This window comes from Halogeometricum pallidum JCM 14848, from assembly GCF_000337095.1.
In the GTDB taxonomy this organism is placed as follows: domain Archaea; phylum Halobacteriota; class Halobacteria; order Halobacteriales; family Haloferacaceae; genus Halogeometricum; species Halogeometricum pallidum.
The window spans coordinates 57,672-113,362 of sequence record NZ_AOIV01000021.1 but is presented as its reverse complement, the minus strand read 5'-3'; the positions used below and the strand labels follow the sequence as shown (position 1 = coordinate 113,362).

Genomic DNA, 55,691 nt, shown 5'->3' with positions numbered 1-55,691 from the left:
CCGATGAGCGCTGTTCTTCCATCGCCGCTCATCGACACCGAATGGCCGAAGAAATCGTTGGCGACGGCATCACTGGCGGTGAGCTTCGTCTCGGCCGGCGGGCCCTGGGTGAGGTCGTAGACGTATGCCGAGCCCAACCGAGAACCCTCTGCGGCGCCCCAGTGAGCCCCCACGAGGGCGGTGGTTCCGTCGTCGCTGATCGACACCGACCGACCGAAGTTTTCGCCGTTGGTGGCGTCGCTGGCGGTGAGTTTCGCCTCGCCCGGCGGATTCTGGGTCAGATCGTAGACGTATGCCGCCCCCGAGCCACTACCAGCGTCGCCGTCGTGGGACGCCCCCACGAGCGCTGTACTTCCGTCGCCGCTCACCGACACCGGGTCACCAAAGAAATCGCCGGCGGCAGCGTCGCTGGCGGTGAGTTTCGTCTCGGTCGGCGGGTCCTGGGTCAAGTCGTAGACGTACGCAGACCCCGAGCTAGGGCCAGCGTCGTCGTCTTGACGGGCTCCGACGAGCGCCGTGTTTCCGTCGCTGCTCACCGACACCGAATGGCCGAAGATATCGCCAGCGGCGCCATCGCTGGCGGTGAGTTTCGTCTCGGCCGGCGGATCCTGGGTGAGGTCGTAGACGTACACTGTGCCCGACTGGAGTCCAGCGTCGTCGTCCAGATAAGCTCCGACCAGGGCGGTGGTTCCGTCGTCGCTCATCGACACCGAATAGCCGAAGAAATCAAACATGGCGGCGTCGCTGGCGGTGAGTTTCGTCTCGGCCGGCGGGTCCCGGGTGAGGTCGTAGACGTACGCCGACCCCGAGCTAGGGCCAGCGTCGTCGTCTTGACGGGCTCCGACGAGCGCCGTGTTTCCGTCGCCGCTCACCGACACCGAATAGCCGAAGTTGTCGCCACCAACGGCGTTGCTGGCGGTGAGCTTCTCGACCTGGGTGAACAGTTGGGCGGCCTGAACCTCGGTGAGGCGGTCGGCGGCGACGAGCGTATCGAGTTGGGCGCCGAGAGCCGTCCCGCTTCCGACGACACTCGCGACGCCGAGGACGCCGAGCGTTTTGAGCGTCCGACGGCGGGAGCGGTTCCCTGCCGGGGCGATTGACGTTGTATCGGTTCTGTTTTGCATATGCGTTCTCCTTCAGAGGCCACCCGGTGACTTCCTATGTGAATCAATTGACTCGATCGGAGATAGCCTTATTCATGATAATTTCATACTAACCTCGCGCCGTGGAGGGGGGCGAGAGAGAAAGAGGAGCCTGACAATTCTCCCCCTTGTTGCTCCGACCGCACCAGTCGAACGACGGACGGAAGGAGTCAGGAGACGCGGAATCCCTCACCCCTATTTAACTGGGTTATTCATATAAGATACAGAGCGATACGGTCACGGGTATGGGATTATGTGGTATGGCACAAGCGCACAATGGTGTCGACCGAGCCAGAGCTACCGAACCACAAGCATATCTCCCCGTTGGTGTCACCCCGGCATTCAACGCCAGTCGGTTCAGTCGTATCTGGACGGCGCTATTCGGACAGTGCGCTGGATCACCGGAGTAGATCGACAATGACGAACAATCAACACTATTCGAACCACCCCGACGTGGACCAATCGGATCGCACCATCTCCAGAAATCTCCGTCAGACAGGCGACGCAGACGTCGACCTGCTGATATCGACTCGCGTTCGGCAGTCGCCGTTCTGGCATCTCTCCGTCGAGGCGGGATGTCGGCTAGCGACGGTCTACAATCACATGTACCACCCGCGGGCGTACATCGACCCCGACGAAGGCGGGTTGGACGCCGAGTACGATATGCTGGTCAACGAGGTGACGCTGATGGACGTCGCGGTCGAGCGTCAGATTCGCGTCGAGGGGCCCGATGCCGAGGCGTTCGTCAACTACGTCATCACGCGAGACGCGACCGAGATCGAGCCGATGCGCGGGAAGTACGCCATCTGCTGCAACCAGGACGGCGGTATCCTCAACGACTTCGTCCTGTTACGGCTCGCCGACGACGAGTTCTGGTTCTCCATCGCAGACGCCGACCTGAAACAGTGGCTGCAAGGGGTCTCGGTCAACTCCGATCTCGAGGTCGACATCGACGAGATCGACGTCTCGCCGATGCAAGTCCAGGGCCCGAAATCGCCGGACGTGATGGAGGAACTCATCGGAGATGTGATCGAGGACATCCCGTACTACGGGCTGATGGAAGCCACGGTCAACGACATCCCGGTGCTGGTGAGTCAGACCGGCTTCTCCGGTGAGGCGGGATTCGAGATCTACGTCCGTGATGCGACGACGAACGCCGAAGCAGTGTGGAACCCAGTCCTCGAAACGGTCGAAGCCCACGGCGGTGCCGCGACGGGAATCTCCCATCAACGACGTATCGCTGCCGGAATCATGTCGCTGGGACAGGACATGGACGACCAGACGTCGCCGTTCCAGGTCAACCTCGGCTTTCAGGTTCCCGACGATAAGGACGCGGACTACATCGGCAAGACCGAACTGGAACGCCAGCAGGAAGTCATCGAGAACGGTGAGTTCCCGTTCACGCACAAGCTGGTCGGCCTCAAGATGGCCGGCGACCCGATCAAGGACTACGCCCCCGACTTCTGGATCGTCTCGGATCCGGAGACCGGCGACGAGTGTGGCTACGTGACGTCGGCGTGGTGGAATCCGGGTCTCGAGACCAATCTCGCCCTCGCATTCGTACCGGCGGCGAAACTGCAGGCCGCGATCGACGTTCCGCTCAACGACTCGATATACGACGCGGACGTCGACGTGGAGTTCGAAGTCCACCTTCCGGACGAGTACGCAGATGAAGCTGGCGAACCCGTGTATGCGACGGTAGCGAAGGTTCCGTTCAAGGAGTCAGTCAATCCCAGCGCTCGCGAACAGGCCAAGATTCACGCCAGAGACGATATGAACGATTGAGAGCCGCGGTGAAAGGCAGGCCAGCACGCCGGATGTCGGTGACTGACCACGGGCGTACCCACCCGCTGGGTTCTCGATCCGAATCCACGCGCAATACCGTGCTCATCCGATGTAGGCCGCACTGAACCTAGCCGCTCGGTATGCGTGAAACAGCTATTCGGTAGACCCATGCATACTGATCAGAAACCATACAAGCTGGTGAATCCGGCTATTCGTCCCGGAATATCTCTACGTCAAATTCAGTTTCCCAGCGCGGGCGTTGCGTCCCTGGCATCTCATCAGCAAGCTCTCGCAGTTCGTCTATTGTCGTCCAAGGGTGGCACGGACCCAACAAATCCTCTGTCGCTATGAGACTCAACAGAGCCGCAGATGCCGAAACTCACGACTCACTCGACTGTTTCCGAGACGACGGCCTCAGACTGCGTCTCCCGAGATTAGCTCTCGGTTCGTTCCTGGCGCTTCCGGTCTTCGTCGTCGAAACCGCTCATCGAACCCTGCGAGCGGGCTTCGCTGATATTTTCGGACGTCGACCGGTAGGCGTCTCTGGTTCCGTCACCGTCGTGCGCCATGGTCAACGACCGGTCCCGGTCGATACCCATTCCCTCGGCGGTCAGGACGGCGTTCTGATTCGCGCCGATGAAGAGAAACTCCCAGTCGTTGGCCTCCTGACGGTGTTCGATGCGGCCGCGTACGGCGTCGAGGGGTGTCTCGGAGGCGTTCTCCTTTCCGTCGGTCAGCACCACGATGATGACCTTATCGGGGTGTTCGGCCGGTTCGATTGCGGCGATGTCCTTGCCAGTCTCGTCGACGGCCCGGGTGATGGCGTCGTACAACGCCGTCTGCCCGCCCGGCGTGTAGTTCTCCTCGTCGAGTTCCGGGGCGTCGGCGACAGGATACCGCTCGTACACCCGGTCGACAGTCGTATCGAAGTCGTACAGGGTGACCGTCGCCGTGCCCGCTTCGTCGCGCTGGTCGTCGAGAAATGCGTTGAAACCGCCTCTGGTATCGTCAGCGATCGAATTCATCGATCCCGACGAGTCGAGCACGAAGGTGATCTGCGTGTTCATGTGTCAATACATAATTCGCTCGTACTGATAATTCTGTTCCGATTGGGCAGTAGTCGATAGTCAGTTCCCCGTGGTGAGAACGGTCGCGTGCCGCACCGCTCTCGATCCGTCTCGAACTCTCCCATCGGTTACGGCAGTGGGTCCCACGACCCGAATGCTCGGGGACCTCCTCTCAGCAGAACTGTCGTATATGCGCTCGAACTCCTGTTCGCTGCGGGTCAGTTCGTCGACCCCCCCGGTGAGCGTCACCGCTCCGAAGACCGTTCGCTCGGTCCGCTGCCGTTTCTCGACGAGACCGGCGTCGACGAACCTGTTGAGGTGCTCATAGAGGGGTGCTCTCGTTGAGATCTGTCGTCTCTTCCAGTTCTGTGGGCTCATGTCCCCGGTGTGGACGAGCGGGTCACCCACCCGATCTGTGTCGACTGCCCCTCCAGACGCGGCCGGATCCCGACGAGCGTATTGACCTCCTCCCGCGCCTGAAGACGCGGGAATCACGACCACAGTGTCTCGATGCGTTGCTCGATCGCTGTGAGGATGGTGGAGTAGATTTCGAGTGGATGGAGCGACGGAAGTGTGAGGTCAGTGACTTCGGTAGCAGACGGTGGCTCATGGAAGTGTAACCGAATGTTGTGCGTGTTCGGGTGCCGATCCCAGCGGCACTCCCAGCGCTCTCCATCCTCGTGTTCTTCGATGTAGTGTACCGAGAAATCACTAGTTGTGAACCACCGAATGTCGAGTCGGGCCGCTGTCACCGAATCTGGATATTGTCCAGCGTCGAACAGTCCTTGAAGCACTCGGGGTTCGTAGGCATCCGGATCGAACGCAGTCTCCGCGATGAGTGAATCCGATGAAAGATGTCGCTCCAGCAGGCGCAGCGTTTGTCGATCCGGTGGGCCTGCGGAGTGGGGCGCTGAATCCTCCGGTGGCTGGCTCATCTTGCGGTAGCGAGGAAACCCCGCCGTGAACGGTGGGGAGGAATCGCGTTCGTACAGGCCACCCCTTGCCCTACAGTGGCCCCTCGGTGTCCAACGCCTTCGCGCCCTAAATGACGAGTCCGCGCCACGTCAGGCCGTGTGCGTCTTTCACTTCGCTCAGTCGTTCGTACTCCTCGTCGCTTACTTCGATGTTCAGGTTCGGCATCTCTACCAGACCTTAGTTTTCCAATAGTCGTAACTTGCATGGGTTCGTTGGTACTGTTGTGACCGCCACCGCCACGAAAACGCTCGAAGCCACGCTCGCGCCCCCGACGGCGCACAAAGAGCAACGGCTTCAGCGTACCGTGGCGACGTACCGCCGCGCACTCTCTGAATCGTTCGAGAGTGGTGCGGACACGCAGACGGCGGTCAACGATGTCGTCACCAGCTACAATCTCACGTCCTACGCGAAGGACGCGCTCAAGAACTACGTCCCGCAACTCCGCCGGACGTACAACGCTTCCGAGTTGGACGACGACCACCCGGTTCGATTCACGAATCGGGGATTCCGAATCGACCACTCCGACGACAGAGCGCACGAGTTCTGTTGGCGCGTTCCCCAAGCCGGACGTGGCAATGCCTTTTGGATTCCGCTCCGCATCAACCCCGCGCAGGAATCGCTCTGGGCGGAGTTGCTTGGCGGCGATGTGACGGTCGGGGAGTTCCGACTCCAAGAACACCGAACGACGTGGGTGCTTCACGTCACCGTTGAGTACGAGGTCGCGGAACCAGAAGAACCGGACGACCCGACGCCGGTCGGCTTCGACATCGGCGAATCCAAACTCCTGACGGGCTGTGCCTGTCAGGACGGTACTCCAACCCAACCGTACATCTACGACGGCGGACGGGCACGACACCTCCGCAAAGAGATGTTCACGACCCTCCGCCGTCTCCAAGCGCGACACGCCGCCGAGTGGCGCGTGGACGAACGATTCGACCACTACCAGAACGCCCTCACCGACATCGTTGAGAAGGTGTCCCGCGAAGCCGTGGAGTACGCTCGACAGTTCGAGAACCCCGTTATCGTTCTCGAAGACCTGTCGTACATCCGCGAACATCTCGACTACGGCAAGTGGATGAACCGCCGTCTCCACAACTGGGCGTTCGCGCGTCTGACCGGGCGCATTGAAGACAAAGCCCGTGACGCAGGTATTCCCGTTCGGTTCGTGAACCCGGCGTACACGTCCCAAACGTGCCACGCCTGCGGTCACCTCGGTTCTCGCAGTTCGCAGGCGGCGTTCCGATGCACGAACGACGAGTGTTGGGTGACGGAGTACCAAGCGGACATCAACGCGGCGGCCAACATCGCCGGTCGCCTCAACCCGTGGGGAGAGAGGTGCGCGCTGAAACCGCACACCGATGACTCGCCACGGGACGGGAGTGCTTGTGACAGCACCGCAGGACACCGCACGCCGAGTCCGAAACTCGGACAGACGACGCTTGCGGCGTTTCAGTCCTGAAACCTCCGATTCGAGGCTTCCCTTGTAGGAAGCCCCGTCCTCAGAACGGTGGAGCCGTTCTGATGGGCTGCACAAGATGTGCCGCGTCTTGTGAACGCCCTTTAGGGCGGGCGAGGATGTCACTTACGCTCGAATCAGATGCCCGTCGTTCTGGGAGAGCTGGCGAGCAAGTTCGTACAGCCGAATGTCCCGAATCACGCCCTGCCACTCGCTGACTGCAGTCATCCGCTCGTGGATGGTCTCGTGATTATCGTGATCAAACACGTTGACGGCTGTTGGCTCAGTCGCCTCGAACTGAACTTCGTATTCCGCCCGCTGCGCTTCAAGCGCCTCCACGCGGTCGATGATCTCTTCGACGGAGAGCTCAGCTGCAATCCGACTGGCGTCCTGCCATTCGAGATACCCCTCGTTTCGTTCGTATGTCGCCGGACGGCTGTCTCTATTGGCTCGGGCAATCCCCATCTCTGCCAAGCGATCGAGATGCTTTTTCGCGGCGTTTGGAGAACAGTCAGCAAGCTCAGCGATTTTGGTGTACGCAGTCGGAGACGTACTCCCGAGGAGGACATCGTAGACACGGCCAAACGTGTCCGTTCCCGCCTGCCACCGTCGCTGGGTGTCGTCGGACTCCGGGGCTGGATTGAACTCAGTCATACCTCGCTGTAAGTGGCTTCGCTCAATATACCTTCTGATTACTCAAATATATGTGCGAGCGCACTGAGTTGAGCCGTTGGTCGTCGAACGACTGTACGAGGGAGGTGTCTCCGCGGTGGATACGGGCAGCTTAACTGATGTGTTGGGGACAACACTGGTCGGTTTGGGCGAACGATAAGACGCACAGTGCTGGGTGTTCTGGGTGCTCGCGAACCGGCTGGCGTGTACTACCGACGAATGCGGCATCTCGATGCAGCGGATGAAGACGAGTGTCTCGAGGGTTCACGGATGTGGGTGGCATAAAGAGCGCCAGCTTCACGTCGCCTCGATTGAGACGACCGAGGGAGACGAAACTACTGTCAAACGAGCCGCGTCAGCGGCGAGTGAGTAGGGTAGTTCGCGTTCACTGCCACGGCGCACCGTCGCGCTCGACGAACCGCTTGCGCTGTTCGATTGCGTCGATACTGGCGATGTCGTCCTCGTCTAGTTCGAGTTCGCTCGCGGCGAGGTTATCCTCGAGGTGTTGGCGTGAGGTGGCCTTCGGAATGGCGACGACGTTGTCGTGGCTCGTCACCCAACTGAGACACACTCTGGCAGGGGACGTGTCGTGTCGCTCCGCGATATCGCGAATTGTCGGGTGGTCGAGCGCCTCACCGCGTGCGAGCGGCGAGTACGCCACGACGGTGTAGTCGTGTGTCTGCGCATCGGCTCGCAGCCTCGATTGGGGTAAGAACGGGTGTAGCTCCACTTGGTGTGCGAACAGGGGTGCTTCGAGGGCCTGTCTCGCCTCGTCGAGGAGGTCGATATCGAAGTTCGAGACACCCACGTTCCGAACGAGGCCGTCCTCGACGAGGTCATCGAACGCCCGCAACGTCTCCGTCGCCTCGTAGTCACCGACCGGCCAGTGGACGTACAGCAGGTCGAGGTAGTCGACACCCAGCCGATTCATGCTCGCGTCGGCTTCCTCGAGCACCTCTTCGTACGTCAGTCCGCCCGTAACCGGGTGGATTTTGGTGGCGAGAAACACCTCCTCGCGAGGGACCGCGGCACGCGTCAGTCCCTCACCGACAGCCCGTTCGTTTCCGTAGTGTTCTGCGGTGTCCACGTGCCGGTATCCCACTTCCAGAGCCGTTCGGACCGACTCCGCGCACTGCTCTGGATCCGTGTTTTGCCACGTTCCGACTCCGATAGAAGGGAGTGTTGGTACCATATCTCTCCTCCTCGTGCGGAATTCTAAATCCTTTCGTCGGTGCGGTCGTTGAGAGTGGTCGGCTCACCGCAGACGGTTCCCGAACCGCCCCGTGGTCACCGGTGATTTCTCACCAGATATTTTCGTCGCTTTCACTTCTAACACTCTTCACAACTGATGACGTATCTCCGTTCAACGGTGTCTATCGACCGAGACACCTTCGAGAGCACGAGCGCGGACGAACTTGCGGAACTATTGAGGACCGCAACGACCCAGAGCAACAGGGACCGGAGCCCCCCACCTACAAATTGCACGCCGCCGAACGTATCCTATGGAGTACACGACGCTCGGTGAGACGGGCGTAACCGTCAGTCAGATCTGCCTGGGATGTATGAGCTTTGGGTCGGGTCGTGAGTGGATGCTCGACCGCGAGGAGAGCGAGGAGCTGATCGAGCGGGCGATCGACCTCGGGGTGAACTTCTTCGACACGGCGAACGTCTACTCTACCGGCGAATCCGAAGAGATCCTCGGTGACGTGCTCGCGGAGTACGACCGCGATTCGCAGGTTGTCGCCACGAAAGTCTACGGGCAGATGCGCGAGGACGACCCGAACTCCCAGGGGCTCTCGCGCAAGACGATCGAACAGGAACTCGAACACAGCCTCGAGAGGCTCGGGATGGACACGATCGACCTCTATCAGATCCACCGCTGGGATTACGATACGCCGGTCGAGCAAACGATGCGAGCGCTCGACGACGCCGTCCGCCGCGGGCAGGTTCGTCACCTGGGCGCGTCTTCGATGTGGGCCCACCAGTTCGCGGACGCCCTCCATACCAGCGACGCGCTGGGTCTCGAACGATTTGCGACGATGCAAAACCACTACAACCCCCTCTACCGCGAGGAGGAACGCGAGATGCTCCCGCTCTGTGAGAAGGAGGGTGTCGGCGTCATCCCCTGGAGTCCGCTGGCTCGCGGCGTCGCGGCCCGTCCGCACGAGCAGTTCGGCGCCACGACGCGCGGCGAAACCGACTCGTTCCTCGAAGAGATGCCCTATCTTCAGGGCGGCGGCGAAGCGATCAACGAACGGCTCGAGGAACTCGCCAACGAGAAGGGCGTCAAGATGGCGCAGATTAGTCTCGCCTGGCTCTTCCAGCAGGACTCGGTCGACGCCCCCATCGTCGGGACCACCAGCGTCGAACACCTCGAAGACGCCGTCGAGGCGACCGAACTTGATCTCTCGAGCTCCGACATCGAGTATCTCGAAGAACCGTACGAACCGCTCCCCGTGGCGGGACACGACTGAGGGGTGACTGGAAGCACTCCGTATCGATCTCTTCGGAGCAGTAGTTGCGTCGCCGAGCGCACTGACCGGTTCGATCGGTGGTAATGGTACCTAACGCCCCGCCCTGCTCGCCGCTTCCGTCCTCCGGTGAGCAAATCTCACCGACATCCCGCTCACTTCGTCTGCGGGGCCCCGGCGTCGCTCCTGTGAACGGGTTCGCTGACAGGGTTCGTCTCGCTGCTGAAACCACTGTGCGATTTCCTGCTGAAATTGGTCGAACTGACGGACGGTTCGTTATCAGAACGTGCTCATTGCGTTGCTTCTTCGATGGCGCTGCGGAACTCTTCGGGGTGCTGTGACCCGAGCAGTACCGCAGGCCCGTTCGTCCGTTCGAGCCACAGTCCCCGATCGCCACTCACGTTGTACGCACGCTTGCCGGGCGCCCAGCGGATGCCCCAGCCACCGAATTCGCGAAGCGGGCTGTACGCTGTGGATTCGTATCGCTCGACGTCCGCCCACGCGATTCGACGGAACGAGCGGTGCAGTGGCCACATTTTGAAATAGATGCCGTCGGCTCTCACTTCGGTTTCGAGGCGCAGACCGTAGAGTAGTACGGCGACTGCACCGACGACGATGAGTCCACCCCACGCCAAGGGTCCCAGTATGAGCATGATGAGTGCGACACCGCCGAGAAGCGCCCAGACCCACGGCTGGCGGAACCGCTGTACTTCACGGAATAGGGGATCGTTCTGCATGTGTCTATCGCACGGTATTGTCGCTACTCGGTGATGGATGCTCTGGATATCGGGATTCAGTCGATCGTGGACGCCGTCGTCAGCACTTCGTCGGTATTCGTTTCTCGCTCTGCCGACGCGGCAGTCTCTTGCTTCTATTCTGCTCTCCACGAAGAGGGCCTGTCGAGCGCTGTTGCGAGGCGGAATACGGACAGCACCGTGTCCGCAGTTTACCGGCGCGTTGGCGGGGTCTCTACCACTCCTACTCCCTCTCCACTTTAGTACCACATTCGTGACTCTATGCGCAGTTGATTCGGTCGTCGCGGCGAGATCGGCGACCGCACGTTCGGTGACGATGACGCGCTTCGTCCCACATCGAAGCTGGGACAACAGCCCGTACGTCACACAATTTCGCCACCGTCTTGACGAGTAGCTATGCTGAGGAGAGGGCATTCCGATGCCGTCCGTGTGGAGCCCTATCCATGAGTCGCTACGCGAAGCACTCCGCACCGCCGACAACCCTTACAGACGCGTGTTGTGAGGGTACCGCGGGCAGACGCTATCTCCACCGCGACAGCGAGGCGGAGCGGCGGTGGCCGACCGGCCCGACTGCGCCCGCCGTCGTCTCACAGTGCCACCGTGGAATCTGCCGGAAAGACGATCCCGAATTCATCGCGGAGGAGCGCATGGAACGTGTCCGCCGTCACGGCCGTCTCGGTCGTCTCGGAGCCGGCAGTCACGGAGAACCGCTCGAGTTTCAATTTCTTGTGACCGTCCGGGGTCGCCATCGTCACGACCGGCGAGCCAGTGAAGCCGGACTCAGGGGCGCTCTGGAGGTACTCGCAGGTCGCCGCGAAGTACTCGAGCGACCGCGGCGTCGTGTCGAACACGTATCTGTCCTGCCAGTCCTCGTCCGGGGGCCGGTATCGAAGGATCCACTCGGCGTCGGGGCGGTCGCTCTCGTCGATGCGCCACCGGACTCCCGCCTCGTCCGGTGAAGCCGAGTCCCCGAGTCCCAACGGTTCGCGCAGCATCGGGGGTCCCATTCCAACATCCACAAGAGACGGCTCCTCACCACCGACCAGGAGTGGGTGGTGATTCGCCGGCAGTTCGATGGCGTTGACCATCCGCCCGGCCAGCCGCGTCACCTCGAATCCGAGTTCCGCCAGCAGCCAGCCGAACAGTCCGTTCAGCTCGAAACAGAACCCCCCGCGACGGCGCGTGACGATCTTGTCGTACAACGCAGCCAGCGAGAGGCTGACGCCCGCACCGCTGCGCTCCGAGTAGGGATCGCCGTTGATCGAGAACGTCTCGAAGGGCACCGACGTGACGTGGGCTCGCTGGAGGCGCGCGAGCGATGCCTCACGTGGCGGGTCCACCTCCGCCCGGGAGAGCCCGATCCGCTCGAGATAGGGCTCGGCCGACAGCGCGGTGTCCCCGTTCTCTTGTCGGGCTGGCTCTGTCATTTTGTCTTCTACGGTCCGATGGCTATTCTGTCTACGGATTCTCGGGGTGTCTTTCTCGCCTACTCCACTCTCTACCAGATTCGCTACGAGTTCTCGAATACAATCAGTGGCGACACCGCGCTTCCGATGAACTGCTGCGCCAACCGTGGTATGCAGCGGGACTGTATCGATCAGGAGCAGTGTCCATACGCAATCTGGGGGGAGTCTCCGCTTCCCGGATGAGATGTACGATTGACTCGGTACAATCGAGGGCAAAGGAGACGAGTTCTAACTGATTCTTTCGAATTCAAGGATTCCACCATCCCTTCGTAGACCCACAGAGATCCCACCTGCGGTACGGGAAGTCCGGTCGTTTACAACGGGGAGGATGTCACGACTCGATCAATCACTTCGCTGTTGATTTTCTACCTCCTGAATTACCTCTGAAAGCATGTCACGGACTTCTTTCGCCTTCTCTACGTCCATCTGCTCGTAGGCCTGTTTGCTGGCGTTTATACTGACGGTATTGTTCTCCCGGTCCACCTTCCAGTAAGTCTCGTTAATGAGATGCACAGATACTCGTACTATCTTCTCTACAATATGTCATTTGGCCGTTCTCAGAAGCTGTCACTGAGATTCAATATTATCAACTTCGAAAGACCCGTTGTCCGGTCACAGGGCCGATCTAATGACAAAGATGGGTTTCATACGGGATGATTTTTGATTCTTCCCGTGCGACGTTTACCATGTGGTCAAGCCCCGAGGCACTCGCCTCGAACCGCTTGTAGAAATCGACCACCTCATCGGAGATCGATGTGAGACGACGCTCGCGTTGACAAGTTCTCTGACCACGTGTGAGACCGTCGTATCGTCGACAGTCACCGTGTCACCATTGGCGGCGTCGCGGTCCTGCACGAGCAGTACTTTCTCACCCTGTTCGTCGTCGGTACTCGTGTCGTCGTCTGGATCCTGATGACCGCGACGTCTAGCGGTTCGGGTTCGGGATGTCGTCCGGATCGGCGTTGGGGTGCTTCCCCGCGGCGCGCTCCAGCACGTCACTGAATAGAGAGTTTCCGCTGTTCTCAGCTCTCTCGGTGATTTTCTCAGGTTCGCTCGCTGGGCAGATGTCGGCGACAAGGCAGTGAGGTGTCCGTGCCCACTCAGAGTGGACTCACCGCGCTATTCCTACGGTTACGTAAAGCAGAAATAATTCAGCATGCAGTAGATATATCTCGACTCGGTTGTTAACTTCAGTCAGGAGGCGACATGAATGGACCTCACCGATATCCCCGATGACGCGTACGCCGGCGACAACTCATCGCCCGATCTCGACGAACTAGAGTCGCCCGACTCGTTGCTCAAGGGCGGGCCGATCCGCGAGCGACTCCTTGACGTCGTTACTGCGCTTCGAACTCCGACGAAGGTTTCAGACATTGCTGACCGCGCTGCGTGCGATACCGAGACTGCCCGAGACTACCTGAAGTGGTTCGACGAGATGGGAATGGTTCACCGTCACGACGGCCGCCCCATTCGATACGAGCGGAACGACGCATACTTCCAGTGGCGACGCATCGATCGTGTCCGCGAAGCATACTCCGATCAAGAAATCGTCGAGGCGCTTGCAGACACCATCGAACGGATCGAAGACTACAGACGCCAATTCGATGCGGACGATCCTGACGACGTCTCCCTCATCAAAGCCAGCCGGGATATGGCGACTGAAGACGCGTGGGAGGCACTCTCCGAGTGGAAAACACTCGAACGGAGTGCGGCCCTTCTTGACGCGGCGCGACGTGACCACCCGGATTCCAGGAGCACTCCCGGCCATATCGATGCCTGACGATCCGACCGACCCACCCACTACTGGCCCAATCGATACTGAAATCCTCGATCGGATCGCCGCCCACCTCACCCGAAGCGCTCGCTTCGACGATGTCAAGGCACGCCCTGCGTACGCGCTGAATGCCGTCATCGCTGACTACGACCTCGGCTACTTCCCCGGTGGGGTCACACGTGCGTCTCTTCGGATCCGCTGGTTCGAGACCGATGACTTCAGCATCCATTTCTCCGAACACTACCGAACGGGTGATTCGTGGGACTGTCGCTGGGACCGCCACCCGAACGATCACAACACCCGCGAGCACTTCCATCCGCCACCGGATGCATCCACACCAGGCACGGACGATGACTATCCCGAGGAGTGGCGAAACGTACTCGCCGTTGTACTCTCCCGGCTCGACGAACGGATCAACGCATTCTGGAACTGAAACTGGTTCAGCCGAACGCACACAAGCGGAGGAATACCGATTCAATTCACGGAACTCAGTCGGAGAGCAGATACTCTCCGTCTCGAACGCATCGAATCGCTCAAAGTCGTCGTCGATCGTCAAAACCGTGTTCACACCTTCATCAATCGCAGCCTGCGCGTAGTAGCCGTCCCAACTCCCGACGTTCACATCGCGCGCCTGCAAAAGCACCCCCTCGAACGACATCGTAAGCCATCCCGTCGTACCAGTGAATTCGCTTCGCGTCCATAACATTCGTCACGAGTCGAGACGCGTCGGTGTTCGAGTGTCCGTAGTCGGTCGTGAGGATGGTGATGTGGCTGCCGCAGTATCAGGACAGCAGCCTTGATGAGATCGTCGCGGATTTCAAGGGCGTTTTCTCCCGGTGCCCGTGGTACGACGAACAGGAGACGGAGTACCAGGTCCGCTACGAGTTCTCGAACACGATCGACGGCGACACGCCGTTACCGATGAACTGTGATAATGACGATCTACAACGCTACTGCATCGGCCAGGACCAGTGTCCCTACTCGATCTGGGGCAATCTCCCATTCCCGGATAAGATGTACGAGCAAGTCGACGAGGAATCAGCTGGGCCCACTAAGCAATTCTAAATCATCGACTTTCCTCAGATTTTCGAGGATTGTGTTGCAGACCAAAGCCGGTCTTTTCAGAATCCCCGTCGAGCAATTTTCAGCGGCTAACACAACCGGAATCGAGGGAATCGGGGTGTTTCACGATTCGAAGTGCCGAGCCGGGGACCCTCGAGAGACTCAGAACAGGTGAAGCAGCAGCCCGGTGAAATTTAGATACGCCCGAGATTACCTTCATTACCCCCTCGTCGAGCAATTTTGGGGCTCCAGTATTATTCCCGAACTCGTCGAGGTCTTTTCTACCGCCTCAAATCTGCCCGACGAGGTTCTTCTTCGATTTGAGGCTGTCATATCGTCTTGCATATCGCTGATATCGTCCAAAGAAAGAGGCGATATGCAGTGTGCGAAGGCCGCCGGCTCTCTCAGGCCGAGGGGCCACCACCCGGAGATTGGATTCTACAACCTCTCAGAACTAGCGCATAGATTGAGCGGGTGTGTGTCGGTGGGGTCTATCGCCCCCGCGAGAGGGGTGGCGGGGCGCATCACGCGCCTCCGATAGACGATGGCTTCGGAACGTACGACCCAGATCGACACGACGGATTACGCGACAACCACCCCCGACAGCGAGGCGCCGTGGTCGGACCTCGAAGTGGCGATCCCGAACGACCGCGATCACGCGTCGCTCGTCGCGCTCGTGGAGTGTGCCCTCGTCGAACTGACGCACGAAGCCGTGGGTGCTGTGTTCGTCTCTCACCAGGTGTGGGGGACGAACCGTACGCAGTACGTCGCCGTTGACGACGTCAGCGAGCAGTTCCAGAAGCGGCACTTCGACGCTCGGCTGGGCTGGCACGAGACCATCGTTCCTCGAGAGACCGTTCGCGACGCGCTCATTACCCAGCTCACTCGATCGACAACCACGCCGGTGGACACGCAAGAGGCAGCAGCCGGTAAGCCAGGCACGTTCACGGTGAAGCCAGTTCGAGATTTCCAGACTCCATCGCGGCTTGTATTAACCAACACGTCCGACCGAGACCGGCACTCTGTTGGTTAATTCGGAGGATGGATACACGTTCTCGCCCCCGCCTGCCGCCCTGATCCTCGAGTGAGCGTATCCTGCGGGCAGAGAGAGTACGTTTCCGCTGTTCTCATTTCTCTCAACGATTTTCTCGTGGACGATCGCTGGGCGTACGTCGGCGACGGGAGGGATGGACTGACTGCGTTCGGTCGGAGTGAAATCACTGCTTTCGAAGTCGGTTTGGGTGGTCACTCGCTCGTCGGAAATCACGTTCGTTGTGATGAGCTTTGACGCGACCAACGGCCGAAACTCGTGTCTCTCTCTTTTCCTCCTCTGTCCACAGAAGGGGTCTGCTGAGTGCTGCTGCTAGACGAAGGACGGACAGCATCGTGTCCGCAGTGTACCGGCGCGTTGGTGGCGTCTCTATCACACCTGCGCTATGTCCACCCCGTCACAACACCTGTGATTCCACGTGGAGATGACTCGGAGGTCCCAGCGAGCTCCGAGACCGCACGCTCGGTGAAGATCACGCGTTTCGTCCCGCGGCGTTTGATTACCTGGACGTCGTCTTTGCCCAGCCGGTCGAGAAACTCCATGACTCTCGTGACGGTCTGGGTGTGTGGGGTGCGACCCTCCTTTGCGTTGAGGATGCGTCGGATGCGAGCCGAATCGATCGCGAAGCCGGCGGGGACTTTGGTGGCGTACTCTTGGATGTCTTGGGCGATGAAGCGAGCGCGCTCTTGGTTGGCGGTGAGTTTCTCGGTGAGCTTCGAGGGGAGCCCGACGAGCTGTTGGAGGGGCGAGCGGGTTTCTGTGGACGGGGTAGTTTCGGTGTCTTTGGTTTCGCTCTCGAGTGCGTGCAGTCGCTGCTGGAGGTGCTTTCTGTGGTCGGCCGCCGCGTCGCGTTGTTGGGTGTGGGTGTCGAGCTCTTCGCGGTACTCGTCGAGTTTTTCGCGTTGGGAGTCGACTGTCTCTTTGAGTTCTTGGTTTTCTTCTTCGAGGGTTGTGACGCGCGCTTCGAGTTCGGTTAGCTGCTCTTGGAGTGCCTCGAGGGAGGGCTGCTCGGTCATGCAGTGGCCTCTGTGGTGCGGGGTGGCTGTGCGACGAGACCTTTTTGCGTGTATGGGGTGTTCTGTGACATGCGGTGGACGAGACCGCTCGGATCCGTGCTCTAACACGGGTCCTTTCTCAAGAACCAGATGATCCGATGAGCGGTATCTATCCAAAGTAGTAGTCGGCACACTAATAAAATTAGCACATATACGCTACTATTACAGCACATATATGGCAAGCAGACTGTTCATCGGCTCTTCTATTGCACTGGAAAATTGTTCGCTCGATAGATGCGTCCCCGCCCAGACTGGATGTCGCTGAAAGATGGGCTCATCCTAGAGTTTCTTGCAGAGCACGATTTGGAGCTCCCTCCGAAACCTCTCTACAGAAACCTCAACCGTCATGGACACCAGATCGGCTACTCTACGGTACGTCTCCGCTTAGCTGAGCTCGAGACACATGGACTGGTTGAGGAGGCCGGCGATGGTGGGTATTACCAACTGAGTGAGTTGGGTCACGACTATCTCAAAGGGGACATCGATCCAGCACGGCTCGAAACTGAAGAGTAGCTACTCGGCAGGCCACCAGACGACCGCACGGGCACCCACGTCCATCTTTCCTACTCTTCCCTCTTCGTGTAGCTGATGCAGTTTCTGCCGAGCAGATTCACTTGAGCAATCGAGCGCGTCTGCAACGTGCTTAGCAGTCAGAACGGGAGTATCTGCACTTGAGAGCACGTCGAGTACGTCTTCGAGTGTGATTTGTGAGGAATACTGCCCGTGCTTGTCTCGTTCACGTTCCATGTACTGCGGTCTGAGACAGACGCGTATATCCCTGTTGCCAAGAGGCAAATGGAAAGTTATATGGCCTGTTGCCACCAAGCAATTGGTAAGGAAGATCAGTCCGTAGGCATGTAGAATGCCCGCGTGCTGGAACACGCGGGACCGGTCTTCCGATAAGTGCTAGAAGACCAATGTCAACTACGAAAGCAGACGCACAAGAACCTATTGTCTCGATCGCTGGTTACCTCGCCGATGGAATGGCTCGTTCGTTCACGCTCGGAACGGACGAAGAGGGCTACAGCCACCACTACTACCGACCCGCCGACGCGGTCGTCGTCTACGACGGTCGCGGGCTCGACCACTACCAGCCGCTTGCCGGTCGCTCGCTAGAAGAGTGGCGCGAGTTCATCGAACTGAAGCGTGGGTGGGCCTTGATGGGACCGCTTGCTGCCCTCGGGCTCAGAATGAACGCAGAGCGCGTGGAATCCCACCGATGAGTGTCAGGGCGGAACTCCGGATGCATCTCACACAGGCGCTTACACGGACGACAGATGCGGACGTGCAGGCGCATCTGCAGGCGGCGATTGCGTCGGTGGATGAGTTACCACGGGCGAATTTGGTTGCGTGTCCTGTCTGTGGGGTGGTCGGACTTCCGGCGCGGATTGAAGTCCACGAGTGTCGGAGAAAGTAGCCAGACTAAGAGTAGATTTCCGCTGTTCTTGTTTGTCAACCAACCCTCGAAGAGAGCTAATAGCGAGATGAGCGTATTTTGATATCGAAGATACGGATTATCGTGTCCATTTCTTTCTACGGCGTGCCAGCGGAAATACACATTCTCACCCACAGCCGCGTTTCGAAGTCAGTCACCATTCTCACGACAGACGGGGCGTCTCCGTTCTCACCACCGACCGTCGATCGCACGCTGATACACCGTTTCTGCCTGTTCGGCGACGGCGTCCCAGTCGTACTTCCCGGCACGTTCGAGTGGATCTGTCGAGGGACGGTCGCCGTTCAGTGCGGCGTCCAGTTGGCCTGCGATTGCGTCCACCGTCGGCTCGACGAGATAGCCCGCATCGCCGATCACTTCGCTCGCCGCGGACTCGGGATGCTTCGCGGCGATTACCGTACAGTCGGCGGCCATCGCCTCGGCGAACGTGATTCCGAATCCTTCGCGCGTCGACGGCGAGGCGAACACCTGTGCAGCGCGCATGTGTCCGAGGACGTCTTCGTAGTCGTCGAGGAAGCCGAGGAACTCAATCTGATCGGCGTGTGTTAGGCCGGCGGTCTGCTTCTGAAGGCGGTCTATTTCCGGTCCGTCACCGATGACTCCTAGCGTGGCATCGTGGCGTTCTGCGATACTATCGAAGGCATCGAGGAGCAAGGCGACGTTCTTGTCTGCGATGAGTCGCCCAGCGAAGAGTACGTCGTAGCCCTCCTCGGGAAGTGGTGCGTTTCGAATCTTTTCGACATCGATACCGTTCGGCACGACTTTGATGCGATCCCTGCTCGGTCCAATCTCGGCGAGTCGGTCGGCGGTGATTCCCGAGACCGCGATTGGGTACTGTGGGACGCGAGCTGTGAGGTGTTCGATTGCCTTCCCGAAGGGGGCGAGTTTACCGAGATAACCGTCCCAGTAATCGCGCCACACTTCGTGCCAGGTCGTAACGATCGGCGTGTCTGTTCCGAGTGCGGCGAGCTTCGAGGAGAGCACGGGGAAATAGGGAAAGACCGAAGCGACGACGAGATCGTGTTCGTTGGCTCGAAGCCGTTTTGAAAGGGGGCCGAGTGCTCGTGCCGAGAAGTCAAGCGCTTCGGTAATCGAGCGCCTGTCATCGGTGTAGAGGTCGGCGCTGGGAGCGACGGCTTGTAGGTGCAGGTTTCCGTATCTGACCTGTTTGGGGCCGTCCCAATAATGCCGACCGTAAATTGTCACGTCGTGTCCGTTGTCTGCAAGGCGCGTTCCGATTTCGTGGATGCGCTTTTGTGCGCCTCCAGTGATGAAGGGGTGAACGACGTTGGAGACAAATCCGATTTCCATCTATTAGATAATGGTGTCTTTCTCCCGTATTACTATTTTCATATTCACTAAATATTGGGGAATTTCTGAATACAGAAGATGAACTTAGCTATTCATCCATAATTTAAGAATATCTGTTCGGAATAACCAACCATGGAGTGTAAGTACGATTTTTTCTTTTTTGATTATGTCTGAGCATGTGCTCTCCCGTTCAAGAATGGCAAATGATTCATCAGGAACTCGGAATATCTAGTAGTCCCTCTAGAGAGAATCTTTTCTTCTCTTTCTCTCCCTCTACGGTCAGAATGTTCTATAGAATATATATCGCACCGCCCGAATGTTGCAACTCGGGACAGTTGAGGGTCCACTAGCGGATTCCGCTAGCGGCTCTTCAGCCTATTAAATGACCATCTTGGTTTTTGATTGTTCTCACTTTCCTGCTGTGAATTGAGAACCCTGCGCAAGGCACAAAGAATAATACTTTACGATTGTAGTTACAGATACATTCGATAATGGAGCTCAATAGACATTCAATCTCGCACTCACATATTCAAACTTAAATATGTCAACTGAAACTATACTAAAGTCAATCGGATATCCTGAACCCGATTTGCCGGAGTCAATAGAGCCGGTAGAATCCGCCACACTATATGACCACGCACGAAAAAACAAAATCGGCTCATTATATGTAAAATCACTTGATGAATCCTCACAGATTAATAAGTTAACGAAGCAGTGGAAGAACCGGGAAGATTTCCAAGAGCGTACAAAACAAACCCTGAATCGTTTTCCGGAAACGATTCCATCACATATTGAATATGCCGTCGTAAAGTCGGGATATCCCTGGGTAGATTCAAAGGACATTGACTTGGTCTTATTTGAGGATAATCTTGAGGAATTCGAAGATTATCTACTCAACGAAGGGTACGAGTTTTGTGGACGTTCTCCGACGTCTTTCGATGTTATCGATCCGGTTACTAATATCCAACTCGACATACAGAGTGGGTTCTCTCTACAGCGGGTCATTTATTTCGATAAACGGACTGTACAGGACGGCGTTGAACGACGAGCTCCATACGGAACTGCTGTTCCAATTTTAGAGAAACCCGACGACCTCGCGTTAATCGTTATCCACTCTATCACAGAACAAATGTATATCTTAAAGGAATTCTACACTGCAGTGGCCATGCTTGAATCCTTCTCACGAAATCAGTTCGAACGTTTCCTCAATATCGTAGCAGAGAATAATATCGAATCAGCGTGTCGATCTTTCTTCACTATCACATGGGAGTTGTGTAGGCAGGTTTTCGATCGAATTCCACCATATCTTCGTGAGACACTCAATCGGGTTGGTCTCAGCAAACAAGAACAGATGACCTTTCGATCAAGTAATTTAAAGACTCCACATAAGTACACCAGCGCTACAGGCGTTCGAACAATCGCAGAGAAAATGCGAAATTCGCTCTTCCGGCGAAGTCTCGCATCTCAGGTTCCCAGACTTGTACACCCTGCTACTGCGTATTACATCTTCTCTCAGATAGTCACTCGCAGGGAGCGAGAACACTACGTCCACGATACGTCTGACATGGGTGAGGCGTAATGTCGTCCAATGATTTACGTGTTGGTCAGTTTATCACTCAATATCCCTACGAAGACCACTTTTCGACAACAAGCGAGTACTTCTGTTCTGGCGCTGAACGCGTCGCCAAGCGACTATCTGAAGAACTCGCCGAGAGAGGGTGTGATGTAACCGTGTGTACCTCGTCGGCAACATCTGAGTATACCGTTGAACAACAAGGTGACGTCACCATTGAACGTTCACCGAGTTTCGGCAGCGTGAATACGATGCAGATCGCACCGACCCAAATCGTTGATCCGATAACTAAGGGATTAGAATTTGACATCGTACACGCGCATAACAGTACCCCACCGGGAGTACTCGCCGGATGGTTGTACGCAAAGTGGAACGATGTCCCTTTCGTGATCACGCATCATGGTGGTGAAAGCTACGAATCGCACGGTTCCGTCTTTCGCAGAGCAGGGCTCTTTGCTTACACAAAAATCCTAATCGACCCATTGTTTCGATCAGCTGACATCGCGGTCTCCCCCACAGAAGGATACATAGAGGAATCAACCGCGCTCTCTAACGCAGAGGACGTTACAGTAATCCCGAATGGCGTTGACGTAGCCGAATTCGATATTGGCCTGTCGCGTGAGGATGCTAAACGACAACTCGGGATCGATCCTAAGTCGTTTCTTATTCTCTACGTCGGTTCGCTCCACCCGAGGAAAGGAGTGGATGTCCTGTTGAACGGATTCTTCCGTTTCCATGAGACCCATCTGGATACAAGGCTCATTATCGGAGGAGATGGTGTGCTCAAGGACGATCTAAAATCGAGTGTCGAAGGACAAAACATGTCGAACGCAGTTCGAATTCCGGGGTTCATTCCAGAATCAGAGAAACCCCTGTATATGAATGCCGCTGATGTATTTGTGTTACCTTCGGTGACCGCAGCCTCAGAGGTGTTCCCTCTCGTCTTGTTGGAGGCGGCCGCAGCACAAACACCGGTAGTCGCAAGCCAGTTCGATACGATCGAGAGTATCGTCGGTCCGAACGAAATGGGGTCGTTCTTGGAACCGGGGAGCGTCGAAAGTGTTACGGACGAACTAGAACGATTCTACGAGGACGAAGAGATGCGACGAGAGACGACCGAGAATGCTCTTCATGTGGCCCAAGAACGAAAGTGGGATGGGATCGCCAAACAGTACTACAAGCTCTACAGGAGTGTTCTCGAATGAACGTCTGTATCCTAGGTGAACGGAGTGAGCAGTTAGACGAGGGAATGAAAAATTTCGGCATTCAGCTCCATGACCGGTTAAACAAAAGGGGAATCGATGCTACGCTCCTCGACCTTCGCGAGATCGGAAGTGCGGATTTCTGGTTAGCGTTGAGTCGCGCCTCCCCCGATATCGTCCACTTGGTTCCAGGACCAACTGCAAAAGGGCTGGTTCTCCTTCGTGCCCTCTCGACGGTGAAACAGTGTAAGACGGTCGCGACAGTAACCCAACCGCGATTCAGTCCTTTTTCGCGAAGGACAGTCCCCTATCTTCGGCCATCACTCATGTACGTTCAGTCCAAGACAGAACAATCCCGATTCAACGCACTCGGTTGTACGACTGAATTCCTTCCTAGCGGCGTTAATCTTACTCAGTTTTCGCCCAACGACGAGAACAACCAGACACAACTTCGGAATGAACTGGGCCTCCCATCTGACAAGCGAATCTTCCTCCACGTCGGACACTTCAAGCGAGGACGAGGTATCGAGTCGCTACTCGAACTTCAGGCACACGGTCACCTCGTCATCGTAGGGAGTCCGTCAACTGGTCCCGAGGCTGACCTTGTGGAGTCGCTGCGAAGTACTGGTGTAACTATCCAGACAGAGTATGTTCCTGAAATCGAGAAATACTACCAAATTGCGGATATCTATGTGTTCCCTGTCACCGACGAAGCCAACAGTATTCAGGCACCACTGTCAGTGCTTGAAGCGATGGCATGCAATCTTCCAGTCATTTCGACTCGCTTTGGTGGCTTGACTGATCTCTTCGACGAAGGAGAAGGACTTCGATTTATTTCCTCGTTTGCGGGAATCGAGGAAGGTGACCTTGAGTTTGACACCGTAGAAACCCGCGACAAAGTGAGTAAGTACTCATGGGATGCAATCGTCAGCCAAGTACTCGATTCATACAACCGAATATGCAACGCGGAACACTGATCACGACGACAGGAATTGACGGGGCAGGGAAGTCTACCCTCGCTAAGAATGTCCGGGATGAACTTCAGGCGCGCGGCTACGACGCTGTCTATGCCTACGGACGGTTCCTTCCGTTGTTCTCATATCCTGTTATGGAACTTGGGCGACGGACAGTTCTTTCTAATAGCGACATTGAGGACAACTACACAAAACACCAATCGAATAAGGCTGATCTATTTGATATATCGTTGCTACGTCGTGGATACGAGATGCTTGTCATGGCGGACTACGCGCCACAGCTCTTCGCGAGAGTTGTAGTACCACTCTATCAGCACGACTACGTCGTCTGCGATCGGTACTTCTACGATACGCTCCTTACGGATCTCAGTGGCGACGTCATTCCGGAACCGCAAGAGGCAGTTGATAGATATCGTATGTACTCGAAGTTGATTCCTTCGCCTGACTTTGAGTTTTACGTTCAGATCCCACCAGAGGTCTCTTTGGAACGAAAGGACGACATCCCCGATATTGAGTATCTTCGCGATCGGAAGCGCTTCTACGACGTATTCGCGCAGGCATACGGTATGTCCGTACTTGACGGGACACGTTCCCAATCTGACCTTTGCTTTACTGTCACTAACGCCGTTCTTAGTGATACATGATATGTATATTTATCAACCTTAAGTAGTTAATACTGCTCTCATTTATATCCAAGTGCTTCTAGCTGTCCTTTGATTACATTGTTTACGTTATCTCTCGTATTTGGTTCGGATTCTTTGGGTAATGCAGAGATAATATCTTGTATTTCTTCTTTAGAATAATCATCTTCGAATTCTTCTCCAGGTTCATCCCTCGAAATACGTGCTAGAAGAGTAATACCATCTTCATTAGAGTGAATTATCTTCTTCTTATCTTTGTAGACTGCTTTTCGTTCGGTCCCATATCTAGATGCCTCACATATAACTGACCGATCTATAGGTATGGCGTTTTGCCAAATCTGATCACTCATGTCAATTTTATCAGAAACTTCACCTCCAATAGTCCCAGCAATATCACAGAGACTTCCCCATCCTCCACTCGGTAATAGATTCTTATTACGCGGATGGCTTATTCCGATGGGGACTCTTGCCACCGTATCTAAGGGGGTACCACCGTGGCCAGTACCAGTACCTTCCCTAGAATCTGTAAATAAGTTATCCACCTTGGGACTTTCCCACATTGCTTCTCCGTGATCACCGGTTACCACTACTAAGGTGTCATCACTATATCCCTGTATTATCTCTTTGAGTTTCTCTGATACGTAGTCAAACGATGACTGGTACAATCTTCTTCTATTTTCTTTGTATTTTTGCCAATCCTTTTTCGTATTGAAGTTATCTTCATGGTCCCATGTCTGGATGTTCTTAATTGAACAGTCTACGTTGTTTCTCCGTGCAAACTCTTTCGGAGGATTTAGAGGCTCATGTAAATCACCTAAGTGTAGGTAAGCATATGTCTTGTTTTTCCCATTCCTCCACTTTTTATAGGAATTCAAAACTTTTTCAGCAGGTGCATCTGCGTACACCTTATGTGTCTGATACCATCCTTTTATTGCCAAAAATGGCATTAAGAAAGCACAAGAGGCAAAGGTAGAGTATCCAGCTTTCTCTAATTCAGTTGGGAGTACTCGCTTGCACTCAGACTGTTCTGGGAGTGCATAAACATCTGATTCAGGTGTTGTATGAGCAAAAGATCCATGATTATGTGGATACATCCCAGTATGAATACTTGTGACTGCTGGAAATGTCCAAGTTCCAGGAGTAATCACAGTGGATGATGTTATTGGCAGGCTATTTGCATATTCTGGACGTAGAGCATCGATAACTACAATTAGAATGTGGTCTGGAGCCTCTGAACGAACTTCGTATGTCTTGTTCTCCGGCTTATGTGCGATATTCGACGAATTCTCCAAATACGACAGATAAATTGGAGCTACAAGATCACGCAGCCCTCTCGGTGTCTTCCTTTTTAGGTAGTCTGTCAAATAATCTTTGCGTGACGGCATATGGGTGCGATGGCGCTTGCAACTTATAAGTATTTTGTTATTTGGGCTGTTCCAAGGGGAATCCTGATTGGTAATTGTTCAGACCCACTCTTGATTAATAACTATGTTCAATAGTGGTAAAGGAGCGATTCCCACTTTTATATCTATAGTAGAATTTATCTACCTCTGAATATTTTGCTATTTTTAGATGAGTAGATCCGGTTCCAACGCGGACTCTTATCTAACTGCCGTCCCAAATCAGCATTTGGTTTAGTAGTTATACTTCCTAGGTGGAAAATACCTTGTTCCTCAAGTTGTTCGTTTACAAGATATACATCACCGTGAGTACTAGCTACTGATGGATTTTCGTAGTAAATATCAATTAACTGTTGAGCAGTTCGTTGTTTTGAATATGGTGGAGTTCCCGCTGGTGGAAGATATATCTCTCCATTTCCCCCTATTGCTTTATATGCACTTGCTATATTGAAATCGCTTACTATTATTTCCTCATCAGGTATCTGCTTGTTTGCCCATTCAATCTGGGTAACCTCTTCTTGGGAGACTGAGATTAAATTAGTATGTGGGGTTAATGGCTGAGTAACTGTTAAAAACAGTGCGGGTATTATTATAACCAGAATGAACACATGTCTAACAGAAGGTGAATAATTCCTCTTGACAATGCTATATAATCGACTTCCAAAGATTGGAACAAATAGAAGGGCCAACAGACGAGGGTCGATGCCGCCACTTGCGCTGAATAACATGCTCAGGAAGGTGTTTGCCACTCCTTGAACAATCACACAGATTATAATAATATCAAACCAACTAAGGTTTCTTAAGTTCTTTGATCTGTAAACGAGATAACCTCTATAGAGGGATGTGCTACCTAATATCAGAATGGCGGTTAAGGATGAAACAAGAAAGAGGGAGGATCTTATGGTAGCTTCGGGCTGCTGATATAGATAACGTTCAAGGGGTTCAGCAATAGTAGGACCAGAGATAGTGAGGTTGCTCACACCATGGATGGAAGCTATAACAATTGGAATAAGTCTAGACGCCCAACCCGCTATAATGATGTAATATGAAACCACTCCAACCAATAGAATGATTATCAGATGACTAGTCGTAGTCTCTTTTTCTGATATCCAGATTAGAATAAATAGGGTAGAGAAAAACGGAATGCATGCAATAGAAAGAGTTTGATACGATGGAATGAACGCTAGTAGAAATATAATGAATGCCACAGTATATCTTGCTTGTTTATTATCTCTTATTGACACTATCGTATATGCGAGAAAGAAGAAAAAGACCCAGCCAAGAGTTACTCGATGGGCCATATCTAATATTGGTAACTGTATATACTGGAAAGACACTGCAAACAAAGACGCAATTAAGAATACTATTTTTTTTCGGGTGATTTTATAGGCCAGGATTCCCTGTGCTATAACTAGCTGAGCTGAAAATAGAGGGAGGGAATTAACAGTATTTCTATCAATTCCTAATATTTCACTAAATATTGTGACTATTAGAGGAGAAACAAAATTTCTAGCGAAATTTTTTGCGAATTTGCCAAGAACTGAATTCCCACTGATGGCTTGGAATGATAAATGATTGGTTGCTGCTATTTGATTAGCTAGCATTAAATTCTGATACCTCCAATAAGGATCTACTGGTAGTGGAGATATTGTTGTTCTAATTACATATGGCACAAAAATGACACTGACAATTAGTAACGATAGGAGATTTACTCGTCTCATTAGGGAAATGACGAGATGATATCTCTCACTGTACTAAGTAGACCAAAGGGTCCATACCCAAACTGTGAATAGCGCCCGTTAAGCAAATTTTTTGCTATTGATGTAGTTTTGATTGTGTAATTTGAGCCGCCTCTATAGATCACTCGCCTATTTCTTTCGAATCTTATCCTACTTTCAAGAATATCGATTACTGGCTGGGACGGGAGCCTTAATTCATCTTCACTCATTGACTCAACCTCTTTCATTAAAATCACCCATTTCTCAGGATCAGGATTATAATTCTCCTTTCCGTTCTGTAAAGCATTATGTATCTTCATAACTGTATCCGGCGCCGGAGACCCTGTCACTTGGTTCCCATGCTGACGATACATCATCAGTTCTTTGTTAATCACCGAAATTGAGCCGACAAGTGCTGCCTTCAGAGCAATATAGTAGTCATGCTCCCATTGTTCTGGTATTGGGAGCACCTGCTTCTTCAACCTGTGGTCCATCGCTATCGTCGCTCCTTGGATGAAGTTCCTAAACAACAGAGAAGAAATCCATGTTTCTGACTCTTGTATTGAAGTCGGAGAGAAAACAAGAGATGACCAGAAGTCTCCAATATCATATTTATCTTCAGTAACAAGTGTAGAATTATGAAAAGATAGAACACTATTGGTAGAATACATGGTTTGAATTTGGGTTTTTATTTTATCTTGAGACCATACATCATCTTGGTCACTTAAAAATATAAGATCACCACTAGTTAGCTGAATGGACTTGCTGAAATTCTTCGTCACCCCAACATTCTCCTCATTTTCAAACACTGATATTATATCTGGATACTCTGCTTCGTAGTGAGATAACACATCAGGTGTCCTATCAGTCGAACAATCGTCCGTGATTATGATCTCATCTGGTGACCGAGACTGATTCAGAATACTGTCAAGTTGCTCTGAAAGATAATCCTCTCCATTATAGGTTGCTATTGCAACAGAAACCGTCGGCGAGGTCTTTGAGTCAACCATATCCATGATTCGGATGAGACGATTCATTTAGAAGTCTTTTTCTATTGTCTACAGTGTTGTGTAACAGCCACCAGCATGTTGAGTTGCTAACACTCAACAAGCCTTAGCTCCCGTTGGATAGTCTATTATTATTCTAAAATGTTGGGTTATTATTTCTATCCCGATATTCAATATTTACACATTACCTGATTATTTGATTATTCAGAAGTCTACTAACAAATCTCCAAATACCGATATGAGGTTACAGCATAGCTCCTCTGAAATCAATTAAGATCACTTAATAGATTATAATAGGTTAGGACGCATTATGATACTAAGGACTTGGCTTGCGTCACTAGCTTCACTCGTAATGATTTAGAAGTGAATATCAATAACCAGTACACTAAAGCCCCGGCAGATATAGCTGTAACCAGACTAACAACATTGTTGACAACTATTAGCGAACGGAGTCCTTCTAAAAATAGAGCCATTCCTACCGAAGATAATACACACCAACTGATCTCAGAATAAGGGAATCTGATATCCATGAATTTTGATAAGTAGTAGCCGTGAATGATAGCGTTCATGGAAAATGAGATAGTTGTGGCCATGGCTGCTCCAATAATTCCAAACTGAACGACGAATATCAAATTCAGTACTAGGTTTGTTAATACCGAAGTTACGGTCGCATATGCAGCTAAGTCAGGTCGGTTAATCCCCTGTAGAGCTTTCCCAAATATTATGTGTACCGATTGAACAATTTTCTCACCCATTAAGACGATCAATACTAACGATGCAATAGCAAACTCGGGACCAAAGATCAGTTCCAATATTTCTGACGAAAAAATGAGTGTACCAAAGAATGACGGTATCACTAAAATCATCGATGGTGTGATTGTCTCTTGAATCGTAGATTCAATCCGACTTTTGGCGTTATTGGCGTTCCAGCGGCTTACCTGTGGGAATAACGCTGAGGCGATAGAATCACTCAGAAGTACTACAATGGTTGTTACTCTCCATGCTGTTTCGTATGCTCCTACGTGTGCCTGCGAAAGAAATAGTCCAATTATCGCAACGTCCATCCAGCTATAGAAGTAACCACCGATAGAGGATACAACATTATACCTGCTGTAATTAAATAATGAACGGGCATGCTTTATAGATGGTCGACTTGGTGAGGTCGAGCATTTGTATAGTCCTAGTACGAACATTACCCCTAATGCAGTAAGTAGCCCATAAATCAATCCTAATGCACCGTAGCCTTGTGTAACGAATAGAGTACTAACCCCAACCCAAGAGACTTGCCGTGCAAGCCGAAGAACTGCCGTTTCGCCTACCCGAAGTTCACCTTTTAATACTACAACTGCAAATTGTGCTGCTTCTTGGAGTATAATTGCTGCTGCAAGAAGGATAGCAACATTCTCTCCGATATAATTGTTCACATATGATTGTAGGAGTAGAATCCCGGCTACAATTAGAGTAATTGGAACTAACTTAAGGATAACTGCACTTGTTAAGAATTCTCCCTGTGACTCTCCCTCGCTAATCCGCTTCTCAACGGCTCCACGTAGTCCAAAGTCAGCGGGAATGGCAAGTAAACCAAGCATTGCTTGGAATAGAAAGAATACGCCCATTGGAGCTGCACCAAGTTCCTGCGCAAAGTAGGCAATTCCGAGGAATGCAGTAGCGGAACTAACAATATTGGCTCCAAAGAGTTTAAAACTAGAACGAGCAATATTCATGAATCTGTATTAGAGATCTACAGCTTTGTTTGGAGGTCATACTGTGACTAAAATAGAGCTCAGTGTTATGAGTATCGGATACCGATAAAATACTAATTTACTATCTACTAATGACTAGTCCAGATAGAATATAAAAATACGCCGATAACATTAGACTTAAGCCATCCACGAGAACTCTCTAATATAGATGACTCGCATCCACGATGTTGAAGTTAGAGATCTCCAAGTAAATGCTGACGAGCGGGGCCATCTCGTGGAACTCTTCCGAGAAGATTGGGAGCTATTCGACCCTAAGCCTGCGATGTCCTACTATTCGATGACCTATCCCGGCATTACCCGCGCGTGGCACCGCCACAATCGCGGGCAGATTGACTACTTTACCTGTCCTAAGGGACGCATCAAGATTGGGATCTATGACGACCGCGAGGACTCCCCTACCCAAGATGAGGTTAACACCTTAGTCATTAGTGAACATAATCAACAGGTTGTCCGTATCCCTGGCGAATGTTGGCATGGTTTCAAAGCGCTCGGCGACAAGCCTGCCTTTTTAGTAAATATGCCGACAAATATTTACAACTACGAAGACCCTGATGAGGAGCGCCTACCGTACGACACAGAGAAAATCCCCTTAGACTGGGACGAACTACCGGACGAGTAAATATATGAAAGGCGTCTTACTTTCGGGGGGGACGGGGTCGCGGCTACGTCCTATTACCCACACTGGTCCCAAACAGCTCGTGCCGGTCGCAAACAAGCCTGTTCTCGAGTACGCAATTGAAGATCTCAAAGAAGCGGGTGTAACCGAGATCGGGGTTGTTCTCGGGCACAAAGGTCGAGAGGAGATTCAAGAACTTCTTGGTGACGGAAGCAAGTACGGTGTCGATATCACCTACATCGTCCAAGGAAACCCACTCGGACTCGCTCATGCGGCCGGCTGTGCGCGCGACTTCGTCGGTGACGACGACTTCGTGATGTACCTCGGGGATAACATCCTCAAACAAGGAATCTCTGAACTCGTTGAAAGCTTCCAACAAGGCGACTACGGTGCAGGAATCGCCCTCCAAGAAGTCGACAATCCCACGCAGTTCGGGATTGCGAACGTAGATGACGACGGGAACGTCACAGAGCTAATCGAAAAACCGGACGACCCTCCGACGAACCTTGCGCTCATCGGTATCTACGTTTTCTCGAACGCCGTCTTCGATGTCATCGAGCGACTCGAACCATCGTGGCGCGGTGAGCTCGAAATCACTGACGCAATCCAGACACTGCTCGAAGACGGGAACGCGATTAACTCACACGTCGTCCGCGGCTGGTGGAAGGACACTGGGAAGCCCGAAGATATCCTAGAGGCCAACCGACTCGTCCTCGAGGACAAAGACCTCGCTCGTGAGGGCCGCATCGACCCTGGAGCTACTGTCCAAGGTCGCGTAGAACTCCACGAGACGGCGACGATCGAAGCCGGTGCAACGGTTCGAGGGCCCGTCTCGATCGCCGAAAATAGCGTGATCGAGTCTGGAACGTACGTTGGTCCCTACACTTCGATCGGTCCGAACTCGACACTCGAAGGCGTGCATCTTGAGAACAGCGTCGTCATCGGGGACTCGACGATTTCGACCACTGGAAAGATCGTCGACAGTCTCCTCGGTCGCGGCGCCAACGTCGGTCGTGCAGACGAGCTGCTGCCGGAGGGCCGTCGTCTCGTCGTCGGAGAAAACTCACAACTCAAACTCTGAACATGCGCATCATCACCCATACCTGCCCGCAGTGCGGTACCATCGTCTCGGCGAACGAACTCGAATCGAGTCGCGTCATGAAATGCCCGGGCCTCTCTTGTGAGAGCGTGCTCCGTTTCGACGACCTTTCCGACGAAGAGCAGGAGTTCTTCGTCAACCACCGTGAGCAGTACCGACTCTAACTTGCGAACATCTCCTCAATCCTTTCGAGGTCTTGACTGAGCGTTGGCTCCGCTCGTCCGAGTGCATCTTCGACTTTCGAGACGTTCAAGCAGGTATCCTGTGGTCTCGCGGCGTCGCGAGAAACGTCGGCCTGTTTGCTTTCTCGAACCAGCGTGTTGTCTGCTCCTTGAACGTCTGCGATCGCCTGGCCGAACTCGTGTGGAGTCACGCATGAGCGACTCGCGACGTGGTAGCAGTTGTATGCTTCGGCGTCCAGCAATTCCAAAATCGCTTCGGCTGCGTGCCCAGCCCGACTTGGTGTGATTCGTTGATCGACAAACAACGGCACTTCATCACCGGCGTCAAGTGTATCGCGAACCCACGCGGGAAAGCCAACGAGTTCGTCAGTATCGCCACGAACTCCGTAGACGAACGAGAGGCGAACAAGCATGGTCTCACCGTCTACTTCTCGGACCTGGTGTTCGCCTTCAAGCTTTGACTTTCCGTACTCCTGTATCGGATTAGTCGTCGCATCCTCGCTGTACGGTTCTGCAGCCTCGCCGTCGAACACGTAGTCAGTCGAGACGTGAACGAAAGGAACTGAGTGCTCCGCACAGATAGACGCGAGTGCCCCTGGTGCGTCTCCGTTGACCTCGAATGCTGCCTCGGGTTGTGATTCACACCCGTCAACATCGGTCATTGCAGCACAGTTCACGACTGCATCCGGTTCATGCTCTCGAAGCATCGATTCGAACCTCTCGGTATCGCGGATATCGTGTTGAACAAGCGGGAATTCGAACGCTGGCTGTGTTGAGTGATATGTTCCGGCGACGTCGATTGAGTGGTCAAGGCATGTCCGAGCCACAGCACTACCGAGCAGCCCCCCCGCTCCCAGTATAAACAGCTTCATCGACAAACGTTTCGAGGAAAATGTACATATAGCCTGCGCTCAAACTCGCGTTCATGCGACTGCTCGTCACTGGGGGGGCTGGATTTATTGGTTCGAATTTCGTTCGGTTCATGCTGGAGAACCGCGACGATTCTGTTGTTACGTTAGATGCGCTCACGTATGCTGGTTCCCGCGACAACTTAGAGGGGTACCTCGACCACCCGAAACACGAGTTCGTCGAAGGGGACATCCGTGACCGCGACCTCGTCGACGAACTCATGTCGGATGTCGACACGGTAGTGAACTTCGCGGCGGAGTCGCACGTTGACCGGTCGATTGATGGGGCAGAACCGTTCGTTACGACGAACGTCCAGGGGACGCAAGTCCTCCTTGATTCAGCGCTGAACGCGGATATTGATCGATTCCTCCAGATCTCCACTGATGAGGTATACGGGCAAATCATGGACGGAGAGTTCAGCGAAGACGATTCACTGAATCCTCGTAATCCGTACTCTGCGACGAAAGCAGGAGCAGACTTGCTAGCGAAAAGTTACGAGTCAACACACGATCTCCCGGTCGTTATCACACGAACCTGCAACAATTTCGGACCCAGACAACACGATGAGAAGCTGATCCCGAAATTCATCCAGAACGCTGCTGCAGGCGAGGACCTTCCCGTGTACGGAGATGGCTCGAACGTTCGAGAGTGGATCTACGTGGAGGACAACTGCCGGGCGCTTGATGCGGTCTTGCGAGAAGGAGAGATCGGCGAAGTGTACAACATCGGTTCGGGAGAAGAGCGGACGAATCTCGAAGTAACCCAAGCGATCCTTGACGCTGTCGGTGGCTCCGAAGACCAAATCACCTTCGTCGAAGACCGTGCTGGGCATGATCTCCGGTACGCTCTTGAGATAGACAAAATCAAGCAGCTTGGCTGGGAGCCCGAATGGACGTTCGAAGACGGCCTTGAGCAAACCATCGACTACTACCTGTAGTTCCTTCACCCCCTATCAAATGAAAGATGACGTGTCCTGGGTTCCCGAAGATGAGTGGGCGAGCGTAGTTGCTAACGTTCCTATCGTCTCTGTGGACTTGATCGTAAGGCAGGAGGGTGGCGTATTACTCGGTCTTCGAGAAAACGAGCCAGCGAAGGGAGAGTGGTTTGTTCCCGGTGGAACTGTACTCAAGAACGAACGGCTCACAGAAGCAATACACCGTGTTGCAGAGATGGAACTGGGATGCGAAGTGAAAATCTGCGAACGGCTCGGGACGTTTGAGCATTTCTACGACACATCCGAGGTTGAGGGGGTTGAGACGAAACATTACCTTGCGAACGCCTTCGTCGTTGAGCCCCTGCAGCCAGTCGATGCAGTTGACGACCAGCACAGTGAATTACGGGTGTTTGAACCACCATTTGAGGGACTGCATCCCTATGTCCAACGATACATCGACCGCATCATTTGGGAATAAGACCGCACCCACTCTCTACGATTCGTTAACCCCACTACCAACTAACAAAGTACCTATCCACGTAGAAAGAGACAGATTACACAATGCTCCCCTGGGGCCATGCCGCCTTCGGCTACGTTCTCTACTCGCTGTACACTCGCCTCCACCTCGATCACCCACCACAAGGACTCGCAGCCCTCGCCCTCGCGTTCGGCACGCAGTTCCCGGACCTCATCGACAAACCGCTCACGTGGACGTTCGGCGTCCTCTCGTACGGGCGAAGCTTCGCACACTCACTGTTCACGCTCGTCCCCCTTCTCACCACCTTATGGATCGTTTTCGACACGCCGAAACAACGAACGCTCACCACAGCGTTCGGAATTGGATACGCCTCGCATCTCGTCGGCGACGATATCGGAGCGCTGCTTGAAGGAGACTTCAGTATCCCCGGCTATCTGTTCTGGCCGCTCACGGAGGTTCCGAGCGAGGGCAAGCGAAGCTTCATTGACTTTTTCCTCAACCTGCAGTTCTCTCCGACGCTCTTCTTCGGATTCATCCTCGCATTGCTCACACTCGGGCTGTGGATTCACGACGGGATGCCCGGCGTGAAAGACGTCCTCGAAGGCCGACTGTGGGACACCTCGCGGACGAAGACCGCAGAGAAGCGCTGACGTCCGGGAAAGACCCCGCGTTCGGTCGGGACATCCCACGGAACGCGGACCCGCACAACCACGTCTCGTCTACGGAAGCACGACTCGTCCAAGCGCGGCCTGCACGACGTCGGCAGCGCTCTCGTGGGGCGAGCGCGAGTTCGTGACGAGTGCTTCGACCTGCTCGACGAGCGCATCCGCTCCCGTGACTGCGACTGCTCTCTCGTCACCGAGGCCGATACTCGCCCGAAGCTGGTCGAACACGTATGAATCAGTGCTCTCGTGACCGCTTTCGGCCGCCGCCGTCGAGAGTAACTTTGCGAACGCTGAATCAGCCTCGTAGGTGAACGACCGCTCGACAGACTCGACGTCTTCCCACGGGGCCTCACCACGAAGTACCTCGATGAGATATGCATCGACTGCCTGCCGCGCGAACGTCGCCAACGAAACTTTCTCTCTTTCAGCGTGCTGAACGGCGAGCTGTCGAACCGCTGGGTCGACCTCGACAGTCAGTGCGACGGCCGTTGCATCGATATCACTCTCCGTCGCATCCTCGTCTGTCGTCTCCTGAGTCACATCGGTGTCACTCACCGTCGCGTCCTCCTCCGGTGTCTCTTTACGCACGTCCGTATCGGAGTCGGCACGCGAGTATTCGGTTGTCTCGGTCGCTACGTCACCGGGGTCGGAAACAACCGATTCGGGATCCACTGTCCCGTTCGACGCTGGTGCGTCGCTCCTGGTAGTCCCGCGACTGGGACCAGATCCCCCACTCCGTACGCCGACCGTCTCGACGAGTGGGGAGTTGCTGTCGGATGCGTCCTCATATAGCTCCGCGGTCGCCGGCGGGTCTGGGAGCGTGGGGCCGGACGTCCGGTACAGCGTCCCGTTCGATGCTTCAGCGACCGACTGTCGGTCGGACGTATCGGCAGTCTCTTCTGTCCCAGCAGCGGCGGACACATCGATATAGAGTCGACCCTTGAGCGCGGCGACGTCGACGCCCTCTCGCTCGAGCGAGCACTCCTCGCGTCGCTCAAGCTCTGGGATGGACTCGACAACCGCGAGAACACCATCATCGGCGCGGTCCGTATCCACTTGTCCTACCCGATTCCGCACACGCCGTTCGGTGTACTTTCCGACCCAGGGCGGTGCGAGGTAGTAACCATCCTCGTAGAGCATCTCTGTCATCGATGACCCGGTCGCCCAGGAGAAGGAGTCCCACTTGTCTTTGTACTGCTCAAGCGCACGCCCGCGCTGATGGCCGACAACGACATGCGTCGGCGAGACGGAGGCGACCAACTCATCGAGCGCTTCCTCGGGCGGGTGATTCGAGAACGGATACGAAGAGACGGTCCCCGCGAACTCGCCGTTCGTCTTCGCCTCCGTATCACCTCCCTGTATCTGAACGAGCGACGCGTTCGCATCGTCTCGAATCGACTCGAAGAGACGGCCGCTGCTCCCGTCGACGGGAATTTCCGGCCCGGCGATGGTGACGGCACCGTGCTCTAGACACTCGGCCGTCGACTCGAACGTGGGTACTGTCGTAATAGCCTCGTACTGATACTCAAGTGCGTCGTAGAGTTTGGCCACCTGTCCGGCGAGGACGACGGGGAGATGAATCTCGAGTTCGTCGCTCACGGTCGCAAGGAGCGTCGCGAGGTGGACGCCCGTCAGTCCGCTCGCGGTACAGAGGGTTTTCGACCCGGCGTTCGCGCGTTCGACGATGGTTCCGAGCGCGTCCGTAAGATCAGTCTCGAAGCCGTCGTTCGTCGCCGCGGTGAGAAACAAAATATCGACGCTGGAGTACGCCTCCTGGTCGAGTCCCGGATAGGCGGCCGCATCGCGCGTAGTAAAGTCTCCTGTCGCGAGTATCCGAACGCGGTCGTCGCCATCGCTGACGTCGACGAGTAATCCACAGGCGCCAGGCGTATGGCCCGTGGGGACGGGCCGAACGGCGACGGTATCGCCGAGAACCTCGTGCCACTCCGAAATCGGTTCGACGCGCTTGAGGAGTTCCTCCGCGTTCGAGAAGTCGTATCGTCGAGCGCCTTCGGTAAACACGTCTTCGAGGATAGCCGCCGTGCCCGGACTAGTGAGAATCGGCGCTCCGTCGCGGTGTGCGTCGTCGAGTCCCTGGTAGTGATCGAGGTGGGCGTGCGTGAGAAGCACCGCTGCGAGATACTCGTCGTCACTCAGCGTGGCGTCCAAGTCGATACCGCCGCCCGCATCGACGAGGAGACACGCCGTTCGGTCGGTGTGGTCCTCCTCAATCCGAATGAGAACTGACTCGTTGCCCGCCTGTGGAGTGGCGTGTTGATAGGAGATGTTCATGAGACTATTTTTGGAGCCGCACATATCAATATTCGTGTATAATGACTCGTTAGTTCTCCAGATGGGTTCTATCTTTCTTCAAGGCGAGAATTCCGCCGTTTACGGCGCGGAGGATGTCACCCCCAGAGATCCCGAGTAGGTATGACGGTGCAAGCAGCTCTCCTGCTATTTTGATTTAGCACCAAGAATACCAATAGTGTCCAGTGTATTCGTAGGAATACCACTGGTGACATCCTCCCCGTCGTAAACGACGGGGCTTCCCACACGGTAGGAATGCCAGTTAGTCGTCGTCACCAGAACCAGAGGTTCTGGTTGGCTCACGAGACTGCGTCTCGTGAACGCTGGCAGTGGTTTTCGACTCTTGAAACGTTGTGAGTGTCATCTGCGAGGGTTTCTCGCTCTGTTCACACTGAGTCGTGGCCGTGTCACTACGGCTCCCGTCCTGTGGCGAGTCATCGCCTACCTGTTTCACTGGTAGGCTCTCTCCCCACGGGTCTACGCGACGTGCGATGTTCGCACTCGCGTTAATATCCGCTTGGAACGTCGATACGTGGCACTCCGGGTTCTTACACTTGAAGTCGGCTTGCCGAGGTCGATACCCGATATGCTTGCACGAATGGCACGTTTTCGAGGTGTACTGCGGGTGAACGTACCGATCCGGAATCCCGGCGTCCTTCGCCTTATCCTCGATACGTCCCTGCAAACGAGCAAACGCCCACGAATGCAGGCGTCGATTCATGTACTTCCCGTAGTCCAGCGACTCTCGAATGTACGCCAAGTCTTCCATCACGATGACGGGGTTCTCGAACTGACGGGCGTACTCCACAGATTCACGAGACGCCTTCTCGATGAGGTCGGTGAGTCGGTTCTGGTAGTACGAGAATCGTTCCTCAATACGCCACTCGGAAGCGTCTCGCTCTTGGAGTCGCTTGAGCGTCGTGAACATCTCTTTGCGGATTCGCTTGGCTTCTTTCCCGTTGATTAACAGTGGCTTCGTGGGAGTGTCGTGTTGGAGGGCACAGCCCGTGACCAACATCGACTCGCCAATATCGAATCCAACCCGAGTCGGATTCTCGGGTAGTTCGGAGGTATCCTCGATTTCGTATTCGACGGTGACGTGGAGCGCCCACGTCTTCCGATGCTTCTGCAAGCGAAGTTCGCCTATTGTGGTACTCGACTCATCATCAAGCATCTCTTCCCACAGTTCCTCTTGTTCGGGGTTCAGTCGGAGTGGAATCCAGAAGTTGGTTCCGCGACCGGGCTGGGGAACGTTCCAGCAGATTTCGTACTCACGCTTGGAGTCACGGTCGAACTTCCCGGGTCGATTCACGAACCTGAGTGGGTGTTCGTCGTCTAACTCGTTGGCGTTGTACGTCTTGTGGAGTTTTGGGACGTAAGATTTGAGCGCGTCTTTCGCTTGGTACGGTAGGTTGTACGGTGCCACCACGTCGTTCGTGGCACTCATCGTCGTACAGTGTTGCTCGAAGGCGTCTTCAAGTGCGTCTCGGTATTCGGACAGCGTTTGCTGGAGGCGTTGCTCTTTGCACCGTGTTGGAGGTGCGAGCGTGGCTTCCAGTGTCTTATTTGCTGTCTGAGTCGTTGACATCGTATCCTTCGGTTTCGAGTGCTTTGCGGAGGAGTTCAGGGTACGCTCGTGAGTGACGTATCCCGTTATCGCGGGCATATTCCTTCACGGATTCGTGAAGTGGCCCGCCTCGCTCCATATCGAAGTCAGCTCTCATCCATCAAAACGTAAGAAACAACGTAAGTTAAAGATAACGGTCGGCATTCAGTTTGAACGTCAGAACGTGGTTAGTTCAGCAGTTGTCGGATTCCCTCCCGGTCTGAAGGCCGGGATTCCCTGCTTGAAGCAAGATGGATTGGATGCGATTACAGCTGGCGATCCAATCACCACCGAGTTGCTGTGTGAAATGCACGATCGATTGCTTTCGGGAGTCCGTGGGGACGAGGCTGATCCAGGGGAACTCCGCACGACCCAGAACTTCATCGGCAGTACGCCATACATCCAAGACGCTCGGTACGTTCCGCCACCACCGAACGAGATTCCCGACCTTCTTGAAGACCTGCTTGAGTACGCGAACCAAGATACTGATCTCCATCCGCTCCTCCGGACTGGGCTAATTCACTATCAGTTCGAGACGGTTCACCCGTTTCTCGATGGGAATGGACGGCTCGGGCGGCTATTGATCAGTCTCCTTCTGCAACGTGACGGTCTCTTGCCCGAGCCGTATCTCTACTTGAGTTCGTATTTCAATGCACGACGTTCAGAGTACGTTGATCATCTCTTGGCAGTCAGTCAGCGTGGCGAATGGGAAGAGTGGCTACTGTTCTTCTTACGCGGCGTACAGTCGCAGGCAGATGAGGCTCATCAGCGTGCAAACTTGCTGGTTGACCTCCGTGAGGACTATCAACAGCGTTACCAGAGTGAGCGATCTGAGAATATCCTGGAACTGGTCATGCGACTCTTCGAATATCCATACCTTGACGTGAATACGGCGGCCAAGTGGCTGGATGTCGAGTACAGTACCGCCAATCGGCTAATTGGACAGCTTGAAGATGACGGAATACTTGAAGAACTCACTGGGAAAGCGCGAAATCGGTTCTACCGGGCAAGCGAAATATTCAACATAATCAACAAGCCGATCGACCGACTCTGAAAATCTAAATCACCCTCGGGAGCGTCCGCACACTCAAACTGGAATCAAGAGACCCTCACGTCCGCATGATCTCGAAGCATCTACTCCGTCATTGTAGCAGGAGACTGCCTTTTGTAGCGAGTTTGCGGGCTTGAGGGGTCCAGAACGGACAGACGGAACGTACTCTTGCTCAAAACGGCATCGGTAGCAAAGCATGAACTCGTCTTTTCCGGCTCACCGGACCGATATTCTGCTGATCTGGTCCGATAGATACCACACCGTGCAGCTCGAGAACGATGAACGAATTCTCCCTATCGGTGCTCCCACAGCGTTTCGATGCGGTCCTCGAGGCGATCGAACACGAGGCGGCTCACGTCCCGATGATCCGGCGGCCACTGAGTATCCTCCGCGTCGGTGCGGCTGGCCGCCGGTGGTGGATGGAAGTGGTCCCGTGAGTTGTGCGTGTTCGGATGCCGGTCCCACCGACACTTCCACACACCATCCGGATGCTCTTCTTGGTAGTGGATGGTGAAGTCGTCGTTGCGGTACCACCGAATCTCAAGTCGGGCGGATACCGCTTCCGGGTAGTACTCTCGGGACAACTCGACACGGAGGTGCAGGTTTCCTTCTTCGACTATTTCTGCAGATTCAGTCATACGACTGCCGGCGAATCGAGACTGCATTCGCGCGATCACCGACCGGTCTATTGGTGCGGGACTCGCACCGTCATCCACCGGCACCATCCTCAGCCGTGTGATGGAGCCGTGGACCCAGCGGCCTTTCTCCGAGCGCGTTCATGAAGCCGACGCTCCTCGATAGCGGTGGCCCAGTCCCCGAGGTCGACGTAGACGTCGTCGATCTGCGCTGCGTCGAATTCGAGGACGTCGACGTCGGCGGGTGAGTCAGCGTCGTACTCCTCGCAGTACGTTTCGATTCGGTCGGTCAGTTCCGAGACGCGAATCTGTAACTCCTCGACGGTGTGCTCCCGTGCCAGTTCGTTCACTCGACGCCACTCGAAGTACTCATCGTTACGCTCGTATCGGACTGGCCGGCCCTCGTGGCGAATGACGATGCCGAGGTCGGCGTAAAAAGACAGGTGTGTCCGCGCCGACTCGTCCGAGCAGTTCGCACGTTCAGCGATTTCGGAGACGGCCATCGGCTCACGGGTCTGTAGTATCGTACTGTACACCCGTTGCTTCGTATCTTCCCCCTCAAACGGCCTATCGAACGGCGGTGGACCGTCGCGGTGCGTATCGTCTCTCATATCTCGTACAACGAGGTTGGCACATATATTTCTTCCTTCAGCCCAAATATATTGTGCGCTAATCGCCCGTCGCGAGCATCCGGACGCGGTCGTCGCTATCGGGGACATCGATACAGAAGGTCTCCGCGAAATTCTCTCTTCCCTGGGATTTGAGCCGTATTAGTCTCTCAGGACAGAGCCTGATGGCGTCACAATACATAGTTATCTCCGAATACGACGTAGGTTTTCTATAGTCGGAGCAGGCCGAGTGCCTCGGGGCTTGACCCCGAGGGGGAAGGCCGTACGCTCCGCTAAACGTGTTCAGTGCGCTCGATATACTGCTCAATCGTGTCTGTCGAAACGTCGCCTGCCGTCCCAACGTAGTACGATTCCTCCCAGAACCCACCGCCCCACAGATACTCCTCGAAGAATGGTTCGTGTTGTTCCCACATCCCCCGCGCCGTGATGCTCTCGATGGTGGCGAGCCGAGCAAGGCCATCTAGTCAGCAGATATCCGTTTTGTCGGCTCTGTGCCCGAAGAATAGGCGCTGGAGAAGTGTCTGTCGCAATCCAGCAATGACGAGGTCCTCAAACTACTTGTGTCTGCATACACGATGTATGCATATGAGTACATCAATCCGCGTCTCTGACGAGACGAAAGAAAAGCTGGCGCGGCTGAAGCGTGAGGACGAGAGTTGGGACGAGTTTCTCGACCGATTGGCGAATGAGGGTTCGGGAATGAAGGCTGGTGCGTGGAACGGAACTGATAAAGCCGAACAGGCGCGCGAAGCAATCAAACGTTCCCGAGAGAGCTTCCAGCGGTGACTTTTCTCGATTCGTCCGTTATCATCGATTACCTCGATGGTGTCGAAGAGGTAGTCCAGTTCGTCGATGAACAACCGACTTTGGTTACGTCCAGCATCTGTCTCTATGAAGTTCTCGCCGGTGAGGTGTTTTCAGCGGGTGAGACAGACCTCATCGGGGCGCGTGAGAACTTCGGGCGAGTCACCGTGCTTGACTTCTCCGAAGAGGTCGCGTTTGAAGCTGCCCGGATGCAGAACCGACTTCTCGACTCTGGCAACCCTCTGTCGCCACGTGACCTCATGATTGCAGCGACGGCTCGCTCTGAAGGAAAGGAACTGGTCGTCTCCAACGCTGATTTCGATACAGAAGGCCTCGATGAACTCCTCTCGGTCCGGAGATTTGGGCCGTATTAGCAGGTTCGATCCGTGTCTGATAGGGCTTGCACTGACTGCCTTCAGCCCGGAGGATTTATGGGTACGAATAGGATATGAATACGTATGAGTAAGGGCGAACGTCGGAAAATCGGGAAACGGGGGCAAGTGACGATCCCCAAAGAGCTCCGAGAACGGTTTGGACTGAAGGGAGGAGACGACGTCGTGATCCACGAAGAGGGGGGAAAGCTCGTTATCGAACGATCGGTAACCCGTGAGGAGTTGGCTGAGGGATACCGCCAGCGTGCCCAGCGGACCCGCGAACTCACTGACGAACTGGAGGGCGTCTCGACAGAGGCCAATGAACAGCTGGGCGATGCCCCAGAGTGGTAGCGGATGGCTACGTCCGTCCGTCGAGGAGATGTCGTTATTGTTGAACTTGATCCGACGCAGGGATCCGAACAACGGGGAACACGTCCGTGTCTCGTCGTGCAGAACGACGTCGGGAATGCAAACGCACCGACAACGATCGTCGTTCCGTTCACGACCTCGTTCGGCGAGCAGCTCTATCCGTTCGAAGTGCTCGTCCCAGCCGAGGAATGTGCGCTTCGGGAAGATTCAGTTGCGCTCTGTAGCCAGATTCGAACCATCTCTACCGAGCACCGCATCAACGAGAACCTCGGCTCGATTCCGCACGATCGGATAGACGAGGTCGATACCGCACTCGAATACAGTCTCGGTCTCACCGAAATATGACAGAATATTTTCATTGGGCCACCATCGTCAGATTAGTTCAACAGATCTGATGAGTTCTACGTATCCGTCACGAGCATTCGGACGCAGTCGTCGCCATCGGTGACGTCGATGATGTTTGTCATCTTGATCTGCTCGAGCGTAAAACGCTCCTGTCTCAACGAATATCGGCATCGCACCTCGCTCACTCATGCGGATTTTTTGTTGTACAGAACTGCACCGATCCTCTCAGAGACATCAGATTCGCCCGAGGAACCGGGTTTGAACTCCCAGAATGGATCATCCGGATCGACTTCCCGTGGAGTTCCCTGTTCGCCCACAACCCACCATACTACCCTCCCTGCTGTCTTCCGACTGGCAACGTGGCCCTGCTCCTCCAATGTGCGAAGCTTCCGGCGCGCCGTTTCCCGAGAACAATCAAGAGTCTCAGCAACGTCACCAGACGTGACTACTGGGCCTTCTACAATCTCAAACACATCGAGAACATCGTCAGGCGTGACGGTCTCGGTATATCGCCTAGTGTCGCCGCATTCACGAGACATGCTAGAACGTTTGGATGCGACTCACACAGATGCAAGGAGGAAGCCCACGGCTTCAGCCGTGGGAGGAATCCGACAATCTACTCCGCCAACTACGGGCGATAGCCAGCCGACTCCCCCACGCTAACCCGAGCCATTATAAAGAGCTAGTTAGATATGTGAACTGTCGATGGAGGTGATTCGCACCGTCAAAGTCAAACTCGACGTACACGACAAGCGGTGCAACGACCTTCATCAAACGAAAAATCAGTTCCTCCACTGTGCGAACACCACCGCAGAGTGGGCGTGGAGACACCCGAACAACTACTGCGTGACCTCGAAACAGAAAGCCGAGAACGCCCTCTACGAGCGACTTCGTAACGAGACGGAGTTGACCGCGAACCTCGTCCAGAAAGGGATTCGGCGTGCAATCGAGGCCACGAAAAGTGGTGTCGCACGACTCAAGAAAGGCGATAACACCAGTCAACCACATTTCGATGCGTGGAGCGTCGTCTACGACAAACGCTCTGCGACGTTCCACCGTGACCACGTTTCCCTTTCCACGGTGAACGGTCGCGTCGAGTGTGACTACGTTATTCCCAACAACGTAGAGGGAACACCGATTGGCAAGTACCTGCTGAACGAGGACTACGAGTTCCGTATGTCCACATTGCAGTACGACCGTCCCACAGAGTCGTTCTACCTCCACGCACGGATGCGCCGAGTTGAAAGTAACGAGCAATCCACGACTACTTCAGACATTCATCAGACGGAGTCTGATGCAGCCCATCAGAACGCGCAGCGTTCTGAGGACGCCAAGCACAGAACAGTCCTTGGTGTTGACCTGAACGTGGATGGTTCTCTTGCTGTGACTTCGACAGGCACGTTCATCGGAAACGCCGACGAGATGAACCATCGACGCCGAGAGTTTGAGAAGACTCGTGGGTCGATGCAACAGACGGGCACGCGGTCGGCGCACCTGTCGATTCAGTCGATAAACGACCGCGAACACCGCTGGATGCAGGACGAACTACATCGAGCCTCGAATCAGATTCTCGAAGACGCCCGTGACCACGGATGCACACATATTGCCTTCGAGAATTTGACCGATATTCGCAAGCGGATGGCTGGTGCGAAGCGATTCCACGCATGGGCGTTCCGTCGTTTGTACCAGTACGTCAAGTACAAGGCTCAGATGTACAGCATTGAGGCGGAACAGGTGAGTCCCGTATATACGTCTCAACGGTGTTCGTCGTGTGGGTTTACCCACGAGTCGAATCGGCGGTCGAAACACCAGTTCGTGTGCCGGAAGTGCGAGTACGAACTGAATGCGGATTACAACGCGAGCAAGAATATCGCTCGTAAACTGCTCAAGACACTCCACTCGGGGCAGACGTCTTCGGGTGGAGGCGCACCCTGTCAGTGTGCGCTCACGTCAGGGACGCTGAACCTGAACGGCGATTACACCGCCTCCGTCGATTCGACGGCAGAAGGGGAGTCCACTGACAAGCCCACGACTGAAGTCGTGGGTAACTGACGGCGGTGAGCTATCTGGTATTCGTGGTCGGTATGGCCGTCGTCGTAGTGAGTGACCCACGGGCGGCCCTGCTCGGAGATCCGCTGCCGTTGCAGGCCATTCTCCTCTTCCCACTGGTCGGAGCACTGTCGAGTGTCGCGACGCTCGTCCTCGCTGGACTGACCTGGCAGCGAGGGGTCTGGCGTCGTCGAAGAGGGGCTCAGTACGTCGTCGTCGGTATCGCTGGCGTCGCCTTCGCGCTCGTACTCTCATACTGGAACCTCCTGTGGTATCAGCTGTGATCCACTGAGGGGGTCGACAGCCCTACGACTGTGGACGAACCAGCAACTACTACGTATCACCGTTCGTGTGAGCGGATAATGGAAAAGGACGTGTCCTGGATCCCCGAAGACGAATGGGCCGGCGTCGTGGCCAACTCCCCGCTCGTCTCTGTCGATTTAATCGTCAAACAAGACGGTGGTGTCCTCCTCGGGCTTCGAGAGAACGAACCGGCGAAAGGCGAGTGGTTCGTCCCGGGCGGCTGTGTGCTGAAAAACGAACGGCTCACGGAAGCGGTCCACCGCGTCGCCGAGATGGAACTCGGGTGCGAGGTCGAGATCTGCAACCGCCTCGGGACGTTCGAGCACTTCTACGACACGTCCGAGGTCGACGGCGTCGACGACAAACACTACGTCGCGAACGGCTTCGTCGTCGAACCACTGCAGCCCGTGGATATCGCTGATAACCAACACAGCGAACTCCGGGTCTTCGAACCGCCGTTCGAGGGTCTCCACCCCTACGTCCAGCAGTACCTAGACCGGATGGTGTGGGAGTAACGCCCGTGTAGCCGTTTCTCATTCCTCACAGCCCTGTGGCGCGGATAACCCTTATTAGAGCTCGTTGTCCTGAATCAGACACTGTCCGACGAGACGAAACGAGGTATAACGATCTGCGGTTCTGTCGAAACCTTCACACAGTGATAGGAATGGCGTCCCGAATGTGCGCTGTCGGCTCATCAGTGCAGTCAGAGGTATCCCACCCGTGTCCGAGTTGATTGCCGGAAATATCTCGTAGAAGCGAGAAGACCGGGATACACTACTCGACAAAATGGGATCGAGTTACGGAAACGGACTGATCGCCGAGCGCGAATGATTCGACCGATTTGCGAATCGGCGGTAATCGAGGAACGAGCCCACTAATCACACTCGCCGACCCCCGCACCAGTAGTTCAGGAATGTACTGTCCATAGGTGATCCAGAACGCGAGATTCTGCGCGGCGCGCCGCTGCAATGAGATAACGCGCTCAACGGTCGGGCGACGACGTGTCTCGAATTCGGTCAGGGTCTCCTCGGACACGACTCCTGTGCTGTCACGTAACGCCGTGACGAGCACATCGTGGACCACGACTGCATCCTCGATAGCCAGCGGATTCCCTTGAGCGCCGATTGGGCTTGCGGTATGTGCAGCGTCCCCTAATAACAGCATACCATCCCGGGTCCAGGTTTCTGCATTACCCGGTGCGACATCGAGCAGAGTCGTGTCTCGGAAGCCATCGAGATGGCGATGCATTGCCGACGCGAGTTCGGAATCGATGGCTTCGATGCGGTTGCAGAACGCGCTGAAACCCTCGTCTCGAATCGTCGTCCATTCACCATCCAGTATCGGATATCCCACTTGGAGTTCGCCCTCTCCCAATCCGAAGTACAGGAGAATGCCGTTGCGATCGATGCGGCCCTCGGTACGGGCATCAATCGCGCCAGTTGGAAGTTTGAACCACACGAGGTCTATCGGTGACTCGAAAAACCCAGGGTCGATACCAGCGCTTGACCGCACTGTGGAGTAGCGTCCGTCGGCACCGACTACCACGCGCGTATCGAATCGAACGTCGACATCCGCGTTGCGATCGTGAGCCTGTACGCCTTGGATGGTGCCGTTACCTCCGACCCGCAAATTAGTGACTGTCGTCGAGGGATGGAACCTGAACGTACTATATGCATCCGCTCGCTCGACGAGATATTCCAGTAACGACGGTTGTTCCATCATCAAGGCATACGGATACTCGGTATCGAGCACGTCGAAATTCAGAACTGAAACAGCCCGTCCATAGAGCGAGAACGTACCGTTGGTCACGGTTTCGTGAGCCAGTTCGAGTATGTCGTCAAGTACACCCATTTCGTCGAAGAGGCGAATCACTCCTGGATTCCACCCGAACCCACGGTACTCGCGCTCGAACGTCGCAGCCCGTTCGATGAGTGCAACGTCGACTCCGCTCCGAGCGAGCAAGTGCCCTAGAACGGCACCACCGGGGCCACAACCGGCGATAACGACATCCACCGTTTCGACACGATCAGGCATGTCTACTGCCTCGATTGCCAGCGGTTTATACCCTCCATGGCATGTTTGGACGCTCTGGAGTGGGCGAGTCAGGAGCTATCCCGGCTGTACAGAATTCCATCGTGAGCACCTCACGGTGCGGTTTCGTCGGTTGAGTACCACGGACGAGAGCGGTTTCTGCTGCGTCTGCTCAAGGCCCAGCGCGCGTATGATGGACGGGACCGAATCGGAGTACGTGATTGCGACAGACCACCCAAAGTTCCGGGTTCTGCGGTTGTCCTTTAAGAGTATACAGACCGACAGAACGGACTTATACGAGAGATACAGACTGAAATTGAAATCGATGCGCCGCCAGAAACGGTCTGGGAACAGCTTACGGACTTCGCGTCATATGAGCAGTGGAATCCGCATATCTCCCGGGTGAGCGGTGAGCTTCGTGAAGGGGGTCACTCGAAATCACCGTTAATCGAATCAAGGCGAGCAGTCGAACGCTGACGGTTCGAGTATCCAAGATCGACCCTCCTCGGCGATTACAGTGGATCGGGACTGTTGGCTCAAAGTGGATATTTCAAGGAATACATACATTCGAGCTCTATGCGCTCGGGAACGATCGAACCCGATTCGTCAATCACGAACGGTCAACCGGGTTCCTCGTACCGTTCGTCATTTCCGACGATCCCCAGCGAGATTATGACCGGATGGATGAAGCTCTCAAAGAACGGATTGAGAAACAGATCTCACCCTGATCCGGACACACGGAACCAACCATTCTTACTATTTTTCTGTCACGTTAACCCACAGATGCACCTCTCGATAGGCGCTTTCCTCGCTCGGGGTGGCCGGTGCATCGCCCTTGTACAGGTAGTAGATCAATCGTAGGTTCTCGCCGGTCATCGTCGGCGACACTTGGTGCGGCTGTTGCCACGTTTCGTTGTGCTGAAGCCGGGGGGAGAACGTCTGTAACTGCTCTCGTTCGAGCACGGTCGTGCTGTTGTTCGACACCTCGACGCGCTGAATTTCCGAGACGACGGTGTACTCGACCGGTTCGTTCTCCTGGTTTCCGATGCCGACGATCAACGACTGCGGTTCGCCCGCGGTGAAGTTCGTCGGGTAGTCGTCGGCGACGTACTCGCCGGACTCGTTCTCCGTGAGCAGATAGAGCTCGCTGAACTGCTCGCCTTGGGAGGGGACGGCGACGGCGTACCCCACGGCACTGAACGCGAGAAGCAGGCTGACGACCAACACGACGTTGAGTGCGGCGTCGGTTCGCGTCGCCGGAGAGAACAGTTCGGCTTTCGTGTTCGCATACCAACTCCGATACGGCACCCGGAACCGCTCGTCTTCGGGGAGGTCCCAGCGTCGACTCGCCGCAATCGTGCAGGCGAAGACGACGATGATGGTGAGCGACGCCATGATCGGTGCGAGTCGGATTCCGAACGGCGTGAAGTTGAGCGCGAACCCGACTAACGGGACGACGGCGATGCTGGTACCGAACGACAGTGCGACGCGTTCGATACCGTCGATGCCGGCGACCGTCTCGGTGGCCTCTCTCTCACCTGCTTGCGCTTGGGGGTCCGCGACGGTCCTCGCCCGTTCCGGAAAGAGCGCGGAGATGATGGCGTAGCCGGGGACGAACAGCAGGAAGGGGAGTCCGACGACGACTCGCAGCGGCGTCTCGCGGAGAATCGGGAGCGAAACCGCGACGATAGTCAGGAGTGTGAGTGTGAGAATCGCGACGAGGTCGGCTGGCAGGACCCGAAGCGGACGGGGGAGGAGTACGCGCCAGTCCTCCGTGGAGGTCATGCCCAATCAGACGTGGGGGGAGGTAAAAATACGTCGGGGTACGATTCAACACCTGGAACTCCTTCACGCCGGATTAACGTTGACCCACAGAGCGTGACGAAAAGAGCCGACGCTAGCGATTGCTGTGCTTTATATAAACACATTATATTGCTACGAATGTAATGGTAGTATAGGTAGAATACCGATTGTAACTATATTGTTATCCTACAAAAATGTATCGATTCGCGAACAAGATAGTCAACTATTCACACTCGGCTGATAAGACTCAGTCGGTAGCGCTCGAGAGCGGCGCGTGATGGAGAATCGAGCACATACTCGTGTCTCTAGGCGCAGAGGGAGGTCAATGGAATCTCCGTGTACCGGCCGATCGGACATCACAGTGAGACGACAGTGCGTCGAAGATCACGATCGAGGCGTTCTCGCGGCTGTCTGAGGGCCATACGCACCAATAGCAAAAAAGAGAACGCGAAATCGGGCGTCGTCCGTTACCGCCGCGCGACGAGTGCGGCAGCGACGAGGGCAAGCGCGACGATGTACAGCGCGAAGTTCGGCATCGACGAGTCGGTGCTCGTCCCGGGCGTTTCGGTCTGGGATTCCGTCATCGCCGCCTCAGTCGTCGCGGTGCTCGATTCGTCGGTCGTCTCGGCCATCTCGGTCGTCCCGATGGCTGTCGTACCCGTCTCGCTCGGCGTCGACGTGTCGGTGTCGGCGCTCGCGCTCGAACCGGAGCCGGAGCCTCCGGCGCTCCCGTCGTCACTGCTCCCATCCTGCGGTTGCCCCTCACCGCTGGAGACACTCAGCGTCTTGGCATCGGTCACGCCGACGATATCGTTGTCGTCACCGAGGGCGTTCTCGCCGCCGACGGTCGTCTCGTTGTGGACCATCGCGTACATGCGGTACTCGCCCGACTCGAGCGAGGAACCGATCTCGGCGGTGTACTCGTACGTCGACTCGCTGTTCATCTGGACCGTGTCGACGACCTCGTCGTCCTGCGTGATGACGAGCTCGACGTTCTCAGGGCTGCCGAGGTCGGCAACGTCGTCCAGTTGGACGGTCACGTCGCTGGATTGGCCGGCCGTCATCTCGCTGGGTGCGTCCAGCGTCGTCTCGTAGCCGGCCACGACGACGGGCTGGGGGGAGACGATGGAACCATCGGCGGTGTAGACCGCGAGGATGTACGTGCCGGGCTGGAGGTTCTCCGTCGAGAAGGAGACGGAACCGTCGGTTCCGACATCGCTGTTGATGAGCTCTTGGTCGCCGGAGTACAGATCGACGTCGAACTCCTCGCCGTCGGGGCCGCTCGTCGTGGCCTCCAACGTCTCCCCGGCGGTCACCTTGCCGATGGAACTCACCGTGTAGTCCGTGCCTTCGACGCTGACCGTCCGGTCGGGGATATCGATCGTGTTCTGTGCTTCGACTGAGTATGCTCCGTCCGTCTGCGCGCTCGCATACGCGGCGCCCGTACTCGCGACGAGCAGGAGGGCTACTAGCAGGACGGCGAATCGTGATTTTCCGCTCATTGGGTTATCGTCTATATTCTCACAGATATCCCTTCCGGACGGTCATGCAGTCTGAACCGAACCGTCAGTGCGTGATACTGAGCGTTGACGCAGTGACTGGCGGTTCGGACTGTCTCGAACTCCGCCGCTATCGACGTGTGTCCTCACATTGGAGTATCGTCATCGATACGATCTCGGATCCGCCCGCGCTCGGAAGTTCGGTCTCGGATCGGACTCGACTCTCCGGCGATCGTCTATTTGTCATGACCAGAGACATAACGACCGGAAATCCGCTCACTGAACGCTTTTGGGAATGTATCGATATTTGTCATATAGGCGACCTTAAGGACAATTCGGAGTATATGTGTAATTATTTGCAATCATATATGGCACCAAAACCTATTTGTGGGACTCAGTACATGTTTTGGACAGTGACAGCGGGTTTGCTGAGTGGGGTAACACCGCTGTACGGGTAGGTAATATGTCCACGGAAAAATTAACACACACGGAAGCCGCAACTGGAGGTGGTCTCGACGTTCAGGTCCTCGACGAGGAAATATCAGCGCCACGAGACGACCTTCTCGTCCCTGAAGATAGCGAGCAGACGCCGACGCTGTCGGTCGTCATGCCGACGCTCAACGAAGAAGAGGGGATCGCAAAGTGTATCGAGATGATCCTCAACGCGCTCGACGCGATGGATATTACGGGCGAAATCGTCGTCAGCGACAGTTCGACCGACCGGACGCCCGAAATCGCGGAAGCGATGGGTGCACGCGTCGTCACGCCCGATAAAGGAGGATACGGCTACGCGTACCAGTACGCCTTCGACCGGACGCGCGGAGAGTACATCGCCATCGGGGACGCCGACTGCACGTACGACTTCGAGGAGCTCCCGAAACTGTTCGATCTCGTCCGCAATGGGGACGCGGACATGGCGATGGGCTCGCGCCTCGAAGGCGAGATTCTGCCCGGGTCGATGCCGCCGCTGCACCAGCACGTGGGGAACCCGCTCTTGACGAAGTTCCTCAACGTCTTCTACGGCGCCGGCGTCTCAGACGCACACAGCGGGATGCGCGTGATGTCCCGGGAGGCCTTGGAATCGCTCGATCTCAAGACGACCGGAATGGAGTTCGCCTCGGAGATGATCATGGAGGCCGGCGCGCGAGACCTCACGATCGCCGAGGTCCCCATCACGTACCACCCGCGAGAGGGTGAGGCGACGCTGGAGAGCTTCCAGGACGGCTGGCGGCACGTGAAGTTCATGCTCCAGAACGCGCCGGGCTATCTGTTCTCCGCGCCGGGACTCGCCATGAGCGGGTTCGGCGGCGTCGTGATGACACTCGCGTTCGTGAACGCCTCTGTCGGCCCGATGCGGTTCGGGTCGCACTCGCTTCTCGCCGGCACTCTACTCCTCGTTCTCGGCGTCTATCTCACCTACCTCGGCGTGTTCGCCTCCGTGGCGAGCAACCCGATCCGAAAGCCGAAGGACCCGGTGACGACGTTCCTCAGCGAGACGGTCAGTCTCGAACGCGGCGCGTTCGCCGGCGTCGCGCTCTTCGCCCTCGGTGGCGTCTACATGGGCGTACAGGCGTTCCAGTGGGCCGCCTCCGGCTTCAGCAACCTGCCGCTGACTCCCGAGAACGTCGTCGCCTTCGCGCTGATGGTCGTCGGCGTCCAGATGGTGTTCGGTCTGTTCCTCGTCGACGCGGTGAAGCAGTCCAACCACCACTGAGCGGTCGGTTCGCTCCCGTCTTTCTTCTCTTCCCTTTCTCTCGTTTCGTCGCGTAGCGGTCGCTGGTCGCTCTGCTCAGAGCGTGTGTTTAGCTCTGGCTGGACCGTCAGAAAGTATTTATTGTGTTGTTTGTTCGGTGAAATCATGTCTCCGACCGCCCTCCGACGGGACTTTCTCCGACTTTCTGGTGCTACCGCTGTTCTCGGGATAACCGGCTGTGTAGGTGAATCATCGGACGGTACCGATTCAGCTGACACTCCCGAAATGACTACGACGGAAGTCCGTAGTTCTACATCGAGACAACCTACGACATCGACGCTGGGTATCTCGAAGAGGGAGGCCGAGGAACGTGCTCTCGGCGCAGAAGAGGAATATATCACTAACCGGTTCGAGAATGCCTCCTGCGTTGACGAGTGGGGATTGAACTCATATACTGGTTTCGAGAAGAGTGCGAAAGTCACCAATCGGACTGCAGACGGATTTGAAGTGGCCGTCTCTCACCCCTACTGGTGGGGGAATAATCAAACCGAGGCTGACGGCGGCTCTAAATCTCGGTATCTCGTTAGTACCGAAACTACACAGCGTATTAGTGGCGATGAGGTCTCCCCGTGCTGAATATGCAAGCCCTACTGAGCGGCCGTTTTATTCCACATCGTGTTCGAAAAAGAAGACTTGCCTTGTTGAACGCAAGACGGCGTCGAGGTGGGGTTGATTATCTACAATTTCACGGCGTTAGAGACGACTTTTCGACCTCAGAAGATGCAGTAGCTGCCTCTCCCAGTGTTTGCTGATGAGTCAAAACTATGGTATCTAGGGTCGTCGTTTCGATGACGACGGCGATGCCTCTCCCGGATACGTCCGGAGAAGGGGAGCAGGCGGCGAGCCCTAACTCGCCGCCTGCGTCAGATTATGCACGATGCACTTGCGAGTCAGCTCCCGGAACTGGCCGTGCCAGCTCCGGGAGCGCAGCTTCTCGCCGTCGTCTTCCTTCAACTGCGAGAAGCCGGTTTCACTCATCCAGCGTTGGTTGTAGTCCTCGTTCATCCGGGCGTTGTGAGCCTTCTGTAACGGTGTTTGCTCCCTGTGTTTGATCAACGGTCGCGTTGACTCGGAGCGACACTCCTCACGGAGGTCGCTCCACGAGTAGTTCGCGTCAGCAGACAGCACCCGCAGGTCTTCCGCGTTCCGGCGGAAGACCTGCATTCCGATGTGGCCGTCCCACGCTTTCTTCGTCGTGTAGTGAACGTCCTTGATCGCCAGCGAGTTCACATCGATCAAGATCGTCGTCTTCAGTGATTGGAACGAGTAGTTGGCGCGGTCGCGGTAGTGGTAGCTGGTTTGGTCACGCTGGAAGCCACTCGCGTCAATTGCGGCTTCACCACTCCAGCCTGCCTGCTCCGCCGAAGCGCGGAGCAGGCGGCGGAGTTCACGCATTCGATACTCGTTTTCCCACCGGCAGAACGAGCTGTAGTGCGGTGCCTCGTTGAGTCCAAACACGGCAAGGACACCGGGCATCTCGTTGAGGTAGTCTTCCGTCTCGCGGAGGCTTTTCTCTAATTCGACGCGGTACAGAATCAACGCGATCTGCACCCACTCGGCGTACCCGTCCGCGCCATCCGGCGCGGCGGGTACGTCCGGATCGTCAACATGGTGTTTGGCAAGGTCTCGACACATCCACGCTAGCCGTCTGAGCGATACCATATCGCCAGACGGCGTCCAATTCCCGGTTAATCTGACGGAAGAACGCCGTGAGAGCGTCTGAGACTGTCGTCACTCGGCGGCAAAACAAGGCAAGAAGACTCCAACAGAGCCGAGCCGTTAGAAACTGAGCAGTTCTCCGTCCTCGGGGACGTGAACGTTCTCCGTGTTCGACCGCAGTTCCTCGCGCGAGAGGAGACAGTGATTGATCGCCTCCATGTGCACGACGGCGACGGCGGCGTCGGTCGCCTCGCGGACGGCGGCGACGTCCTCGACGCCCATCGTGATCGGTCTGCCCTCGGTGAACTGCGCTTCGCCGCCGTTGAGAACGACGACGTCGGGGTCGAACTCCGCGAGCGTTTGTTCGACCGCGTCGTACCAGACCGTGTCGCCGGCGAGATACAGCGTCTCCGACCCCTCGAAGACGAATCCGGAGACTGGTCCCATCTCCTCGGCTAACTGTCCGTGGCCGTGGCGGCCGGGCGTGCGGTGGATGGTGATGCCCTCAAAGGATACCTCGTCGTCGACTGGGCGCACGTCGGTGAACCCCTCCTCGACGAAGGCGTCCGCCTCCGCGGGTTGGCAAAACAGGGGCACGTCCGCGTCGAGTGCTTCCTTCGCCGCCTCGTCGAAGTGGTCTGGGTGCCGGTGAGTGACGAGGACGGCGTCGTAGGACAGGTCGACGTCGGGCATCGGGACGAGCGGGTTTCGGCGGTCGTTCGGCGAGTTCGGTACGGATGGATTCTCGCCGGGAGACGCGAACATCGGATCGACAAGGAACGTCGTCTCGTCCACCGTGAGGAGGAGTGTCGCGTTGCGTAGCAACCGAACGTCGATGGTGGCGTCTGTCGACATACGAACGCCCTTGGAGCGATAGCGGGTTAGGAGTTCCTTCGAAATATTCCAAGCTCCCACTCGTCGCCTCCGAGAGGAGGCAGCTCACTGGATGAACTCGATATCGTCGGGGTCGAGGTCTGCAGCAACGTCGACACCGATCGAATCGCTGGCGAACTGTTTCGCCAACCACGCTTCGGCCCGGTTGAGCCGATACTGGAACGTCGAACTCGGCACACCTACCTCGGCGGCGATGTCGGTGACCGATTGTTCCCGCGGGTCCTCGTAGTACCCGTGTTCGACGGCGGCTTCGAGCGCCGATTTCTGTTCGGGCGTGAGGGTACGCCGCACGCGACCGTCCTCGAGCAGACACGGAGGCGTTCCGAGTCGTTCGACGGTGAGAGAGAGGCCGTCTCGAAGAGTGTCTCGAATCTCTTCGTGAATCTCCGAGACGGTGCCTTCGAGGAGCATGCGCCAGCGGAACTGGTCGTCGCGACGTTCCGTCCGCATGAGCAATCCATCGCCGACGTGCGTCGCGGCGACGAGTGGAATCGACCGCGGGCCGTCGCCCTCGCTGCGTAGCGAGAATACCTTGCGCGACTCCGCGTTCGACGAGAGAATTTCGTATCGCCACTCGGAGATGGGCGCACCGCACATCCCCGTCGCGTTCGAGTCGTCGGTGACGCGTTCCAGGCGGTCGTCGAATTCAGCGAGGACGTCGGGCGCGCCGACGACTTTCTCGACGCCCCACACCGACTCGTCGGTCGCGTGAACCGCCATCGACCGGGCGGACAGGCTCGGATGGTCGATGAAGAGATCCATCAGCTCGTCGGCGCCCGCCTCGTACTCGACGGTGAAGACGAATTCGCGCACGATACCGCGCGTTCTCGTCCACCCGGTATAACCCTGACCGACCGTCAGTTCTGTCGGTCGCCGCCCCGGTTGGAGACGATTTGCTCCGCGGCCATGATGGCGTTGCGA

General features: G+C 55.6%; 57 protein-coding genes and 5 pseudogenes (2 of these 62 cut by a window edge). 30 read left to right on the top strand and 32 right to left on the bottom strand.

Features of this window, described 5'->3' with window-relative positions; translation table 11 throughout:
- A protein-coding gene (locus tag C474_RS08670; protein ID WP_008385924.1) for an FG-GAP repeat protein crosses the window boundary here: on the bottom strand, positions 1–1,124 show its 5' portion. It extends 490 nt beyond the left edge of the window; the window shows 1,124 of its 1,614 coding nt (coding positions 1–1,124); it begins with the start codon at positions 1,122–1,124; its stop codon lies beyond the left edge, outside the window.
- A 435-nt stretch (positions 1,125–1,559) separates the two neighbouring features.
- Between C474_RS08670 and C474_RS08665 the strand changes: the two genes are divergently transcribed.
- Positions 1,560–2,927 carry an aminomethyltransferase family protein gene (locus C474_RS08665; RefSeq protein ID WP_008385923.1) on the top strand — a complete coding sequence of 456 codons (1,368 nt, stop codon included), beginning with the start codon at positions 1,560–1,562 and terminating at the stop codon, positions 2,925–2,927.
- A gap of 434 nt (positions 2,928–3,361) precedes the next feature.
- Here the strand turns inward: C474_RS08665 and C474_RS08660 are convergent, their stop codons facing one another.
- The 3 genes from C474_RS08660 to C474_RS23540 form a co-directional block, all read right to left on the bottom strand.
- The gene (locus C474_RS08660) at positions 3,362–3,994 is read right to left on the bottom strand and encodes a vWA domain-containing protein (protein WP_008385921.1); all 633 of its coding nucleotides are present in this window, start codon (positions 3,992–3,994) and stop codon (positions 3,362–3,364) included.
- A gap of 60 nt (positions 3,995–4,054) precedes the next feature.
- Positions 4,055–4,402, bottom strand: a complete 348-nt coding sequence (locus tag C474_RS23420; protein ID WP_008385918.1) for a hypothetical protein — start codon at positions 4,400–4,402, stop codon at positions 4,055–4,057.
- An 83-nt stretch (positions 4,403–4,485) separates the two neighbouring features.
- Positions 4,486–4,929: a hypothetical protein gene (locus tag C474_RS23540; RefSeq protein ID WP_083861993.1), complete on the bottom strand. Its 444-nt coding sequence runs from the start codon at positions 4,927–4,929 to the stop codon at positions 4,486–4,488.
- Between the two features lie 263 nt (positions 4,930–5,192).
- On the opposite strand from C474_RS23540, the gene C474_RS08650 reads away from it, so the two are divergent.
- A complete protein-coding gene (locus C474_RS08650; protein ID WP_008385916.1) occupies positions 5,193–6,428 on the top strand; it encodes an RNA-guided endonuclease TnpB family protein in 1,236 nt (411 codons plus the stop codon).
- Between the two features lie 123 nt (positions 6,429–6,551).
- On the opposite strand, the gene C474_RS08645 is transcribed toward C474_RS08650, so the two are convergent.
- Together C474_RS08645 and C474_RS08640 are read right to left on the bottom strand one after the other, a co-directional pair.
- Positions 6,552–7,079, bottom strand: coding sequence for a DUF7342 family protein (locus C474_RS08645; RefSeq protein ID WP_008385914.1), 528 nt, complete (start codon positions 7,077–7,079; stop codon positions 6,552–6,554).
- A gap of 403 nt (positions 7,080–7,482) precedes the next feature.
- The gene (locus C474_RS08640; RefSeq protein WP_049916862.1) at positions 7,483–8,289 is read right to left on the bottom strand and encodes an aldo/keto reductase; all 807 of its coding nucleotides are present in this window, start codon (positions 8,287–8,289) and stop codon (positions 7,483–7,485) included.
- 310 nt (positions 8,290–8,599) lie between these two features.
- On the opposite strand from C474_RS08640, the gene C474_RS08635 reads away from it, so the two are divergent.
- The gene (locus C474_RS08635) at positions 8,600–9,571 is read left to right on the top strand and encodes an aldo/keto reductase (protein ID WP_008385909.1); all 972 of its coding nucleotides are present in this window, start codon (positions 8,600–8,602) and stop codon (positions 9,569–9,571) included.
- Positions 9,572–9,858: 287 nt separating this feature from the next.
- Here the strand turns inward: C474_RS08635 and C474_RS23080 are convergent, their stop codons facing one another.
- Positions 9,859–10,689, bottom strand: a complete 831-nt coding sequence (locus C474_RS23080; protein ID WP_239640408.1) for a DUF6141 family protein — start codon at positions 10,687–10,689, stop codon at positions 9,859–9,861.
- Between the two features lie 221 nt (positions 10,690–10,910).
- Positions 10,911–11,750 (bottom strand): arylamine N-acetyltransferase family protein, encoded by an 840-nt coding sequence (locus tag C474_RS08625; RefSeq protein ID WP_008385905.1) that lies wholly within the window; start codon positions 11,748–11,750, stop codon positions 10,911–10,913.
- A 66-nt stretch (positions 11,751–11,816) separates the two neighbouring features.
- Here C474_RS08625 and C474_RS23665 point away from each other — a divergent pair.
- Positions 11,817–11,985 (top strand): annotated as a pseudogene (locus C474_RS23665) (primase-associated protein); the annotation flags it as partial.
- A 146-nt stretch (positions 11,986–12,131) separates the two neighbouring features.
- On the opposite strand, the gene C474_RS22320 reads toward C474_RS23665, so the two are convergent.
- Positions 12,132–12,302, bottom strand: a complete 171-nt coding sequence (locus tag C474_RS22320) for a hypothetical protein (RefSeq protein WP_160166825.1) — start codon at positions 12,300–12,302, stop codon at positions 12,132–12,134.
- 697 nt (positions 12,303–12,999) lie between these two features.
- Here C474_RS22320 and C474_RS08620 point away from each other — a divergent pair.
- Positions 13,000–13,569, top strand: coding sequence for a DUF7342 family protein (locus C474_RS08620; RefSeq protein WP_008385900.1), 570 nt, complete (start codon positions 13,000–13,002; stop codon positions 13,567–13,569).
- A complete protein-coding gene (locus C474_RS08615; RefSeq protein WP_008385898.1) occupies positions 13,562–13,996 on the top strand; it encodes a hypothetical protein in 435 nt (144 codons plus the stop codon). Before C474_RS08620 ends, C474_RS08615 begins: the two co-directional genes overlap by 8 nt.
- A gap of 33 nt (positions 13,997–14,029) precedes the next feature.
- Here the strand turns inward: C474_RS08615 and C474_RS23535 are convergent.
- Positions 14,030–14,339: pseudogene (locus C474_RS23535) on the bottom strand (hypothetical protein); the annotation flags it as partial.
- Here C474_RS23535 and C474_RS08610 point away from each other — a divergent pair.
- Positions 14,317–14,628 (top strand): annotated as a pseudogene (locus C474_RS08610) (primase-associated protein); the annotation flags it as partial. The pseudogenes C474_RS23535 and C474_RS08610 sit on opposite strands and share 23 nt — an antisense overlap.
- 541 nt (positions 14,629–15,169) lie before the next feature.
- Complete coding sequence (locus C474_RS08605) at positions 15,170–15,658, top strand: hypothetical protein (RefSeq protein WP_008385895.1); 489 nt, start codon at positions 15,170–15,172, stop codon at positions 15,656–15,658.
- A gap of 401 nt (positions 15,659–16,059) precedes the next feature.
- On the opposite strand, the gene C474_RS08600 is transcribed toward C474_RS08605, so the two are convergent.
- Positions 16,060–16,692, bottom strand: coding sequence for a hypothetical protein (locus C474_RS08600; protein WP_008385893.1), 633 nt, complete (start codon positions 16,690–16,692; stop codon positions 16,060–16,062).
- A gap of 294 nt (positions 16,693–16,986) precedes the next feature.
- Between C474_RS08600 and C474_RS08595 the strand changes: the two genes are divergently transcribed.
- Entirely contained in the window at positions 16,987–17,244 is a 258-nt protein-coding gene (locus C474_RS08595; RefSeq protein WP_008385891.1) for a winged-helix domain-containing protein, read from the top strand.
- Here the strand turns inward: C474_RS08595 and C474_RS21415 are convergent, their stop codons facing one another.
- Positions 17,245–17,478: a FaeA/PapI family transcriptional regulator gene (locus tag C474_RS21415; RefSeq protein ID WP_008385889.1), complete on the bottom strand. Its 234-nt coding sequence runs from the start codon at positions 17,476–17,478 to the stop codon at positions 17,245–17,247.
- Between the two features lie 236 nt (positions 17,479–17,714).
- Here C474_RS21415 and C474_RS08590 point away from each other — a divergent pair, with 236 nt between their 5' ends.
- Positions 17,715–17,954, top strand: coding sequence for a hypothetical protein (locus tag C474_RS08590; RefSeq protein ID WP_008385887.1), 240 nt, complete (start codon positions 17,715–17,717; stop codon positions 17,952–17,954).
- Between the two features lie 401 nt (positions 17,955–18,355).
- On the opposite strand, the gene C474_RS08585 is transcribed toward C474_RS08590, so the two are convergent.
- Positions 18,356–19,495, bottom strand: coding sequence for a glycosyltransferase family 4 protein (locus C474_RS08585; protein ID WP_049916860.1), 1,140 nt, complete (start codon positions 19,493–19,495; stop codon positions 18,356–18,358).
- 541 nt (positions 19,496–20,036) lie between these two features.
- Between C474_RS08585 and C474_RS22025 the strand changes: the two genes are divergently transcribed.
- The 4 genes from C474_RS22025 to C474_RS08570 are packed head-to-tail and all read left to right on the top strand — an operon-like array spanning position 20,037 to position 23,888.
- Positions 20,037–21,074 carry a hypothetical protein gene (locus C474_RS22025; protein ID WP_152421630.1) on the top strand — a complete coding sequence of 346 codons (1,038 nt, stop codon included), beginning with the start codon at positions 20,037–20,039 and terminating at the stop codon, positions 21,072–21,074.
- Complete coding sequence (locus C474_RS21405; protein WP_083861991.1) at positions 21,074–22,273, top strand: glycosyltransferase family 4 protein; 1,200 nt, start codon at positions 21,074–21,076, stop codon at positions 22,271–22,273. Before C474_RS22025 ends, C474_RS21405 begins: the two co-directional genes overlap by 1 nt.
- Positions 22,270–23,247, top strand: coding sequence for a glycosyltransferase family 4 protein (locus C474_RS21400; protein ID WP_083861990.1), 978 nt, complete (start codon positions 22,270–22,272; stop codon positions 23,245–23,247). Before C474_RS21405 ends, C474_RS21400 begins: the two co-directional genes overlap by 4 nt.
- Positions 23,229–23,888, top strand: coding sequence for a nucleoside/nucleotide kinase family protein (locus C474_RS08570; RefSeq protein ID WP_204366079.1), 660 nt, complete (start codon positions 23,229–23,231; stop codon positions 23,886–23,888). The genes C474_RS21400 and C474_RS08570 overlap by 19 nt, the downstream gene beginning before the upstream one ends.
- Before the next feature lie 38 nt (positions 23,889–23,926).
- Here the strand turns inward: C474_RS08570 and C474_RS21395 are convergent, their stop codons facing one another.
- The 4 genes from C474_RS21395 to C474_RS08565 all read right to left on the bottom strand — a co-directional run bounded on the left by C474_RS21395 (position 23,927) and on the right by C474_RS08565 (position 29,734).
- The gene (locus C474_RS21395; RefSeq protein WP_083861989.1) at positions 23,927–25,270 is read right to left on the bottom strand and encodes a sulfatase-like hydrolase/transferase; all 1,344 of its coding nucleotides are present in this window, start codon (positions 25,268–25,270) and stop codon (positions 23,927–23,929) included.
- A gap of 155 nt (positions 25,271–25,425) precedes the next feature.
- Complete coding sequence (locus C474_RS22020; RefSeq protein ID WP_152421629.1) at positions 25,426–26,889, bottom strand: hypothetical protein; 1,464 nt, start codon at positions 26,887–26,889, stop codon at positions 25,426–25,428.
- 116 nt (positions 26,890–27,005) lie between these two features.
- On the bottom strand, positions 27,006–28,019 hold the full coding sequence (locus C474_RS21390) for a glycosyltransferase family 2 protein (protein ID WP_160166824.1): 1,014 nt from the start codon (positions 28,017–28,019) through the stop codon (positions 27,006–27,008).
- 299 nt (positions 28,020–28,318) lie between these two features.
- Complete coding sequence (locus C474_RS08565; RefSeq protein ID WP_008385875.1) at positions 28,319–29,734, bottom strand: flippase; 1,416 nt, start codon at positions 29,732–29,734, stop codon at positions 28,319–28,321.
- Positions 29,735–29,921: 187 nt separating this feature from the next.
- Here C474_RS08565 and C474_RS08560 point away from each other — a divergent pair, with 187 nt between their 5' ends.
- The 3 genes from C474_RS08560 to C474_RS08550 are packed head-to-tail and all read left to right on the top strand — an operon-like array spanning position 29,922 to position 31,652.
- Positions 29,922–30,392 carry a dTDP-4-dehydrorhamnose 3,5-epimerase family protein gene (locus C474_RS08560; protein WP_008385874.1) on the top strand — a complete coding sequence of 157 codons (471 nt, stop codon included), beginning with the start codon at positions 29,922–29,924 and terminating at the stop codon, positions 30,390–30,392.
- A gap of 4 nt (positions 30,393–30,396) precedes the next feature.
- Positions 30,397–31,470 carry a glucose-1-phosphate thymidylyltransferase gene (locus tag C474_RS08555; RefSeq protein ID WP_008385873.1) on the top strand — a complete coding sequence of 358 codons (1,074 nt, stop codon included), beginning with the start codon at positions 30,397–30,399 and terminating at the stop codon, positions 31,468–31,470.
- 2 nt (positions 31,471–31,472) lie between these two features.
- Positions 31,473–31,652 (top strand): hypothetical protein, encoded by a 180-nt coding sequence (locus C474_RS08550; RefSeq protein ID WP_008385872.1) that lies wholly within the window; start codon positions 31,473–31,475, stop codon positions 31,650–31,652.
- On the opposite strand, the gene rfbD is transcribed toward C474_RS08550, so the two are convergent.
- Positions 31,649–32,542 carry a dTDP-4-dehydrorhamnose reductase gene (gene rfbD / locus C474_RS21385; protein WP_083861987.1) on the bottom strand — a complete coding sequence of 298 codons (894 nt, stop codon included), beginning with the start codon at positions 32,540–32,542 and terminating at the stop codon, positions 31,649–31,651. The genes C474_RS08550 and rfbD overlap by 4 nt on opposite strands.
- A 53-nt stretch (positions 32,543–32,595) precedes the next feature.
- On the opposite strand from rfbD, the gene rfbB reads away from it, so the two are divergent.
- The 3 genes from rfbB (at position 32,596) to C474_RS08535 (ending at position 34,641) form a co-directional block, all read left to right on the top strand.
- Complete coding sequence (gene rfbB, locus C474_RS08545) at positions 32,596–33,516, top strand: dTDP-glucose 4,6-dehydratase (protein WP_049916857.1); 921 nt, start codon at positions 32,596–32,598, stop codon at positions 33,514–33,516.
- A 19-nt stretch (positions 33,517–33,535) separates the two neighbouring features.
- Positions 33,536–33,991 carry a GDP-mannose mannosyl hydrolase gene (locus C474_RS21380; protein WP_008385869.1) on the top strand — a complete coding sequence of 152 codons (456 nt, stop codon included), beginning with the start codon at positions 33,536–33,538 and terminating at the stop codon, positions 33,989–33,991.
- A gap of 83 nt (positions 33,992–34,074) precedes the next feature.
- Complete coding sequence (locus C474_RS08535) at positions 34,075–34,641, top strand: metal-dependent hydrolase (RefSeq protein WP_008385868.1); 567 nt, start codon at positions 34,075–34,077, stop codon at positions 34,639–34,641.
- Positions 34,642–34,710: 69 nt separating this feature from the next.
- Here the strand turns inward: C474_RS08535 and C474_RS08530 are convergent, their stop codons facing one another.
- The 3 genes and pseudogenes from C474_RS08530 to C474_RS08525 form a co-directional block, all read right to left on the bottom strand.
- On the bottom strand, positions 34,711–36,405 hold the full coding sequence (locus tag C474_RS08530; protein ID WP_239640407.1) for an MBL fold metallo-hydrolase: 1,695 nt from the start codon (positions 36,403–36,405) through the stop codon (positions 34,711–34,713).
- Positions 36,406–36,453: 48 nt separating this feature from the next.
- Positions 36,454–36,948: pseudogene (locus C474_RS23530) on the bottom strand (MBL fold metallo-hydrolase); the annotation flags it as partial.
- Between the two features lie 280 nt (positions 36,949–37,228).
- Positions 37,229–38,554 carry an RNA-guided endonuclease TnpB family protein gene (locus tag C474_RS08525; RefSeq protein WP_049916880.1) on the bottom strand — a complete coding sequence of 442 codons (1,326 nt, stop codon included), beginning with the start codon at positions 38,552–38,554 and terminating at the stop codon, positions 37,229–37,231.
- 94 nt (positions 38,555–38,648) lie between these two features.
- On the opposite strand from C474_RS08525, the gene C474_RS08520 reads away from it, so the two are divergent.
- A complete protein-coding gene (locus C474_RS08520) occupies positions 38,649–39,626 on the top strand; it encodes a Fic family protein (RefSeq protein WP_239640405.1) in 978 nt (325 codons plus the stop codon).
- 290 nt (positions 39,627–39,916) lie between these two features.
- Here the strand turns inward: C474_RS08520 and C474_RS08515 are convergent, their stop codons facing one another.
- The 3 genes and pseudogenes from C474_RS08515 to C474_RS21375 form a co-directional block, all read right to left on the bottom strand.
- Positions 39,917–40,261 (bottom strand): hypothetical protein, encoded by a 345-nt coding sequence (locus C474_RS08515; protein WP_008385862.1) that lies wholly within the window; start codon positions 40,259–40,261, stop codon positions 39,917–39,919.
- A gap of 89 nt (positions 40,262–40,350) precedes the next feature.
- Positions 40,351–40,869, bottom strand: coding sequence for a helix-turn-helix domain-containing protein (locus C474_RS08510; protein ID WP_049916854.1), 519 nt, complete (start codon positions 40,867–40,869; stop codon positions 40,351–40,353).
- A 290-nt stretch (positions 40,870–41,159) separates the two neighbouring features.
- A pseudogene (locus C474_RS21375) lies at positions 41,160–41,327 on the bottom strand (transposase); the annotation flags it as partial.
- Between the two features lie 145 nt (positions 41,328–41,472).
- On the opposite strand from C474_RS21375, the gene C474_RS08505 reads away from it, so the two are divergent.
- The 4 genes from C474_RS08505 (at position 41,473) to C474_RS08490 (ending at position 42,779) form a co-directional block, all read left to right on the top strand.
- Positions 41,473–41,673, top strand: a complete 201-nt coding sequence (locus C474_RS08505; protein WP_049916853.1) for a DUF7557 family protein — start codon at positions 41,473–41,475, stop codon at positions 41,671–41,673.
- Positions 41,670–42,065, top strand: coding sequence for a type II toxin-antitoxin system VapC family toxin (locus C474_RS08500; RefSeq protein ID WP_008385858.1), 396 nt, complete (start codon positions 41,670–41,672; stop codon positions 42,063–42,065). Before C474_RS08505 ends, C474_RS08500 begins: the two co-directional genes overlap by 4 nt.
- Positions 42,066–42,149: 84 nt before the next feature.
- Positions 42,150–42,416, top strand: coding sequence for an AbrB/MazE/SpoVT family DNA-binding domain-containing protein (locus C474_RS08495; RefSeq protein ID WP_008385857.1), 267 nt, complete (start codon positions 42,150–42,152; stop codon positions 42,414–42,416).
- A 3-nt stretch (positions 42,417–42,419) separates the two neighbouring features.
- Positions 42,420–42,779, top strand: coding sequence for a type II toxin-antitoxin system PemK/MazF family toxin (locus C474_RS08490; RefSeq protein WP_049916852.1), 360 nt, complete (start codon positions 42,420–42,422; stop codon positions 42,777–42,779).
- Positions 42,780–42,964: 185 nt separating this feature from the next.
- On the opposite strand, the gene C474_RS21370 is transcribed toward C474_RS08490, so the two are convergent.
- Positions 42,965–43,318 carry a DeoR family transcriptional regulator gene (locus C474_RS21370; RefSeq protein ID WP_008385855.1) on the bottom strand — a complete coding sequence of 118 codons (354 nt, stop codon included), beginning with the start codon at positions 43,316–43,318 and terminating at the stop codon, positions 42,965–42,967.
- Positions 43,319–43,484: 166 nt separating this feature from the next.
- On the opposite strand from C474_RS21370, the gene C474_RS08485 reads away from it, so the two are divergent.
- From C474_RS08485 to C474_RS08475, 3 genes are all read left to right on the top strand, one after another.
- A complete protein-coding gene (locus tag C474_RS08485) occupies positions 43,485–44,831 on the top strand; it encodes an RNA-guided endonuclease InsQ/TnpB family protein (protein ID WP_008385854.1) in 1,347 nt (448 codons plus the stop codon).
- A 32-nt stretch (positions 44,832–44,863) separates the two neighbouring features.
- Positions 44,864–45,112 (top strand): hypothetical protein, encoded by a 249-nt coding sequence (locus C474_RS08480; protein WP_049916851.1) that lies wholly within the window; start codon positions 44,864–44,866, stop codon positions 45,110–45,112.
- A 78-nt stretch (positions 45,113–45,190) separates the two neighbouring features.
- Positions 45,191–45,646, top strand: a complete 456-nt coding sequence (locus tag C474_RS08475) for a GDP-mannose mannosyl hydrolase (RefSeq protein ID WP_008385852.1) — start codon at positions 45,191–45,193, stop codon at positions 45,644–45,646.
- Positions 45,647–45,905: 259 nt separating this feature from the next.
- On the opposite strand, the gene C474_RS08470 is transcribed toward C474_RS08475, so the two are convergent.
- Positions 45,906–47,165, bottom strand: a complete 1,260-nt coding sequence (locus C474_RS08470; RefSeq protein ID WP_008385851.1) for an FAD-dependent monooxygenase — start codon at positions 47,163–47,165, stop codon at positions 45,906–45,908.
- Between the two features lie 291 nt (positions 47,166–47,456).
- Between C474_RS08470 and C474_RS23525 the strand changes: the two genes are divergently transcribed.
- Positions 47,457–47,639 (top strand): SRPBCC family protein, encoded by a 183-nt coding sequence (locus C474_RS23525; RefSeq protein ID WP_083862001.1) that lies wholly within the window; start codon positions 47,457–47,459, stop codon positions 47,637–47,639.
- 279 nt (positions 47,640–47,918) lie between these two features.
- On the opposite strand, the gene C474_RS08465 is transcribed toward C474_RS23525, so the two are convergent.
- The gene (locus tag C474_RS08465) at positions 47,919–48,947 is read right to left on the bottom strand and encodes a DUF1616 domain-containing protein (protein ID WP_008385850.1); all 1,029 of its coding nucleotides are present in this window, start codon (positions 48,945–48,947) and stop codon (positions 47,919–47,921) included.
- A gap of 485 nt (positions 48,948–49,432) precedes the next feature.
- Complete coding sequence (locus C474_RS08460; RefSeq protein ID WP_008385849.1) at positions 49,433–50,467, bottom strand: hypothetical protein; 1,035 nt, start codon at positions 50,465–50,467, stop codon at positions 49,433–49,435.
- Positions 50,468–50,927: 460 nt separating this feature from the next.
- Between C474_RS08460 and C474_RS08455 the strand changes: the two genes are divergently transcribed.
- Positions 50,928–52,178 (top strand): glycosyltransferase family 2 protein, encoded by a 1,251-nt coding sequence (locus C474_RS08455; RefSeq protein ID WP_049916850.1) that lies wholly within the window; start codon positions 50,928–50,930, stop codon positions 52,176–52,178.
- A gap of 885 nt (positions 52,179–53,063) precedes the next feature.
- Here the strand turns inward: C474_RS08455 and C474_RS08450 are convergent.
- The 4 genes from C474_RS08450 to C474_RS08435 all read right to left on the bottom strand — a co-directional run.
- Positions 53,064–53,879 carry an IS5 family transposase gene (locus C474_RS08450; RefSeq protein WP_008385846.1) on the bottom strand — a complete coding sequence of 272 codons (816 nt, stop codon included), beginning with the start codon at positions 53,877–53,879 and terminating at the stop codon, positions 53,064–53,066.
- Between the two features lie 117 nt (positions 53,880–53,996).
- Positions 53,997–54,731 (bottom strand): MBL fold metallo-hydrolase, encoded by a 735-nt coding sequence (locus C474_RS08445; RefSeq protein WP_008385844.1) that lies wholly within the window; start codon positions 54,729–54,731, stop codon positions 53,997–53,999.
- An 84-nt stretch (positions 54,732–54,815) separates the two neighbouring features.
- Entirely contained in the window at positions 54,816–55,583 is a 768-nt protein-coding gene (locus tag C474_RS08440) for a helix-turn-helix domain-containing protein (RefSeq protein ID WP_008385842.1), read from the bottom strand.
- 44 nt (positions 55,584–55,627) lie between these two features.
- A protein-coding gene (locus tag C474_RS08435) for a HEPN domain-containing protein (RefSeq protein ID WP_160166823.1) crosses the window boundary here: on the bottom strand, positions 55,628–55,691 show its 3' portion. 2,081 nt of this gene lie beyond the right edge of the window; only the last 64 of its 2,145 coding nucleotides appear in the window; the start codon falls outside the window, past its right edge; it ends in the stop codon at positions 55,628–55,630.

What these genes read in the sequence shown, in the direction of transcription:
- C474_RS08665 (WP_008385923.1), top strand. Translation starts at nt 1,560, where the DNA reads ATGACGAACAATCAACACTATTCGAACCACCCCGACGTGGACCAATCG.
- C474_RS08660 (WP_008385921.1), bottom strand. Translation starts at nt 3,994, where the DNA reads ATGAACACGCAGATCACCTTCGTGCTCGACTCGTCGGGATCGATGAAT.
- C474_RS23540 (WP_083861993.1), bottom strand. Translation starts at nt 4,929, where the DNA reads ATGAGCCAGCCACCGGAGGATTCAGCGCCCCACTCCGCAGGCCCACCG.
- C474_RS08645 (WP_008385914.1), bottom strand. Translation starts at nt 7,079, where the DNA reads ATGACTGAGTTCAATCCAGCCCCGGAGTCCGACGACACCCAGCGACGG.
- C474_RS08640 (WP_049916862.1), bottom strand. Translation starts at nt 8,289, where the DNA reads ATGGTACCAACACTCCCTTCTATCGGAGTCGGAACGTGGCAAAACACG.
- C474_RS08635 (WP_008385909.1), top strand. Translation starts at nt 8,600, where the DNA reads ATGGAGTACACGACGCTCGGTGAGACGGGCGTAACCGTCAGTCAGATC.
- C474_RS08625 (WP_008385905.1), bottom strand. Translation starts at nt 11,750, where the DNA reads ATGACAGAGCCAGCCCGACAAGAGAACGGGGACACCGCGCTGTCGGCC.
- C474_RS08620 (WP_008385900.1), top strand. Translation starts at nt 13,000, where the DNA reads ATGGACCTCACCGATATCCCCGATGACGCGTACGCCGGCGACAACTCA.
- C474_RS08615 (WP_008385898.1), top strand. Translation starts at nt 13,562, where the DNA reads ATGCCTGACGATCCGACCGACCCACCCACTACTGGCCCAATCGATACT.
- C474_RS08605 (WP_008385895.1), top strand. Translation starts at nt 15,170, where the DNA reads ATGGCTTCGGAACGTACGACCCAGATCGACACGACGGATTACGCGACA.
- C474_RS08600 (WP_008385893.1), bottom strand. Translation starts at nt 16,692, where the DNA reads ATGACCGAGCAGCCCTCCCTCGAGGCACTCCAAGAGCAGCTAACCGAA.
- C474_RS08595 (WP_008385891.1), top strand. Translation starts at nt 16,987, where the DNA reads ATGTCGCTGAAAGATGGGCTCATCCTAGAGTTTCTTGCAGAGCACGAT.
- C474_RS21415 (WP_008385889.1), bottom strand. Translation starts at nt 17,478, where the DNA reads ATGGAACGTGAACGAGACAAGCACGGGCAGTATTCCTCACAAATCACA.
- C474_RS08590 (WP_008385887.1), top strand. Translation starts at nt 17,715, where the DNA reads ATGGCTCGTTCGTTCACGCTCGGAACGGACGAAGAGGGCTACAGCCAC.
- C474_RS08585 (WP_049916860.1), bottom strand. Translation starts at nt 19,495, where the DNA reads ATGGAAATCGGATTTGTCTCCAACGTCGTTCACCCCTTCATCACTGGA.
- C474_RS22025 (WP_152421630.1), top strand. Translation starts at nt 20,037, where the DNA reads ATGTCAACTGAAACTATACTAAAGTCAATCGGATATCCTGAACCCGAT.
- C474_RS21405 (WP_083861991.1), top strand. Translation starts at nt 21,074, where the DNA reads ATGTCGTCCAATGATTTACGTGTTGGTCAGTTTATCACTCAATATCCC.
- C474_RS21400 (WP_083861990.1), top strand. Translation starts at nt 22,270, where the DNA reads ATGAACGTCTGTATCCTAGGTGAACGGAGTGAGCAGTTAGACGAGGGA.
- C474_RS08570 (WP_204366079.1), top strand. Translation starts at nt 23,229, where the DNA reads ATGCAACGCGGAACACTGATCACGACGACAGGAATTGACGGGGCAGGG.
- C474_RS21395 (WP_083861989.1), bottom strand. Translation starts at nt 25,270, where the DNA reads ATGCCGTCACGCAAAGATTATTTGACAGACTACCTAAAAAGGAAGACA.
- C474_RS22020 (WP_152421629.1), bottom strand. Translation starts at nt 26,889, where the DNA reads ATGCTAGCTAATCAAATAGCAGCAACCAATCATTTATCATTCCAAGCC.
- C474_RS21390 (WP_160166824.1), bottom strand. Translation starts at nt 28,019, where the DNA reads ATGGATATGGTTGACTCAAAGACCTCGCCGACGGTTTCTGTTGCAATA.
- C474_RS08565 (WP_008385875.1), bottom strand. Translation starts at nt 29,734, where the DNA reads ATGAATATTGCTCGTTCTAGTTTTAAACTCTTTGGAGCCAATATTGTT.
- C474_RS08560 (WP_008385874.1), top strand. Translation starts at nt 29,922, where the DNA reads ATGACTCGCATCCACGATGTTGAAGTTAGAGATCTCCAAGTAAATGCT.
- C474_RS08555 (WP_008385873.1), top strand. Translation starts at nt 30,397, where the DNA reads ATGAAAGGCGTCTTACTTTCGGGGGGGACGGGGTCGCGGCTACGTCCT.
- C474_RS08550 (WP_008385872.1), top strand. Translation starts at nt 31,473, where the DNA reads ATGCGCATCATCACCCATACCTGCCCGCAGTGCGGTACCATCGTCTCG.
- rfbD (WP_083861987.1), bottom strand. Translation starts at nt 32,542, where the DNA reads ATGAAGCTGTTTATACTGGGAGCGGGGGGGCTGCTCGGTAGTGCTGTG.
- rfbB (WP_049916857.1), top strand. Translation starts at nt 32,596, where the DNA reads ATGCGACTGCTCGTCACTGGGGGGGCTGGATTTATTGGTTCGAATTTC.
- C474_RS21380 (WP_008385869.1), top strand. Translation starts at nt 33,536, where the DNA reads ATGAAAGATGACGTGTCCTGGGTTCCCGAAGATGAGTGGGCGAGCGTA.
- C474_RS08535 (WP_008385868.1), top strand. Translation starts at nt 34,075, where the DNA reads ATGCTCCCCTGGGGCCATGCCGCCTTCGGCTACGTTCTCTACTCGCTG.
- C474_RS08525 (WP_049916880.1), bottom strand. Translation starts at nt 38,554, where the DNA reads ATGTCAACGACTCAGACAGCAAATAAGACACTGGAAGCCACGCTCGCA.
- C474_RS08515 (WP_008385862.1), bottom strand. Translation starts at nt 40,261, where the DNA reads ATGACTGAATCTGCAGAAATAGTCGAAGAAGGAAACCTGCACCTCCGT.
- C474_RS08510 (WP_049916854.1), bottom strand. Translation starts at nt 40,869, where the DNA reads ATGAGAGACGATACGCACCGCGACGGTCCACCGCCGTTCGATAGGCCG.
- C474_RS08505 (WP_049916853.1), top strand. Translation starts at nt 41,473, where the DNA reads ATGAGTACATCAATCCGCGTCTCTGACGAGACGAAAGAAAAGCTGGCG.
- C474_RS08495 (WP_008385857.1), top strand. Translation starts at nt 42,150, where the DNA reads ATGAGTAAGGGCGAACGTCGGAAAATCGGGAAACGGGGGCAAGTGACG.
- C474_RS08490 (WP_049916852.1), top strand. Translation starts at nt 42,420, where the DNA reads ATGGCTACGTCCGTCCGTCGAGGAGATGTCGTTATTGTTGAACTTGAT.
- C474_RS21370 (WP_008385855.1), bottom strand. Translation starts at nt 43,318, where the DNA reads ATGTCTCGTGAATGCGGCGACACTAGGCGATATACCGAGACCGTCACG.
- C474_RS08485 (WP_008385854.1), top strand. Translation starts at nt 43,485, where the DNA reads ATGGAGGTGATTCGCACCGTCAAAGTCAAACTCGACGTACACGACAAG.
- C474_RS08480 (WP_049916851.1), top strand. Translation starts at nt 44,864, where the DNA reads ATGGCCGTCGTCGTAGTGAGTGACCCACGGGCGGCCCTGCTCGGAGAT.
- C474_RS08475 (WP_008385852.1), top strand. Translation starts at nt 45,191, where the DNA reads ATGGAAAAGGACGTGTCCTGGATCCCCGAAGACGAATGGGCCGGCGTC.
- C474_RS08470 (WP_008385851.1), bottom strand. Translation starts at nt 47,165, where the DNA reads ATGCCTGATCGTGTCGAAACGGTGGATGTCGTTATCGCCGGTTGTGGC.
- C474_RS08465 (WP_008385850.1), bottom strand. Translation starts at nt 48,947, where the DNA reads ATGACCTCCACGGAGGACTGGCGCGTACTCCTCCCCCGTCCGCTTCGG.
- C474_RS08460 (WP_008385849.1), bottom strand. Translation starts at nt 50,467, where the DNA reads ATGAGCGGAAAATCACGATTCGCCGTCCTGCTAGTAGCCCTCCTGCTC.
- C474_RS08455 (WP_049916850.1), top strand. Translation starts at nt 50,928, where the DNA reads ATGTCCACGGAAAAATTAACACACACGGAAGCCGCAACTGGAGGTGGT.
- C474_RS08450 (WP_008385846.1), bottom strand. Translation starts at nt 53,879, where the DNA reads ATGGTATCGCTCAGACGGCTAGCGTGGATGTGTCGAGACCTTGCCAAA.
- C474_RS08445 (WP_008385844.1), bottom strand. Translation starts at nt 54,731, where the DNA reads ATGTCGACAGACGCCACCATCGACGTTCGGTTGCTACGCAACGCGACA.